This is a genomic window from Niallia endozanthoxylica (genome assembly GCF_008710145.1).
GTDB classification, from domain to species: Bacteria; Bacillota; Bacilli; order Bacillales; family Cytobacillaceae; genus Bacillus_BD; species Bacillus_BD endozanthoxylica.
This window is the reverse complement of record NZ_VYKL01000007.1, coordinates 1-57,671: the sequence shown is the minus strand read 5'-3', so window position 1 is coordinate 57,671 and position 57,671 is coordinate 1. Positions and strand designations below refer to the sequence as shown.

Below are 57,671 nucleotides of genomic sequence, written 5' to 3'. Positions count from 1 at the left end.
ATTAATATTTACCGTCGTTAATGGGGGCTGAGAAATCTCAGATAGCAGCAGATTATTAAAGCCCACAATGGATATATCATCCGGCACGCGAAGACCCATTTTCTCTAATGTATTGATAATCCCGAAGGCCATGAGATCATCCACAACCACTAAGGCCGTTGGTGTTTCCTTCAATGATAATAATTCGGAAATCGCTTGTTTACCGCCTTCAATTAAAAAATCCTCGTGGACGATATATTCCTCGCAGATTGGAATCCCGGCCTCCTTAAGCGCGGTTTCATATCCCTGCTGCCGGTCCAATGTTACCATTAAGCTCGTACTTCCGCCGACAAAGCCAATTTTTGTATGGCCAAGCTGCAGCAGGTATTCCGTTACTTCCTTTGCCGCGCTAAAATTATCATTATCCACATGAGAGATTTTCTCCACGTCATAGGAAGGTTTCCCAATCATCGTATAGGGAAAGGCCTTTTCTTCAAGAAAGGCTCTCACTCTATCATTCATACGGGAATAAAGTAAAATGACGCCATCAACACGGCCGCTTTGGACCATTTGGACCACTCCGTCATAAATCTCTTCTTCCGTTTCACCGGTTGAAAACTGAATTGCATATTCTGTCATATGAGCCATTTTACTAATACCACGAATGACTTCAGGAAAAAATGGATTTTGGAATACTTGATCAGTAGAGTTTGGCATGACAAGACCAATGGTTTGTGTCGTGCGGCTTGCTAAATTACGTGCCTTATAATTGGGCTGGTACCCAAGCTCTTCCATGACCTGACGTACTTTTCTTTTTGTTTTATTGCTAATTCTTGGATTATCGGCAATAACCCTTGATACAGTTGAAGGCGTGACATTGGCGGCCTTCGCAACATCCTTAATCGTAATAGCCACCTTCCTGCACCCCCTTTAAAAAACATTAAGCTTTTGCTATTTCCATTATAATATCTTTTCCGCCCGTCGTGGACGCACCTGTTTGTTTATTTTCAATCTTAAATTGATCTCCATTTAATAGAATGACAGGGGTAATCACTTCTTTTCCAAGACTTGAAACCTTTTCAAAATCAAATTCGGCAATCGGCTCTCCCTTGGAAACCTTTGTGCCATCTTGAACCAAAATTTGAAACCCTTCCCCCTTTAATTCAACGGTTTCCAACCCCATATGAATCAAGAGTTCCACTCCCATTTTCGAGCGTAGGCTGATAGCATGCTTCGTCGGAAATACATTGACCACTTCACCATCAACAGGTGAATAAACCTTCTTGTCTGCAGGAATAATAGCGATTCCGTCCCCCATCATTTTTTGTGAAAAAACTGGATCTGGCACTTCCTCTAGTGCAACAATCTTTCCTGTTAATGGAGCTTGAACCTGTTCCGGTTCCTTATTTTTCTTAAATAATGATTTAAACATGTTATATTCCTCCCTTTTTCTATTCTAAAACTAGCTCTATACCGAAATGATCCGAGATGACCGGTTGATTTTTTCCGTTAAAAATAACCGAGGATTTGTAAACAGTAACAGGAACATTTGAAAAAATATAATCAACACGTAAATCCTGCTTGTTATCATCCCAACCAGCAATCTTCCCTGTCACCGTTATCCCATCATCCTTCTCTTGCGCTAATGAATGCGTATCATAGAGCCCTTTATTAAGCACAAAATCATACCCTTCACCGCGGATATGGGCAGCGTTATTAAAGTCACCCATGAGGAAATACTTTTCGTCTTTGCCTACTATTTCAATTAACCTGTTCAGCTGCGCTTTGAACGGTTCCTGTTCATCCTCCCACCAGCCTAGATGGCAGGAATAAAAGGACAGAAGCTCATGCTGAGAGCGAATGGTGATACCGGCGATTTTTCTCGTTTTCCAGTTCTTTGTATCCTCTGAATCGGAGACAAAGAAAGAGTGCTTTTCTTCAATCCCATGTTTCGTTAAAAGAGCAACCCCTTCTTCATATATATCATATCCAATATGAGAATAATCCCATATCATTTGATAATTCTTGACCCCAAGCTGCTGTAATTCCTCCAGAAGAACCAAAGCAAAGTTATCCTTTTTAATCAATCCATCAACACTTTCGGCATCGATGGACTGATTCACTTCCTGAAGGGCAATGACGTCATATGATTTTTCTCTAATTGTTTTCGCTAAAATCTTTATTTTTTCCATTTGATTTTCTTCTATCCAAGAGTGGCAGTTTAAGGTTAATAATTTCATGTCTTACGCCCCGATACGGTCTTGAATATCAGATTTTAATACATCGGCCTTTGGACCGTAAATGGCTTGGACACCCTTCCCTTTAATAATTAAACCCAATGCGCCATTTAACTTCCACTCTTGTTCAGAAGCAACTAGATTCACATCTTTGATCGTCACACGAAGGCGGGTCATGCACGCATCCACTTCTTCAATATTCTCTTTTCCGCCTAATAAACCAATAACCACGTTAGCTAGAGAACCGTCTTGATCATTTGAAACTGCTTGTCCAGGTTGACTTCCTTCTTCTTCAATATAATTTCCTAGCCGTCCTGGAGTCGCATATTTGAATTTTTTAATAATAAAATTAGCGACCATAAAGTTTAACGCGAAGAATAGTAAGCAGGCAACAACAAAATACACTAAATCCAGCCATAAGCCCGCTTTCAAAACCATCGGTGTTCGTGTTAAAAGCTCAATAAAACCGAAAGAGTGAATTCGAATATGAACAAGATCCACAACCGCAAATGCCAGACCTGTCATAATCGCATACACAACATAAAGAACCGGTGCAACAAACATAAACATAAATTCAATTGGTTCTGTTACACCTGTTAAGAAAACGGCTAAGCCAGCAGAAAAGAACATCGATTTGTATTTCGTACGCTTATCTTTATCTACATTGCGGTACATCGCAAGCTCAATCCCGATTAATGATGCACAGGAAAGAATCATTTGTCCAACTTTAAAACGAGCCGGAATGACATCCTGTAATAATGCGTTATATCCTGCAGTGTCCCCTGCTGCCAGTAAATTATTTAAATCAGCAATCCAGGCAAGCCAGAGCGGGTCTTGGCCGGCAACCGTTGTCCCTGCACTTGAACCGGTTAGTATCGTATAGGTTCCGCCTAATTCAGTATAGTTCATTGGCACCGTCAGCATATGGTGGAGCCCAAATGGCAGCAATAGGCGCTCTAATGATCCAAAGATAAACGGAGCTACAACCGGAGCGGTGTCACGTGATGAAGCAATCCAGCGACCGAAATCATTTAACAGCCCTTGAATAAATGGCCAAATGAATGAAAGAATAAGTGCTGTTACAACAGAACCTGCAATCACAACAAACGGAACAAATCTTTTTCCGTTAAAAAAGGCAAGAGATTGCGGAAGTTTATCAAAATTATAGTATTTGTTAAAAAGATTGGCTCCTAGAAATCCGGAAATGATTCCGACAAACACACCCATATTGAGGGCTGGTGCACCAAGGATAGAGACAAAGTAATCGTTTACAACTAATTCACTGCCAAACAAGGAGGAAACCGTGGCTTCAGGGTCGCCTAACATTGCGCCATTCACACCAAAAATCGCTCCAGTAATGCGGTTAATTAATATAAAAGCGATTAATGCCGCAAACGCCCCGCCGGCACGCTCTTTTGCCCACGATCCGCCAATCGCTACGGCGAACAAGACATGCAGATTTCCAATAATGCCCCAGCCGATTTCCTCCATCACTAAAGCAATTGTTTTAATTAAAGCAATATCAACACCTAGCATTCCGACTAATTTACCGAGGGAAATCATAATCCCTGCAGCCGGCATAACTGCTACTACCACAAGCAACGCCTTGCCAAATTTCTGCCAAAAGTCAAAGGATTTCAATTTCATTTTGTCCAGTCCTTTCATATTATAAGCATGATTTAGATGCAGGTTAGTGCAATCGTTTGCACTAACCCTCAAAAAAATTAACGTAATCGATATACTCTTGCTTCGAAAGGTTGTAAAATTCCGTGGTGTAAATCTGCCTTCGAATCTACTTCCTCATTGCTTAGCAGCAACTCCATGCTTTTCTCATTCCATTCTGCAGGAAGATGAAATTCTGTTTCTTTTCCAAAAAGGTTGGTCATGATAAGAAATGTTTCGCCGTCTAATGTTCTCGCGTAGGCAAAAATTTGCTCATGCTCGGCTAAAACAAGTTCAAATTGTCCATAAACGAAAGTCAAATGATCTTTTCGCAATTGAATTAGTTTCTTATAGTAATGATATATTGAATTCGGCTCTTGCAGCGCTTTTTCCACATTAATTTCTGTGAAATTGGGATTAACCTTTAACCAAGGACGACCTGTCGTAAAGCCTGCGTTAGCACTGTCAGTCCATTGCATTGGCGTTCGAGAATTATCGCGGCCATTTTTCCAAATAATCTCCATCAATGCCTCATGACTTTTGCCATCAGCGATTCCATTTTGATACTGGTTTTTGATTGCGACATCATTATAGTCATCAATCGATTGAAACTTCACATTGGTCATACCGATTTCCTGCCCTTGATAAATAAAGGGAGTTCCCTGCATCAGAAAATATAAGATCGCAAGGCATTTAGCGGATTGCTCCCAAAAATCTTCCGGGTCACCCCAAGTTGAAACGGAACGGGGCTGGTCATGGTTTTCTAGGAATAAGGCATTCCAGCCGACTCCATCAAGCGCTGTCTGCCAGTTATGAAAGGTTTCTTTTAACGCCGGAAGATCAATGCCGCCTGTCACACTTTTACCCCAAAGGTCTAAATGTTCAAATTGGAAAATCATATTGAATACTCCATTTTCCTCGCCGACCCACTGTTCTGCCTGATCTGCTTTCACACCGTTTGCTTCTCCGACAGTCAAAATATCATGTTTCGCAAAGGTTTCACGTTTCAGCTCTTGTAGAAATACCTCAATCCCCTCGCGATTCATGTGGCCTTCAAAGGATGGAACATATTTCAAGTTGTCAGGGTTCGGTAAATCCGGGAAGCCGGGAACCTTTTTAATATGAGAAATCGCATCCACGCGAAAACCGTCAATCCCCTTATCAATCCACCAGTTAACCATCTCATACAGGTCTTTGCGGACGTTCGGATTCTCCCAGTTTAAATCAGGCTGCTTACGGGAGAACACATGCATATAGTACTCCTTCGTCTTTTCATCATATTCCCAAACCGAGCCGCCAAAGATGGACTCCCAATTATTCGGTTCTTTGCCGTCATGGCCCGGGTGCCAAATATAATAATCCCGATACGGACTGTCCTTCGAGGAACGAGATTCAATAAACCAAGCATGCTCATCAGAGGTATGGTTAATCACCAAGTCCATAATTAATTTCATGCCGCGGTCATGAGCCTCTTGCAACAGCTGGTCAAAATCGTCCATCGTACCGAAGTCTTTCAAAATTCCCTTATAATCACTAATATCGTAACCGTTATCATCATTAGGTGAAGAATAAATTGGAGAGATCCAAACAACATCGATTCCTAAGTCCTTTAAATAATCCAGCTTAGAAATAATCCCTTGAATATCTCCAATTCCGTCACCATTGGAATCTATAAAGCTGCGTGGATAAATTTGATATGCAACTGCTTCCTTCCACCATATCCTCTTCATGATTTCTTCCTCCTATTATCTATGAGATTACTATATCAGATGGGCTCAAATTGTGCAACCGTTTGCACCACAAGTTTTTAAAAACGTTCACATGATGACTTTCCTTTATTATGGAAAATTAATTTTAAAATATTCATATAAAAAAAATCCGCTCATAGTCATACTGCTTTAAAATAAAACACGATTACACCATACTTTCAAACTTCCACCCTTCTTCTCAAACTTTTTCTTGCTATGAAATGCGTTTCATATATTAAGCTAGTGTATAGAAAAGCAAAACCTTTACTCATATTTAGTTAAAAACATCATTGGCGTAACGTGTTTGGCGGCGTAACAATCATGTTTTTGGGGTGTTCCATTATCCTGGGACACCCTTTTTAGTGCCTTCCCCTCAGACTTGAGCTGTTCCGAAACAAACAAAGGAAGCAGGGAGTTTCTCCTCTGCTTCCTTCTATTCATTAAGGGACATTGTTTGGGTTAATTTTTAACTGCTTCAGCTAATTCGCTTTGCTGCTTCTCATAGTCTTCGATTGTAATAATGTTCAAATCGCTTTTTGGTGTCATACAGCAAGCAAGGGCATAGCGATTGTTTAGTTCTTCGTCAGAAAGATATTCATGGGAACGAGTCAAATCATGGTTATACTCGCCGTCCAATACTTTCACCTTACACATTCCGCATCCGCCTTGCTGGCATCCGGTTGGAAATGGAATAAATTGATTCCTAGCTGCCCTTAGTGGAGTTTGGCCCGGGGCACAAGGATATTCAAATTGTTGATTTCTAGCCTTTAATGTTACTTTATACATCGTTTCACCTCACCAATCATTTTTTCAGAATCACTTAGATTAAGTTAATGCCTTCATAAAAGATTCAGACAGCTCTCTGCGGTGATAGAAAATACCTTGTCCAATTTTATCTTCCGTCCAAGTAATGGTCGGCATATCTGGAAAGGCCATATAACCGCCAGCGAATGCCTCATTACGGTTTCCTGATGGATCAAAGAAGTAAATCGTTTGTCCACGTGTAATACCGTGACGGGTTGGCGTTACGTCAAATGGTACTTCATACATAGACAACAGGTCTGCGGCTTTAAATACGTCGTGAAGAGAGTCAACATGGAAAGCTGCATGGTGAAGCTTCGCATCAGGTCCTTTCACAAACGCTAAATCATGGGCTTTATTCGATGAAAACAAGAAGCTTCCTAATAATTCTTCCCCGTCTACTGTTGTAATTCTTTCACTTTGTTTGAAATTAAGGGCCTCAATAAAGAATCTCGTAACCGTTTTAAGGTCGTCACCAGTTAGTAAACAATGGTCAATACGATGAGGTGCAATTCCTCTTGTTTCTAACGGCCATGGATGAGGGTTGAGTGTTCCAACTGCTGTGCCTAAGAAACCGATTTCATGATACAGTTCGCAATGATGCCCGGTCGGCAGAATGAAATGAACGGCTTCTCCTTCAGCTAAACGAGTATTGCTTGACATACGAGTAGTCGTACAGCCAAATTCCTCAATTTTTCTTTCATAATAAGCCAAATCATCTATCGTCTCTACTTTAAATGCTAAATGGGCTAAACCAGCTCTGTTCGCTTTTGTTAAAATTAAACTATGATGATCAAATTCATCCCATGCTTTTAGATACACACTGTTTCCCATACGCCCTGTTTCTTCTAATCCAATAACCTTTGTATAGTATTCTACTGATCTATCTAAGTCCAATACATTTAACTCTACACGTCCTAATCGCATAATTCTTGCCATGTTTTCTCCCCCTTATATATGTACTCTTATCTGGCGGCATCTACATACTGCCATCATACGATATCCAATTCGCCCGTCGAATTTGCGTCCGGATTACCTGAGCTCGCTCGATAAATTACCTTTTAAAAATCGCAAGACTCGCCGGAGGCTTAACTTCATTCAGCCAGGGTTTGGCCCCCACTGAATCGAAGAGCGTTTTGCATTCATCCCTTAACTTTAGAAGTGAAGGAGTTCTGCTGAATGAAGTTAAAATAGGACCAACCTGCCTCATTTTACTCTTTCCACTAATTGCAGCAGCTCTTGGTTCGGTCCGTGAAAAAGGATCATTCGCCCGCCTTCAAGCGTTGGCTTCACCTCATCCGAAGTAAAGACAATCTCTTTTTCTTTTAAAAACTGAATTGTTTCATCAATGTTTTCCACTGTAAAAGCAAGATGATTCACAATTCCGGTTTCAATGTACTCAACAGTTGATATCTTCTCCTGGATAAGCTCAATCTCCATATCCGGCTGTGCTTCCAGATACAAAAAAGCCATTTCTCGGTCTGGTTTACTGCCTCGAAGACGGACGTTAAAGCCAAAAATCTCCGAATAAAACCGAATGGATTGATCCATATCGCGAACCATTATGGCTACATGCTCCATTTTACGTATCATGTTGTTCTCCTTTTATTGGTCATTATTGTTTATGGAAGCGGAAGAATCGTCAGAAATGGATAAAGCGTTTCCAAATATATAAATTCGCGCTTTTCTGACTTTTTCCTGCTACAAGCAAGTTCTTTTTTTGACAGATTCTCCCTTTATCGGTGAGCTCAATAACCTTCCCACCGTTGCCAAATTAAATGTGGTGAAACAGGAGAACCGTCCCCCTGTTTCACTGAACATAATTGACATTGTCTTTTAAGGCTTTCACCCATTGCACTGATTTCTCATAGCAGTCTCCAATTTGAAGTACTCTTTGGTCTGTGAATGGTTTTCCTATCAGCTGAAGTCCAACAGGAAGGTTTTCTGACGTAAACCCGCAGGCAACCGATAAGGCAGGAAAACCTAGGATATTCGCTAGCGGCGTTTTTCCTAGTGTGAACATATTGCTGATGGCCATGGATGGAACCATCGTACCAATTTCAAATGGCGGCTGGACATTCGTTGGTCCAACTAAGGCGTCAATTCCCTGCATTTGTTTGATTGTTTCTCTAACAAATTGATCTCTTCTCCGCTGGGCACGAATATAAGCAGTTGCAGAAATATCACTGCCAAATTCAAAGCGGTATTTCAAATCATCACCGTATAAATGTCCATACTTCTTCAATAACGGTTCGTGTACAGAAACCACCTCTGATTGAGCGATAGCTTTTAAAGCGTTAAGTGCTTCGTCAATTCCAGGTAAATCAATCGGAACGATTTCTGCTCCCAACAATTCCAGTTGGCGAAATGATTCTTCAATCACTCGTTTTACATCAGCATCAATCCCTGCAAACATATAAGGCTCATAGAAACCTAGCTTTACATCCTTTAAGTCACTTAATGAGTCAGATAAGACTGGAACATGACGCTTGACAGATGCCGGGTCCTTCTGATCATGCCCTTTCATCACTTCAAGCATGATAGCAGCATCCCGGGCGGTTCTTGTCATCGGCCCTGCATGATCCAAAGACCAGCTGAACGGCAGACATCCCCTTCTGCTGACAACTCCATACGTTGGTTTAAATCCGACTGTGCCGCACATGGCTGCCGGCAGTCTGATGGACCCTGCTGTATCAGAACCAACAGCACCAAAGGCCATGCCTGTTGCTGTTGCTACTGCGGAACCTCCGCTTGAACCGCCAGGAATTCTTTTCACATTCCAAGGGTTCTTCGAGCTTCCATAGTGAGGATTTTCTGTTGTCGCACCCATAGCAAATTCATGCAAATTGGCTTTTCCAATGATAATTGCTCCAGCCTCTCTTAATTTTTGAACGGCTGCTGCATCTTCATCAGGAATCCAGCCATCAAATATCTTTGAGCCGCCTGTGGTTTTAACACCCTTTGTTTGAAAAATATCCTTCACCGCAATCGGAATACCGTGCAGCGGTCCCCTAACCTGATTGTTCACAAGCTCCGCTTCCAATTGCTTTGCCTCTGCCAGTGCTTCTTCCTCCATAACGGTAATAAAAGCATTGACTCTGGGCTCATGCTCGCGAATTTGTTTTAAGGTCATCTGCGTTAGTTCGACCGGTGATATTTGTTTTGTTTTGATTGCATTTCCTGCGGTTTCGATTGTTTCAAATAGTAGTTCATTCATCGCTTGCCACCTCATAATCTTCCAGATTAAAAGTATAGGCAGGCTCCAGCGTTGCCAATTCTATTTCCTCATCATCTAAGATGGTACGCAGATATTCTTCTAATGTCATATAATCCCTGCTTTCACTACGAAATTCCCATTCTATTCAAAGGGAAATGCTGCAGCATTTCCCTTTATCATTAAGATCTAACAATTAAGATTTCACTTCTTGCCCGCCTTTTTTAAACTGATCCTGCATTGGAAAAGCTTCTTGCCATGATTTTTCGTTGCTGTCATAGAGTCCTGCACTGTAAAGATTTTTCAATGATTCATTCTCAAGTGCCATTGGCTTCTGACCTTCTTGGAATGCTTTTGCCTGCTGAAGCAATAAGCGGCGCATATGGATAATCGGCAGATCACTTGTTCCAAGATGCTCTTTCGAACGGTCTACAATCGCCCCCATTGTTTCCGTTGCCGCATGATCCTGGTTCGCGATTCCGCGGATACCAGTAAAGTTCCCTGTCTTTTGAAGTTCACGATCTTGTGCATATTCATTTTCCAAGCTGATTTGTTTCTTGAAATGCTCATCCAGCTTTAAGCCGCGGCGGTCATGGTTGGCCTGTACATCAATTGGGCGGTTATGAGAAAATTGAACATCCCATGACCAGGTGCTGTAATCATCTCTTGGAATGAATGCATGCCACATGCCATCTTCACCCTCAAATCGCGGCGGGTACGTGTAGAACGGGAAGATATAGTGAATTTCCATGAAAGCATTGTCTGTTTCAGTTCCAATTCCTACTGCGACACAGCGTTTGCCGTAATTTGCATCCTCTACATCCTGTTTAACTGGAGGATTTTTCACAAGCGGGTGGTTTGGATCAATTCCTAAATCAGTACTTAGGATTCCTTCTCCTGTCACTTGTGTCCCATGTGCTTTGTGAAGAAATGCCGCATGTACATAATCAAGGTCATTTTCCATTACCTGTGCATAGTTACATTCCTGCCAAACTCGCTCTGACATCATATTCTCATCAGGAAGTCCCATCCAATAGAACTCTGGGAATTCCGGCTGTTCTTCTTCTGGTCCCATGTAAGTCCAGATCATTCCTTTTACTTCTTTTACCGGATAATTTTTGATTTTGATTTTCTGTCTAAACTTCGGATCTCCTTCTTCAGATGGGATTTCCGTACAGTCACCGTTCGTATCGAATTTCCAGCCATGATACATACAGCGCAGACCGCATCCATCATTAATACCATAATAAAGAGATGTTCCACGGTGCGGACAGGCTTCCTCCATCAAACCAACTTTTCCTTCTGTATCACGGAAAGCAATTAATTCTTCTCCAAGAAGCTTCACGCGCTGAGGTTTTCCGTCAGGTTGTATTTCATCAGATTTTAACGCCGGAATCCAATAACGGCGGAATAGTTCACCCATTGGCGTTCCTGGACCTGTACGTGTTAATAAATGATTATCTTGTTTAGTTAACATATATATAAACCTCCTAAGAAATAAAATTTTTATATTCTGAATTTTTTAACTTATGTCTATATCTTAATGAAATATGTAAGAGGATACAATGTACGAATAGGGTAGAAATTTTTTAATTTTACAGCCTAAACATGCAGTAGTTAGATTTTTCCGAACATTTTAATATCAAATCACTATCATAATAGGAAAATATCCTTCTTTAGGAGTTGCAAAAGTGGCAAATTAAAGCAAATGCTATTACTTTAAGTCAAACTATTCATATAAAATTCATTCACAAATAATAGATTCCTAAATATAAAAGCAACTATCTATCACATAAAATAGTTATCCCTTCAGGAAACGTTTATGCTTATTTCTTTCATTCTCTATACGAATCGTACAGAGAATGAAAAGAAAGTTAACACTATTAATATATTGTTTAATATAAATACTTCAAATATAATTCAAACTGAATTGATAATTCGGAAAATTTAGAATATACACAAAAGCCATTTTCCTCCTATTTCAACTATATTTAGCCTATATCAAACATAGTGAATAGCAGATATGGTGAAAGGGCCAAGCTTGCTGTTGGCAAAATGGTTTCCGATAAGTCAGTTCAAAAAAATACTAGTTTTCATTTTGAAAGGAGAAGGAATAAGATTGTTTAAAAAAGGAATAACTTTATTTTTAACCTTGATTCTGCTATTAGCCTCCATCACTCCAGTTCTTGCAGATTCGCAGAAAAAAGGCAACGCCAGGATTGTACGCGACAATTATGGCGTCCCGCATATTTATGCTAATAATGTCGAAGATTTGTATTTTACCTATGGCTATGTAATGGCCCAAGATCGTCTGTTTCAACTGGAAACCTTCCGCCGGGGGAATAACGGAACAATAGCTGAAGTATTTGGAGAAAAATTTTTAGCAAGGGATCAGCAAATGCGACGCGATGGCTATACAGATCAAGAGGTCCAAGAGATGATTACAAACATGGATAATTTCTCCAAAAAGGTCATTCGCAATTTCGCAGACGGCATCTCTTTGTATGTAGAGGAAGCTCTTAAAAACCCTGACGAAAGGCTGTCAAAGGAATTCCATGATTATAAGGTAACACCGAAAGAATGGACAGAAGTAGATGTATTACGTTTGTTCATGTCTTCGATGGGGGTATTTATGGATTCTGAGCAGGAAATCAAAAATGCTCAGATTTTAGCTCAGCTAGAAAAGCAATTTGGCAAGGAAACGGCAAAGGAAATGTTTGATGATATTTTCTGGGAGAACGATCCTGCCTCCCCTAGTACACTTCCTGATGAAGGAGCTGTCAATCCTGTTAAAAAGGATACAAAAAAGGCTGCCAATCAGCAGTTTCCAGGGATTGAAGGCGCATCCGAAACATTATCAGAGAAGCGAGATGATTTCGTTTCTACATCAGAAGAGCTAGGCCTGCCGCTAAAAATTGGAAGTAATGCCGTTGTGATTGGCCCTGAAAAATCAGCTACAGGCAACGCACTGCTGATGGGTGGACCACAATACAACTTCTCTGCCCCTGGTTCTGTGTATGAAGTAGGCTTGCATGCTCCTGGGTTTGATATTGAAGGTTCCGGGCTCATCGGAATGCCGATTATTATGTTTGGTACGAAAGAAAACTATGCGTTCACCTCTACATACGGGGTTGGGAATTTAGTTGATATTTTCGTAGAAACATTGAATCCAGAAAATCCACATCAATACCTATATAAGGGAAAATGGGTGGATATGAAGAAGAAAGTGGAAACCTTTCAGTATAGGGATAGCAATGGTGAACTAAAGGAAGAAACAAAAGAATTTTACAGCACCGTTCATGGACCTGTAACGGTTATCGATGAAAAAAATAACACAGCTTATAGTAAGGCATGGTCCTTCCGCGGCACAGAAGCGCAAAGCTGGTCAGCTTATTTAAAGTCCAATTGGGCTGAGACTATGAAAGAGTTTCACGAAGAAGCAAAAGATATGACGATGAGCATCAACTGGTACTATGCAGACAAGGAAGGCAATATCGGCCATTTTTACACAGGTAAATATCCGATTCGTGATGAACGAGTAGATTTAAGACTTCCAACTCCAGGTACAGGTGAATATGAATGGAAGGGATTCATCGATCCAAAAAAACATCCATATGGTATTAATCCAAATACCGGTTACATTGTTAACTGGAATAACAGGCCTGCTTCCAACTGGGGGAACGGTGAATTAAGCTTTATGTGGGGTGAGGACCACCGCGTTCAGCAATTTATTGATCTCGTGAACGGGAAGGACAAGCTAACAATAGATGATATTGATGACATTAACTATCACGCGAGCTATGTTAACTTAAGAACGAAAAAGTTTAAACCGATGTTGATGGAAGCTTTGGAAAAAGCAAATAATCCAAAATATCAGGAAGTGTACCAAGCCCTAGAGGACTGGAATAATCTAAACGAGGACAACGATAAGGATGGGTTATTTGACAGCCCTGCCGTAAGCATTTTTGAAGCTTGGTGGCCGCTTGTTGTGGATAATCTTTATCAAGAAAAACTTGGCGAAGCTTATGGTCCATTAAAAGGAATCATTGACCATCGCTATGGTTCTAGTCTTACTTTACGAGTCTTGGGAGGAAGTAACGGTCCGTTAGAAACACAGTATCAGTGGTTGAATGAAGACCCTGATCAAGTGATGCTAGCGGCACTTGATCAAGCGCTTCAAAAGCTAGAGGACGAACATCAGTCAGAGGATATAAGCCAATGGCTAAAGCCAGCACGAATGATGGTATTTACAAATACGTCATTAATCGGCCTGCCACAATATGGTTCGGAAATTAAGTTTCTAGAAGCCAACCGCGGCAGTGAAAACCATTATATTGAGCTAACCAAAAATGGTCCTATTGGTGAAAACGTAAATCCTCCAGGTCAAATTGGTTTTATTAGTAAGGATGGCACATTGCATAAACACTATGACGATCAAATCGAACTGTTTGCCAATTGGAAATACAAGCCGGTTCTATTTACAAAACAAGATGTAAATAAAAATGCAGTAAGTACTACAGTTTTAAAAATTAAAAAGTAAAGTGGAACAAAAAACACAGGAGCTCACTCCTGTGTTTTTTCATATTGAGGACTCAGCCTCCCCTATTCATCGTATGAATTGTTGGATGGTGATTACTAAGTTTCTGAAACAGACTTTCCATGATTGGATAAAATCGTGCGACAATTGGTCCGAGTGAAACGACCATAATAAGCGTTCCAATTCCGATAGGACCGCTGAAAAAAAAGGCAAGCGTGACAACAATGGCTGAAAACAACGTCCTTGATACGGCACGTTTCATCTTCCATATCTCCTCAAACAGCAGGATCATACCGTCTGGCGGAGCAGGAGAAAATTTTGCTTGTAAATAAAGAGACACACCTAATCCAATGAATGTCAATCCTAGACAAAGGAAGAGGATTTTACCTAGTAATTGGTCAGGTACATAGACTTGCTTCACGACATAAAGCCACATATCAATTCCCAATCCTGTAAGAAAGGACGAGAAAAAAGCAAAGATATCAGGCCTCTTTCGTCGAACGATTGCCATAATCGTGACCAAAATAGCTCCAATAATAAACTCCCAGGTACCTACCGTCAAACCAATGGTTTGCTGTAAGCCAACTTGCAAGGAAGGCATAGGAGCAGCACCCAGTTGAGAATAAACAGAGCAGCTAATCCCGAATGAGAGCAAGAGAATGCCAATCAAATAAAAGCAGCATCGAATCCGAATCGTTTTGTTCAAAGTCAATCTCCACTCCTTCTAACAAGGTCATTTCAAGCAAAGTCTAAAAAAATAAAAACTCCTATTTTACTTCAAGATAAAATAGAAGTTTTCAAATAAGATTCTCATTCTATTATAAAAGGTTAAAGACCATATAGGTTTGCAACGAAAGTTGGATTTCAAACTTTGATGAAGCCTTTGACAGATCCATATTCATTAATTCTTGGATGCGCTGAATACGATATCTCATTCCGCTGATAGAAACATTCATTTCTCTTGCTGTTTTATGAAGATTACACTCATTTTCAATATAATAATAAAGAGTTCTCACTAGTTCTGATGAATTCTTCTCATCGTATGCTTTTAAGTCATGGAGAAACTCATGAGCGTATTCTAATAATTCTTCTGGTTTCCTCGCATCTAACAAAATCATGATATGCCCTAATTCATCCGCATGGACAACCTCGTTAGCATTTTCATTCATTAAGCGATTTTTCGCTTTTGCCACTTCAATTGCTTTTTTCGCCTCTTTAAATCTTTTACTATACTGACCCGCATCCGTACAAAGCTTACTGACTCCAATATAAACGGGTGAGTTTTCATGATTGTTTGTTTGGGCCAGTTCATAACAACGCTGAGCAAATTGCTTAATCGTTGTCTTTTTCTTCTGAAGGTACTCCGTCGGAATTAAGATAGCTGCTTTATTAAGCTTTTCTAGCTTAACAAACGACGTATTATAATGGGTTTCTTCCCGATTAAAAAAATCCATGACTGCCTTCGAATTATTTTTATACTTGTTATTTCCGGCAATCTCAGAATCTGTAAAAGTATTATTAGGAAACTCAATGATTAATACATATAGCGGCTGATTGATATTGTAGCCAAAATAGGAGAATCGTTTCGTGATATTTGCCGGGTCTGTATCACCTTTGAAGAGCTCTTCCAGCAAGTCACTTTTCATTCTTTCTTCTGTTTGAATAGCGGTCCGCTCATTTAACATTTTAACGGCACAAATAACTGCGGCCCTTTCTAAAAAATCTATTTCAGCGTCTCCGAATTTTGCACCTTTTCGATAAATAGATATATACCCGTAAACGTCATTTTGTATAATAATAGGAGAAATTAATAGATGTTGGTTCTCCTCTATTTCAAATGCCTCTGTTTCGATTAATTTGCGGTTCGAGAACTGTGTTTCAATAAATTTTTCTATTTTTTCCAAATCATAGGTCTGTTCTTCAGGCTGCTCCGTTTCAGGATTATAATGAGCCATATAGTCAAAATATTGATTTTGAATCATAACCGGCAGCTTTAAGTCCATTGATAAGATTTGGGCAAACTCATCTAACCCTTTGCCTTGAAGGAGAGCAAATGTTAAATGTTTAGAAATAGATGTGCCTACATGCAGGATTTCACTTTGCTTTTCTACACGTCGGTAGACAATATCCAGTTCATCTGCAATGTCTTGCTCTTCGTAGTTGATGAGTTCGTCATCAATTTCCGAACCCCATTCTTCCACTGTTTTCGCGACATAGCGGCATTGTTTATCGCCTTTTCCTACACAATGTGTTTCCTTGAAAATAACTTTTTTCCCCAGGCACTCACTAGTGTAACCGCCTCCATATCCTATCAAAAAATAACAGATAGGTTCATGGTACAACGGATAATGCTGCAGATGCTGTTTCGCTTCATAGGAATCAATCCAATATCCAGATACATCAAATTCCCCTTTTTTCATTTCCACATGAAGATGTTCAGGGTAAGAAAAAACACGTCCGCCGATTTGATGCATTTGTGAACCGGCCAAAAGCCAATCCAAATCGCTTTCCCATTCCACCATATCCTTTAACATTCGTGCTTCATTTTTCCCGCAGTTCCATCCGTAGCGTAGGAGAAATCTTTTGGCGCGCTGTACACCTAAAGTGTCAATTAAGTCTTTACGCAGTACTCCCCACGCATCAGTACTCGAAAGAATCATTCTCTTTTCTTGAAGATAATGATCTCCTCCATGATTAAAGAAGGAAAAGATGTTTGTTAGTGTGTTTTTTCCAGTAGAAGTCAAATTAACCTACCTCTTTCTCCTTTCGACTTACTATCAAATTCGACGGAGGCTTACCTTCATTTAGCTACCATACTGAATTGGAGAGCTTTTTGCATTCATCCCTTAACTTTAGAAGCGGGAGACTTCTGCTGAATGAAGATAAATAGCTCAAGGCTGTGTGTAACCCCGCCTTTGCCAAACTTAGTAATCTTTTGTTTTTGCAAATAATCTAAAAAGCTGAGGATTGTATCCCTTCTTAATTCAATCTCTTGATACCCATGGTGATAGAACCAATGATCAATGACATTATATACGCCTCTATTAATCCCATAAAGTTCATTGCAAAGATCATAGAAGGACTTATCAGGAAGCTTTAAAATTAAGGATTCTTTTACTCTACTAATCGTTGTGCTCATATTATTTCTTCCACCTCGCTATAGTTAGAAAAGAACAGCGTCTCTCTTATATTATTGAGAAACAGCAACTGGTTGGATTTTGATTTCAACTCAAAACGCCCTATTTCAACCTGGATTGTACCCAAATATTTTCACTATAACCATCTTAAAATATTTGGAAAATTCTAACTACGGCACATTCAGTCTAAGAATTGCTAAAATCTTAGTACGATTCGTTTGGTATGGAATTAATTATTATTCTAATCTACTATTAGAATAATTACCACATTTTTTTGAATATTAACAATAAAGGTGTCAGGAACCGTAAAAAGACAATGTGTAACGATTTGTCCATTTACGTTACCTGACACCTTTATTGTTCTTGATTAAAATATTCGCATTACCCTAATATCGCATCAAACAGTGTATATATATGCCCTTTTTAATATTTCGGCATACACTAGTGGATATTTGACTCATCTAAGCGATATGGTCATGAAACGGGAGGAGAAAACGAGTTTTCTCCTCCCGTCTCATGACCATATCGCAACCTTTCAGCTCCGCTGAAAGGCGTGTGAAAAGGACTTTTCACACGGATGAGTCAAATATCTAGCGGAAGAACCATGTTTACTATCCGTACATGATAGAAAAAGAATTCCTATGTTGATTTAATAAGTTGGATATATGTGTTTTCCTATCTTTATTAACATCCACATTATAATAAAGATCTAGTGTTACAATACATAAAACAACTAACTATATCCCCTATGATAATTGCCATCTTTATAACTTCCTTTCTAATCATAAACGGCATAATCTTTTCACTGAACAACCGCTGAGTTCGAGTAATTTTCTAATGTTCCTCTCCTGTATACAAACAAAGAACCGAAATCTCATATGTTCTTCGCCTCCGAATATGTATTTATAACAATTAGAAGATGAAACCCTAACCCATTAGGTCTATATGTTTCAAAAAGTTTAGCGCTATTCGTATAGTGTTATCGATTAAATTAGAATCTATCTATACTTAAATGAAAAATAGATAAATATTTTGTTTCCTGATAAAAAACCTGTGATTTTATCATCATTAACGATTGTTTTTCTAGTTTTTGTAATATTTTAACTTTACTGAATATGTTGACTAAAAAATACTATCCATATAAACTATGTTCAAAATCTTACTAACTAAAAAGGGAGAATAGCTCATATCAACAGATAATACAAAAGGAGCACAAAAGACAAAATGAGGATTACACTAGAAAACCAGTTCATCCCCATCCAACCTGGATTAAGAAAATACGCAGACTACTATATTGAGAAAAAAGAGATTGATATTTTGAATCAAACCGTTGTGTTATATTATCAATTCCAATTACAGAAGGATTTAAACAAACCCATTTTGATTGAACCAGATGGCTGTATCGATATCCTGTTCAACTGCAATGACACCAAACCCCAAGCCACCTTATATGGAAGCTTTCTTGAAAAAAAGCCTTATCCTTTACAAACTGGACAAGAATATTTTGGAATACGTTTTATTCCTAATCATGATGCAAGGAATTTATATTTTTCCATGAAAGAAATTACTTCTAAAGACATTTGTCTAATCGATTTTTTAAATTTAGATCCAAATATTATTGAATTAATTATTAATGAAAAGAACTTTTTATGGCGTGTTAATTTGTATAAAGAATTAATCGCTAGTAAGTTTGTTTCCGATAGCTCTACTCAGAGAGTAGTCCGTTATGCCATCAATAAAATTTATGCTTCCAAAGGAAGTATTAATATTAATAATCTAGCAAAGGAAATTGGCTATTCAACAAGATATCTAGAAAAACAGTTTGACCAGCATGTTGGAATTTCACCTAAATTATTCAGCCGAATTACAAGATACCAGTATTCTTTATATATGCTTACAAATAATCATTCTTTGTGGGATGTAATTAAACAAAACGGTTATTACGATCAAGCACATCTTATCAAGGAATTAAAAAAATTTGGAAATATTACACCGAAACAATTAATGAATGAGCGATAAAAATATATTGTTTTGACAAGACCCAAATCCTTTCGAGGGATTTGGGTCTTTTTTTATTTTTATTTAATCATGTTCGCATTTTTACAATAATTCAAAATATTCGATATATATAATAAACCCATTATCTTATTTAGAAAGGGGAAATAAAACTTTTCAGCGGGAACGATGTTAAAACAAAACCAAATAAGGGGCTGTGTAAAACAAATGCAAAAGGGATTTCAAAAGTCTTCCATTATTACGGCTGCTATGATTCTTACCTTAAATTTCCTTCCGTTAACCGGGGGTCATAAGGCATCTGCTCACGGCGGCGAACCAGAATTAGTGGAGTTAAAAACCGCTCTGGAATCTACTGACGCCAAAATCAAATCCAGTTTTTGGAGTATTTTTACAAACACCGTGACAATTGAAAAAGGCGATACAGTAATCAAAATTAAACCAGATTCCAACATCGCAAATGTGAATGGAAAAAAAGTGACATTAGAAACAGCAGTGACTGAGAAAAAGGACAAACTCTATGTGTCACATGATTTTGTCAATGATGTACTCCCGGAACCGAAGCAAACTTTTCAAGTAAAAAAGGGAAAGCATCCTCTTGATCCTCTAACACCAACGGAAATTGAAACAACAATTGATGTATTGAAGCAATCCGGGAAATACAAGGACAGCCTCCGTTTTACCGAAATTACAATAAAATTGCCGGAAAAACAAAAGGTATGGGACTGGAAAATGGAGGGCAAGAAAAATGACGCCTTCGAAAGAAAAGCAGAATTCATCGCATTAGACGGGAAGCAAGTCATTGAAGGTGAAGTCGACTTGTCAGCAAAGAAGCTTAATTCCTGGAATGAAATTGAAGATGTTCATGGTATGGTCATCCTTGATGATTTTGCTGTGGTTCAAAATGCGATTGAAACAAGTGCTGAGTTTGCTGAAGCACTTAAAAAACGAAATATTAATGACCCTAAAAAAGTCGTCAGCACCCCATTAACCGTTGGCTATTTTGAAGGAGAAGACGGCCTTGAACATGACAAACGCCTCCTAAAGGTGGTTTCCTACTTAAATACAGGTGACGGAAATTTCTGGGCCCACCCAATTGAAAATTTAGTCGCTACCGTTGATCTCGAAAAGAAGGAAGTCATCAAAATCGAGGATGAAGGGGTCATCCCGGTTCCAATGCAGTTGAATGCCTACGACGGAAGAGACTATTCTGAAAAAGTCGATGTCAAACCATTGAACATAACAGAACCGGAAGGGAAAAATTATAAAATTACGGGAAATAACATCAGCTGGAACAATTGGGATTTCCATTTACGCCTTGATACACGTGTTGGACCAGTGTTATCAACGGTCACCTTCAAAGACAAAGATAAGCCAAGAAAAATTATGTATGAAGGATCATTAGGCGGAATGATTGTTCCATATGGTGATCCAGATGTAGGCTGGTACTTCAAATCCTATCTAGATGCCGGGGATTACGGAATGGGGCAATTAACCGCACCGCTTGAATTAGGAACAGATGTACCGGAAAATGCGAAACTTCTTGATGCCACCATTGCGGATAACTCTGGCAATCCTTATACCATTAAAAACGCCATTGCTATCTTTGAACAATATGCTGGCCCTGAATATAAGCATGCCGATCTTGCTACTTTTACCGAGGAAAACCAAAGCCGCGAGCGCAGAGAATTAGTCGTACGCTGGGTGAGTACAATCGGAAACTATGATTATATTTTTGATTGGGTTTTATCACAAAACGGTACAATCAAAATTGATGTTGGCGCATCTGGTATTGAAGCGGTTAAAGGCGTTCATTCGAAAACAATGCATGATGAAACAGCGAAAGATGATACCAAATACGGTACATTAATTGATAACAACATCGTTGGGACAACCCACCAACATATTTATAATTTCCGATTAGATTTAGATGTTGACGGAGAAAACAATACGTTGACAGAAATCAACCCAAAGGTAGAGACAAATACAGAAGGCGGACCTAGAAAAAGTGTCATGGTAACTGAGCAAAAAACCGTAACAACCGAGCAGGAAGCGATTCAAAAATTTGATCCTTCTACGATTCGCCTGTTGAGCAACTACAATAAAGAAAATAAAGTAGGTAATCCTGTTTCTTATCAAATTATCCCATTTGCCGGTGGAACTCATCCAATTGCCAAAGGTGCTCTATTTAGTGAAGATGATTGGCTTTTAAACCGTGTCAACTTCATGGACAAACAAATCTGGGTGACAAATTATGATCCAAACGAGCGATATCCAGAAGGAAAATATCCAAATCGAAGCAAAACAGATACTGGATTAAAGCAATTTACAGCTGATAATAGTTCTATTGAAAATACTGATAATGTTGTCTGGATGACAACCGGTGCCACACATGTTGCACGTGCTGAAGAATGGCCGATGATGCCTACAGAGTGGGTGCATGCCATGTTAAAACCATGGAATTTCTTTGACCGGACACCAACGCTTGATTTGCCGAAAAAGAATATCGAAGAACAAAAGTAAGGATACGGGGCTATCTTTCTTTTAGGACAAGCCCCTTCCTTCCATTACACATAAAGTGCTAGCATTTTTATAAAAAATCACGAGGGGGAACTTAGTATGAAACAATATCAATTATTTATAAACGGAAAATGGGTTGATGCCCTTTCTGGAAAAACATTTGAATCATTGAATCCAGCAACAAAAGAAGTCAATGCCATTGTAGCTGAGGCCGATTGTGAGGATGTAGATTTAGCTGTGAAGGCTGCCCGTCATGCATTCGAATCAGGTCCTTGGTCAGGTATGGCACCAAGTGATCGAGGCAGATTATTGTATAAGGCTGCGCAAGTGCTTTGGGAAAGAGCAGATTTTCTGGCTGAAACGGAATCAAGAGATAACGGGTTGCCAATAAACGAAACGAAGTATATCGCGATACCTGCTATGATTGATGTTTTGGAATTTTACGCTGGGCTTGCCAATAAGGTTCAAGGAAGCACTCTTGCCTCACCGCACAACCGATTTAACTATACATTAAAAGAACCTGTTGGCGTTGTTGGAGCCATTGTACCTTGGAATTTCCCTTTGATGCTTACGATGTGGAAACTTGCCCCAGCTCTAGCGGCAGGAAATACCATTGTCATCAAGCCAGCTGAACAAACACCTGTTAGTATTCTTGAGATGGTGAAAATTTTTCAAGAAGTCGGCATTCCAGATGGGGTCATCAATGTCGTGCCTGGATTTGGTAAAACGGCTGGTGATGCTCTTGCCTCACATCCTGATGTTGATAAAATTGCATTTACAGGTTCGACTACAACTGGCCGGTTAATCATGCAGGCTGCAAGCAAAAACTTAAAACCTATTAGTCTTGAATTAGGCGGTAAATCACCGAATATCGTCTTTGATGATGCCCACATTGAAAATGCTGTAAACGGATCTATGTTTGGTATCTTCTTTGGCCAAGGACAAGTTTGTGCATCAGGTACAAGACTTTTTGTCCAAGAAGGCATTTACGACAAATTCATCGATTCCCTCATTAATAAAGCGCAATCAATCCGTGTGGGTAACCCTTTAAATCCATCCACTCAAATGGGACCGCAAGTGTCATTGCAGCAATTGGAAAGAATCCAGCATTATGTGGCAGCTGGCCTTGAGGAAGGAGCAAATCTTGTGTTAGGCGGCCAAAGAAACAACGAAGCAGGGAATGGCTATTTCTTCACCCCTACTATTTTTGAAAATGTAACAAATGAAATGACTATTGCCAGGGAAGAAATCTTTGGCCCTGTCCTATCCATTATCCGTTTTAAAGATGAAGAGGATGCTTTAAGATTAGCAAACGACACGGTGTATGGACTGGCTTCAGGTATTTGGACGAATGATTTAAAACGCGCACATCGAATGGCTCGAGGGTTAAAAGCCGGCACTGTTTACGTCAATACATTTAGTAAGCTTGACAGTGCAGCTCCGTTTGGCGGTAGAAAGCAAAGCGGATTTGGCAGAGAGCTTGGTGTCCAAGCAATGGATATGTATACCGAAACAAAAAATGTCTGGATTGATTTAGATGACGAAGGTTTAAATTGGTATGGTTTCTAATATCAAATCTGAAAAATAAGTATGACTATATGTTTGAAATGACGACTTAAATTACTTAAATTACTTAAATATATACTAAAAAAAGCCTATAACCCTAGGCTTTTTTAGTATATATTTTTTCAATTTTCTTTGAGGTTAACGGAGAAATAACTAAAGGGCAAACATCCCATGGGTCATTTCTCCGTTAACTTGATAGCTATGGTGCCTAACACCTTTGTACTGGTTTTTCTTGTATTTGTTGTTCTTCGTAAAAAAAGCCGTAGTGCCCTGATGCTGCGTCAAAAGGAGTATAGATATATGTTTTCCTATCCTTATTAACATAAACATTATAATAAAAGTCTAATGCCACCATACATAAAACAACAATATATCCTATGATGATAGTCATCCCTATCCCTCCCTTTCTAGATAAGGAGAGCAAGCTTGCTCCCCTTATACTTTTAAGCATTTAACCCACTCTATTATTTCGTAACAGAAACGGGTCACCTTTTTTAATAAACGGCATAATTTTTTCACTGAATAATTGCTGCGTACGGATGGTTTTCCAATGTTCCATTCCTGCATACGAACAGATAACGGAAATCTCAGTCAGTTCAGGAACTGCATCCACTACTTTTTGTATTTTTTCTCTAATTTCTTCAGGTGAACCAACCCAAACATATTCTTCATCAAGTAATTGCTGATATGGAATCGTCGCGAGAGCTTCAAGAGTACCAGCAGCGTAGAAGCCATAGTCTTTCGCAATCATTTCCTCTTTAGAAGGAAGTCCAACAGTTGGAGCTACATTTCCCTTCATGAATTGTAAAATATAATCCTTTGCTTCAGCACGCGCACGATCGCCGTCATCATCTAAATAGAGAGCCTGAACAAAGATAATTTCCGGCTTATGACCATGCTTTACACAGGATTCTTTGTATACTTCTAATTGGTGAACCACTTTTTCAAGAGGCAGCATAGGAGTAATTAATACACCATAGCCCTTCTTGCCTGCTACTTCATAGTTATAATTGCTAGCACCGCCTGTATAAATCTTAGGGTGCGGCATTTGAATCGGTCTTGGAACCACGCTGACATTGTCCACATCATAATACTTTCCATGATAGGAGAATGTATCCTCTGTTAAGGCTAATTCAAGGATCTCCAGGCTTTCTTTAAAACGGCCCCGGGATTCTTCAAGCGGAATGGATGCTTTCGGGAATACCCATGCGTGTCCGCGTCCTACAGCTAATTCAAACCGGCCATTTGTTAAAATATCCGTTGCAGCCACTTGCCCTGCAAATACCATTGGGTTATGAAGCGGTAATATATGAGAACATGTTCTAAAACGAATATCTTTTGTTCTCTGAGCTGCAGCAGCATAGAGGGCCATTGGATTGGTTGAGATAGAGAATTCTTCAAACCAGTGGTGCTCTAATGTATTAAATGTTGAGAACCCAACTTTATCAGCATGTTCGATTTGTTCTAATACTTCTTTATAGACCTGTGCATGTGGTTTATGGTTCACCTTCGGATTTTGCATTTCAACGTAAATTCCAAATTTCATTTAAGTTCGCCTCCGAATCTTTCTTCTAAATCAATTGTAGAATATTCCGAAAATTACAACCATACCATATTAGGTCTAATTGTTCCAAGAAGTTTAGCACTATTAGTGTAGTGTTAACCTATGCTATTGTTTCATGCGATTCCATCGCTTAGATTTGTCTTTATTCAGGCCTTTTTCTATTAGCATCAGAATCAAGATAATCAAAAGTCCTTTACGACAAAGTAAAAAACCTGCAAGCCTTTATAAGGTTTACAGGTTTTGAGATTCGTAGTGACTAACAGAATTAAATGAAGCCCGGCATTGGCGGTACACCCAGCATAACTGAACCTGCACCGTCGTACATGCTTTCGTTAAGGAACGCGTGCTGAGTCACAACCATCGCATCGCGCAAATGACGCTGAAGCGGGTGTCCATCATATATCGCCGAAGTTCCAGCAAGCATGTAAGCCGCCTGAACCGCTTCCGCACCTGCGCGTGTAGCCTGCACAGCTGCCAAACGAAGCATGCTTGTTTGATCAGCAGAAACACCGTCACCCTTCATAATTGATTCCCAAGCGGCATCTGTCGCTTCGTAGAAGAAGGCACGCGCCGATCTTAGCGTAGCTTCTGCCTTTGCTATGGAGATTCTTACATAAGCGCGATCAGCCATCTTCGGTGCACCAGTGATGCTGGCACGGCCTGCCGTCTGAGAAACTTCATTAAGAGCCGCGCGGGCTACACCAAGATTAACTACCGCAAGTACTTGCGCGGCATAAGCGATGGATGGATATTGACAGATTGGTTCTTCGATGGAAGGCGCTCCGCCGCGGACAAAGGTCCAATCATCAGGAACAAATACATCTTTTACCTTCAAATCATGGCTGCCTGTTCCACGCATTCCAAGCACTTCCCAGTTCTCAACAATTTCCACATCCTCAGGCTTCAATACTGCAGTAAGCGGCTTGCCGCCTTGCCCTGTACCAATACCGACACCAAGAAGGTCAGCGCCCTTACAGCCGCTCGCAAACTTCCAAACACCGTTAACAATATAGCCTCCCTCAACCTTCTTAGCAGGCTGAACTGGAAACAATCCGCCAGCAAAGGCGACGTCCGGTCCATTTGCATACACTTGTGCGAGCGTTTCCTTAGGCAGGGCTGCTAAGTAGACTTGCGCAGAGCCGAAGCTTGCTACCCATCCAGCAGAACCGTCAGCCTCAGAAATGGCCTCAATCATCTTAAGAAATTCTGAAGGCGAAAGACCATCACCGCCAAAGCATTTCGGCACATGAGCACGATAGATGCCCAATTCTTTTAATTGCGCTATCATGTCCTTTGGCACATGTCTCTTCGTTTCAAATTCGTCCCGTCGAGCTCGGACTTCATCCAGCACACGATTTAGCAAGGTCTTATTTAGATTCTGATTTTTCATTTCAACAGTCATTATTCTTTCCCCCTTAGTGTTTTTAAGTTAAACGTATTCGTCCTTTATCTCATAAGCCTTCCGCCGTTAATATCGAATGTTGCTCCAGTCGTGAACCCGCCAGAATCAGACGCTAAATAGGAAACTAAGTCTGCAACCTCTTTCGGTTCTCCCACACGTTTAAGTGGAATACTCTCTACCATTTGAGCTATTTTAGCCGGATCCATTTTATCCATCTCTGGTGTACGAACAGAAGCTGGAGTGACAGCGTTAACTGTTATTCCATACTGCGCCAACGATCTGGCAAAGGTTTTACTTAACGCAATTTGTCCTGCCTTTGAAGCAGAATAATGCGCACCTGACGTTAATGGACCTGCCTGCCCTCCAAATGAGGACATATTGATGATTCGTCCCCAGCCTCTCTCTTTCATTGCAGGAACGACTGCCTGTGAAAAGAAGAAGGTGCTTTTTAAATTCACATCAATCACTTGATCCCATTCTTCCTCATTAATTTCTTCTATTGGAGTTTCATAACGAATTCCTGCATTATTTACTAGAATATCGATTCTGCCCCACTCGGTTAACACTTGGTCGACCGCATGTTTAATCCCTTTTGTATCAGACACATCCAATTGGATGAACATGACTCTGTTCTCATTTACTTCCTTCTGGAACCTTTGCTTTGTTTCTTCAAGGTTCGCCTTGTTTCTAATTACGAAAACAACTTTTTTTCCTTCATTCACAAAATTTTCAGCGACAGCTAACCCTAGACCTTTATTTGCTCCAGTTACGATGGCAACTCTTTGTTCATTCATTTGCACGAAAATCCCCTCTTTCGGAAAATTGAAAATTTTATAGTTTGTAATAATCCTATTGTTCATAGTAATCATAAACACGATTGGGTAATGTCTAATGTTGCAATCCCTTCATGTGTCAGAATGTTAATTTAAACCCGATTTCAACATGGCTGCTAAAACGGTTTCATAAGTCATTTTATTTATGATAGGAGAATGACTTACAATGCGATTTTGAATCGCCTCCAAATTATTTTTTCTATATTCATAGTAAAATATTTAGAAAATTCCAACTACAACACATTAGGTCTGAATATGTTAGAAAATTCAGCATGGTTCATACGATACTGTTTTAAGCTCTATTAAACACGAATATTGATGCTTCGAATGCCTATGAGGTATATTATTCGCAAGTTATTCATACTGAATAAAGGCTTGACCGCATGCCGTATAGGCCATTTTCAAGATGTATCACTAACAAAACCTTTTAAAAAACAGTCAAACACAAAAGTGCCTGGCTCCGCCAAAAACCTCTAGTTTTTTGGCGGGTTCCAGACACTTTATAGAATGACCCCCTATTCGAGTATGGACTTATACAGCAAATGTAACAAGCTGCGGGAAAAGAATAAGAATAGCAACAAGAATTGTATACGTAACAATAAAATACCCAGTCCCTTTAAACACCGTTGTAATAGGGATTTCTTTTGATATTCCTTGGACAATAAAGGCATTTACTCCAACCGGTGGTGTAATACCGCCTAGGCTTGTCACGATACATAGAAGAATTGAAAACCAAACTGGATCATAGCCAAGCATAATAATGGCAGGGAAGAAGATTGGAATGGATAGGATTAAGAATCCTAATGCATCCATAATCGCACCGCCAATAACATAAATAAGTAAGATGGCAATAAGAATAATGACGGATGGTACAGCTAAATTGCTGACAAACTCTGCAACAGCAAACGGAAGTCTTGTTGCAGTGATGAAACGGCCAAACACAACGGCACCTACTACTAAGAATAACACCATTGCCGTAGAGCGAATCGTACTATCTAACGCTTCCACTAATCGCTTCCATGTGAACTTTTTCATAGCAATAGTGATTAAAAGTGCACCAAACGCGCCAAATGCTCCTGATTCAGTTGGTGTAAATAAGCCATAGAATAAACCGCCGATAACAAAGGCAAATAACACAAAAACAGGAATAACGCCTTTTAAGGATTTTAACTTTTCACTCATTGGGAATTTCGGTCCCGCTGGTCCTAATTCTGGGTTTCTTTGACAAAGGAAAATGACGGTTAAGATCATTAATGTTGTAAGCAAGATTCCCGGAAGAAGAACGGCAGCAAACAAATCTTGAACCGATTGCTGTGTTTGAATGGCAATAACAATTAATACAGTACTTGGAGGGATTAAGATTCCTAGTGTACCGCCTGTGGCAACACTGCCGGCACTAATTGCCTGATCGTATTTATATTTCTTTAATTCTGGCAGAGCGATGGTTCCCATCGTTGCTGCAGTGGCCGTGTTAGAACCACAGATAGAAGAGAAACCGGCACTAGCTAGAATAGTCGTGCTTGCCATGCCGCCTTTATACTGTCCAAGCCATTTATAAGCCGCATCAAATAAATTTTGCGTAATTCCAGAGCGGAAAATAATTTCTCCCATAAATACATACAAAGGAATAATGGCTAATGTATAACTGGAAAATTGGCCCCAAATGTCAGCGCTAAGAATATTAAAAGCCGCTTCCTTACCCATAAATAGAAATAGTCCGACAAACCCGACAATAAACATCGTGAAGCTGACAGGCATACGCAGGAAAATGGCAACTAATAAAGCGATGATACCGATTAATCCGATACTAGTTGGATCCATTAGTTTCCCCTCCTTTGAATTCAAAAATAAGGTCTTTAAGAAGTACTAACACGAATACGAGAAATCCAAGCGAAGAAAGAAAAACGAATGGGTAATAGATAATGCCTAGGGTTTGTGAAACGTTATTATTGGCAGATAGTGAAATGGCATATTGAAATAGCTGCCAGCCAACGATACTAAAGAAAGCAAGTGAAAGAAATGCAACAAGTATTCTTAACACCTTTTGTACTACCTTAGGGAACTTTACGACTAATAAATCAATATCCACATGTCCGCGATGGATTTGCGTATAACCAAGTCCAAACGATACTGAAATGGCTGCCAGCCAACCGACAATTTCTGTTGTACCTAATATTGGAGTGGAGAAGACCCGTTTAATCCCATTAGCTACGATAAGCAGCATCATCACAATAACAGCGCTTCCAGAAATCCAAGCGAATAACTGACTAATCTTAAGGGTAATCTTTTCAAACATCCCCATCTTTACTGCATTATTTTCTACATTCAAGCCCATTGACTCTTTACTTGATGTAATCTCTGTCACTTCACTCATCATATATCCCTCCTCGAAAGACCCATTTCAAATGCTGCTTCTAGCGTATAAAATGATTACCCCCTTAGGAATGCATAATAGAGAGTAATCATTTTATTAAGTTTCTATTTATTGTTCTTGACTGTATTTTTCAATTAGTTCATTTAAGCGTTCATGGTACTCTTGTCCAGGTAAACCTGCTTCTTCAGCTTTTTTAACTGCATCTGATTGTAACTTTTTGCTGATTTCATCCCACTTCGCTTCATCTTTTAGTGAAACGTGTTTGATGCCATGCTCGTCTTCACTCCATTTTAATACTTCGCCTACATAGTTATCTAAATAGTCACCAGTAAACTCTGTCATTTCTGTATTTAACTCATCAATGACCTTCTTCACATCATCTGGAAGTGAATCATATTTACTTTTATTCATGACCGCTACGAAAGTATTAACTGTTAAAGGATAATCTGTGATAGATTTCACCATTTCAGCATATTTCATATCTTTTAGTACTTCACGAGAAGAAACATAACCATTTACAATACCTGTCTGAAGGGCTTCAGCCACTTCACCTTGAGACATTCCTACTGGCGCTGCTCCTAGTTCTTTAAATAAATCCGTTGTCGCACCTGAGATACGTAATTGCTTTCCTTTTAAATCTGCTAAGCTTTCAATTGGTTGTTGTGATTGAATATAAGCTGGCTCTGACGCGAATGTCGTGATAATTTTGAAATCTTTAAAGGCATCTTGTGGATATTCATTGATTAGATCAGCGATTACTTTACTAGCTACCGTTGCATTTGGATAGCCTGACGGCATATCAGAAATTGCTAATAATGGAAATCTTCCAGGCTCATATGTTGTTGATGATAATCCGATATCAGCAAGTCCATTAGCTACACCGTCATACATATTTTCAGCTGTTAAAAGGGACCCACCTGGGAATGTGTTCACTTTAACTTTTCCATCTGTACGTTTTTCTAATTCTTCAGCCCACTTTTCCATTTGAACAGCAGGGAATGTACCTGCAGGAGCAAAGAAGGCATAATTCAACTCGATTACATCTCCTGATTTTCCGCCACTTTCTTTGTTTCCGGATGAAGCGCTGCTACAGGCTGTCATAACTAGCATCATTAAAGCTACTAAGCTGAATAATATTCTTTTTCTCATAGTCTATTCTCCTTTAGTTTTCAAGTAGGAAAAACGGTCTTCCAATAACAGCTTCTAAACGGAAATACTTGTCCAAGCCTGTTGCACGGAATGAATGAGTCATATCAGCAACTGTTTGTAAATCAGGGATATTATAAAGTAAACAAGCATGATAGCCCGCACTTCCAGCTGCACCTGCGGTTAAAATATCTCTATCAAATGTCCCTAGTAATTCTGAACCATTTTCTTTCCATGTTGCGATGACCTCATTTAATGCAGGTAATACTTCATTTGTTTTTTCATCACCAGTTGTGTTGAACCAACCGCTTGTAGATTCAAAATAAATCATTACTCGTAGTGGTGTTGGTACTTGTGGTGCTCCGTGTTTAATTCCAGCCATAATAAAATTTCCTCCCTTTATCACCTTAAATAATCTTTTATTCCTATTAATTGTTGGTCCTGTCATCTAACCATCTGTCTTTAGAGGAACAATAGAAAACAAGATTTTCTAACGATTACTCCTCCCCTGCCAGATAATCCTATAAGATGCTTTCTAGGACCCGCAAAGCATTACCGCCAATAATTTTCTCGATTTGTTGAACCTTATAATTCTTTTTAATCAGCCACTTGATCATATTACTCATGGCTTCTGTTGGATTTTCCAACCCTTTTACAAAAGGAAAGGATTCATACTCCTGATTTCCATGTGAGTCATGAAGTGACAACATATCGTCAAAAGCATTCTGCAAGGCTACATGATCACCAAAGAACGTATCAGGCCCTAATCCGACATGGTCTATTCCGACTAAATCGATAAGATACTCCAAATGTTCCATAACCGATTCAAGAGTATGTTCATTTGGATTTCTAGCAGACAATGTGGTATTTGGTGCAGCACACACACCAATGACACCGCCTTTTTCAGCACATGCAAGCAGTACTTCATCCGGTTTCATTCGAGGCGAATCCCAAATCTGCCTTGCTCCGGCATGTGTAATCATAACCGGTGCTTCGCTTGCTTCAATCACATCTAGGCTTGTCCGGTCACCGCAATGAGAGATATCAATCACCATTCCAAGCTGATTCATTCTCTCAACTACCTTTCTGCCAAACTTCGTTAATCCGCCGTCGTACGGTTCCGTTAAACCGGAGCCTAGCGTATTCGCATCATTATAGGTAATCCCCATACAGCGAATGCCCAATCCATAGAGAACATCCACGCGATCGACTTCATTTTCTAAAATACTCGCTGCTTCTAATGATGGTAAAATCGCAATTTGTTTCGATTGTTTCGCTTTCAATAAATCTTGATAGGTATTTGCAATATAAACGGTATCCTGCTTAGCAATATCACAGTAGCGTATCCCTAAAGTGAAGATTACATCATTCCACTTTAGACCGTTTTGTGATGTAACGATAGAAATTCCATCCATAAAGTTCTCGAATATCACATCAATACCCGAACGGGCTAAGCCCTCATAATCAAACATGGTATGAAGCTGACGGCAATAAGGAATAATATCTTCCGGATTTTTCGGAACGATAAATCCGTGATCCCTTAGCGACACAATCGGATAATATTTCTGCAATGTGTCAAAAATACGTTCCTCCGATTCAGACAGCTTCAGGTCATAAGTATTCTGGTATCTTTCGGTTTCTGGGAGCTGATAACGCTTGTAGTGCTTGCCTGGTGTTAGATATTGAAATGATTGATAACCATTATATTTTTTTACAATAGTTTTTATAGGCTGCTCTACAGGCTGCCTTATTAACTGTTTTACAGTCATTATGTTCACCTCGCTTTAAGGTTTTTACCCAATTTTTAAAATTGTCAGATAACAATTGTATCTTATCATTTTTATTTTTAGATAACAATAAAGAACTTTTAATATACTAAATTTTTTTTATACAAATCTATAAGTTAAATTTTCTTTATTGATAACAAGACTATTTTCTATTCTAAGAAACTATTAAGGTTATTTTTATGCAGTGACTATAGCAGAGATACTGCAAATTCCTCCTTCATTGAAACGGTATATTAACGAACAATGTTAATCAGCAAGATTTTTTTGACCCGTTTCCTGCGACCTCCTTCACTAACCGGTGACAATAATAATGAAAATCGTTTATCCGGATTAGGAACTTCTTTTTTTATATTGTTGATAATATTTATAGTAGAATATTCTGAACATTCAAACCACAACACAACCAGTCTAATTTTATTAAATGATTTAACACTATTAGTACAGTGTAAAGTACATATATTTTTGCACATATATCTATCCAACTTATTAAATCGACATAGACATTCTTTTTCTATCATGTATGGGTGGTAAACATGGTTCTTCCGCTAGATATTTGACTCATCCGTGTGAAAAGGACTTTTCACACGCCTTTCAGCTCCGCTGAAAGGTTGCGATATGGTCATGAAACGGGAGGAGAAAACTCGTTTTCTCCTCCCGTTTCATGACCATATCGCTTAGATGAGTCAAATATCCACTAGTATAAGTCGAAATATTAAAAAAGACATATATAGAAGAATTCTCCCACGAGTCTATTTATTTTTTTATATTTATAGAAAACTAATGGAGTATTGTCTAACTTTTGAAAATATAGGCGTAAGTTTCCAACTTATCCCTTATTCCCTATTGATTAACAAACTTTTGCTTGTTAGTATTTAGATTATGAAAATAAATTTGCTCACTATTTCACATTATGTAACCAATAGGATTCAACTTTTTTCAACCTAAATCATTCGTGTATAGGAATTCTGAAAACGTTTTACCACAAATATATATCTGGAGCGTACTGGAATGAATATAAGAACCAACTATATTATTAACAATAGAACAATAGCTCTTGTTTCACATTATGAAATGGCTAATGAATACACCAGGGTGATACATGAATCTGAATCTTTTATTGTTCGGCAACCCCCTGATGAAATTGTCAGAGCCTCTTTCATCCATTTTGGATGCCCGCTCGAAGAAGCTGTCGATTTAGCTCGAAAAATACTAAAAAAACCTGATTCCATTCCCATTGCTTTATGTGCAAAAAGGAATCTTATTCTGACCCGCTGCAAAGTGCCAAATCAAGACGGCATTGTCTGGCTTATCCTTTCACATATTAATGAAATCCAACGTTACAGAATAAATAAAACGACTGTATTTTTGACGAATGGCCAATCCTTTTATGTGGATATAAAGGTCAATGACCTGAAAAATCAGCGAAATTTGGCAGCCTGTTTATGCGAATCACTAGTAAATCAATCAACCGAACAGAAAACAAAGTATTATCTCTACGACCACAAGAAAGAAATTGCTTTAGCGCTTGAGAATGGCAAGTTGGAATATATCGTGAAGCGGAATAAAGAGGATGATGAGGATTTAGATTTGGATATAGTGTTGAAGTAAAAAACAAATAGAGCTGTGCAAAAAAGGCGATAAAAGCAGTGATTATATCCGCTTCATGCCTTTGTTTTTTAGAAGGAAGCAAAGGCACCAAGCCCTCCTGCTTCCATTTGTGCCCCTGCCAAGGAAGTTTATTTTATCATAATTAGGTTGGAGGCTCAATATGAGCAATTATGAGCAGAATTATATATGATAAGATGATAACGAACATAGACATAACCATCTATTCCATTCAGATATTACATAGATTTATTAGTAAAAAGGGGGCTTAGTGTGAGCATGAATAGAACGGAGCAGGATAGCTTAACAGGAAAAACAGCGATTATCACAGGCGCAAACAGCGGCATTGGATTTGAAGCAGCGAAAGATTTTGCCCAAAAAGGCGCTAGGGTTGTGATGGCTGTAAGAAACGAAGACAAAGGAAAAAGTGCCCGTAAAATGATCTTGCTGGAACATCCGAAAGCACAGGTTGAGGTTATGAGGATTGATATGGCAGACCTCAAGAGTATTCAGGACTTCACAGACGCTGTGAAAGGTCAATTGGACTCAGTAGATTTTTTAATTAACAATGCCGGGGTGATGATGCCTCCTTACTCTAAAACAAAGGATGGCTTTGAACTGCAATTCGGCAGCAACCATCTTGGCCATTTCGCGTTAACAGGCCATCTGCTTTCTTTACTAAAAAACACACTGGATTCGCGTGTTGTCACGGTGAGCAGTCTTGCCCATAAAGGGTCGAAAATTATGTTCGACAACTTGGACGGATCAAAGGGATACAAGAAGTATCCATTTTATGGACAAAGCAAACTGGCCAACCTGATGTTTGCCAAAGAATTAGATAAGAGATTGAAGCAAAATGATCTAGAAACAATCAGCCTCGCCTGCCACCCAGGCATCTCTTCTACTAATCTGTTCAAGTTTGGAAAAAAGGATGCACCCACTTTTCTGAAAAACGCAGCGGCCAAGCTGCTGCAGCCAGCTGAAATGGGGGCTCTCCCGACCATTTATGCGGCAACCCATCCATCATTAAAAGGCGGCGAATATATAGGCCCAGACGGCAAAGGCCGCCGAAAAGGCTATCCTTCCCTGGACACACCGCACTCTGTCGCAAACGACGACGCTGTCATGAAGAAACTATGGGAAGTTTCAGAGAAGTTGACTGGGGTTGTATTTGACTTTTCAAAATAGAGCGGAGCAGGTGCTGGCTTTATAAAAAAAAGCCAGCATCTCTTCTCTCATACAATTGGGTTACCTATCTAATTTTCTATCTAACCATAAATACAAAAACCGCTGGTGCATGTGATACGATTTTCCGTACTACATACACCAGCGGTTTTAATCTTGATTGGAGGCACTCGGCTAGCTAAGCACCCCCTCATTCTTTAAGATCTATTTTCAGCTACTGAATAATAATCTTCAATTAAAGCATAAGCTGCATCTGTAATAGCCTCCGGCAAGGTAGCACCTGTTCCAACTGCATTATCGAAGCACACGATAGAAACACCGTTTGTACGATATTTAACCCCAAACATCTCTAGCTTCTTTACGATTACCATCGCATGCTCCATGAATTTCTCAGGTAAGAAGTATGATTCATGAACAAATGCATCTTTTTCTACATCATACCAGCAATTCTTTCCATGTTCTTTCCAACCAAGAATCTCACGTACAATTCTATCTTTTTTGTTCATCACCATTACCTCTTTCCTTCATTATTTAAAAGAATCACTTTATTGTTATACAACATAATTTAATTAATTAAGATAATTATATAACAGATTAAATTCGAAAACTACTATTTTTAGAAAATATGTAAAATAAAAATATAACAGACCATTCTCTTTCTACCCATATTCCTTTACAAAATTACACAAACTAGCCTCTAGTTTCAATACTCTAAAAAGGTAATTATTTGCCTGCCATTCACGAGAAAGTTTATAGACAGAAAAGAAGCAGAGGAACCGTACCTCTGCTTCTACGATTCTTCTGCTTCTTCTTGGTTTATTTCGTTAATTGAATGGATTGATATTTTGTAATATATTCGTCAAGAGTTTGGCTTAATGTTAAAGTTTTCACGCTAGCAAGTCCTTCTTGCATGCCCGTTTGAATCATTTTTTCACGGATTGAATCGATGGCGTTAATTAGGTCTTTTTTTTCATCTGGATTGGACTTTACTAACATTACATTGGCCCCTTTTTTTCAGAATATAGTTATATTTTGGTAATTCTCTCTAATTTCTTTTAGTGTGTAGTACTCAAAATCTAGCAACGTCTCATTTCGTTACTATTAAATTATCATAAAATAGCTTCGAATGAAGGCGAATCTTGTACCCAAAAGAAATAAAAATCACTACATTTACTGTAATATATCTACAAAATTCGCCATATTTCATCAAAAAGTGAATGACTATCAAGCACAAAGGTGTCAGGTACCATAAAAAGGCAAATACAAGCAATTTGTCTTTTTGCGGTGCCTGACACCAGTTATCATTTATCGCGCTAGGGCGTTGATGCTTGCTTTTTCTTTTTTGCCGTGGAGCATAAAGTAAAGTGCAGTTGAAACGAGAACAACCCCTCCTAAAATCTCATACAAAGTACCATAGCTCATATACGGAATGAAAAATCCAAGAAGATACGGGCCAAATCCCAGCCCTGCATCAAGAAAAATAAAGAAGGTGGATGTTGCTAGTCCCATACGATGAGGCGGTGTCAGCTTCACAGCAATGGCCTGTGTACATGACTGCATATTTCCAAACCCTAATCCAATAAGGACCCCCGATAATAGCAGCGTCATGCTGTTGTGGGCTGTACCTAAAAGCAAAAAACCCGCTGTAAAGAGAATAAAAGCTGGGTACATCACATAATTTGCTCCCTTTGCGTCCAATAAACGACCTGTAAATGGGCGAGAAATCAACACGGCAACTGAGTAAACAAGAAAGAAGAAGCTAGCTGCACTCACTAGGTCAATTTCAATCGCATAAAAATTAATAAAAGACAGAACACTAGAATAGCAGAAAGAGACAACTAGTGTAATGACAGCAATCGGAACAGCCTTTGGCTCGATGAACTGTGAAAGCTTAAAGCCTTTTATTTGAGCGGTTTTAACCGATTCCTCTAAGATAGGCACATGGACAAAAATGGCGGTAATTAAACTGATGATTCCAAGAATCAGACAAAGACTAAATATTACTTGTGCACTTGTATGCTGGCTCATATACAGTCCAATAAATGGCCCGATTGCTGTAGCCAATGTTGCACTCATGCTGAAATAACCAATCCCTTCCCCTTTTCGTTCTGCCGGAATAATCTGGGCGACAATTGTTCCCGTAGCCGTACTTGCAATCCCCAGCGTAATCCCGTGTAATAAACGAGTAATCAATAGAAAGGTAATACCTATTTGGATAAAATACAAGCTAGTAGCCAATAGATAGAGAATCAATCCAAGAAATAACGTTCTTTTGCGGCCAATTGAATCGATCAACCGGCCGATAAACAAACGTCCAAATAAGGTCCCAACAATAAATATTCCCGTCACAAGTCCTGCTTGACTGGCAGTAGCATGATATTTATCTGCTGCATAAATCCCGATAATCACAATTAATAAATAAAAAACCATTGTTAGCAAAAAATTAACGCTCGATACAATGATAAAATCCTTCGTCCAAAGCTTCGGTTTATTCACTTTTTCTCCCCTCTTGTTTCACAAGATTATCCTTTATTTTAGGCAGGGTTTGGAACGTAACAGCCTGCTCTTCCTCTGCAATCCCGTCCATTACTCTATACTCCAAATCCGTAATTCTTTTCCTCATATCTTTATAAATCTCTTCTCCAGATTCTGTTAACTGTATTACTTTCTCCCGCCGGTCTTTCCCTGGAATTTGCTTCACGATTTGCAGCTCTTCCAAGCGGTGAACTCTTCTTGTAATGGTCGGCTTTTCCACCTGATAATAAGTTGAAATATCTACCAGTGTCGAAGGCCCATTATTTTTAATATAAAAAATGACCTGCCATAAGGAATAGGACAGCTGATGAGAACTCAATAATTCATTCAGTGTCGTGATAAGAGGCCGATAAAGACTTAAATAACGCTGAAAAAACCCCTGCATTTCCCTTACTCCTTTCATCAATATAATTACCCTAGATAACTATTACTAATAGTAACTATAATCCCTTCTGAAAAAGATGTCAAAGGGAATGCCTATGACTAGTTCGGTTTAAATCACGTTAAATTCTATTCAGTTCCCAGCGTTAATATCCAGTTTAAGGGATTTGAATAAGTTTGTTTACAACAAAAAACGAGCCAGGATACAAACCATAGCTCGTTTTCTTTATTATTTTTGTAATTGAATCAGCTCGACTAATTCCTGATTTAATCCTTTCACGGCACGGTCGCCCACGACTGTAACAGGAACACCCAGGAAGCCGTATTTTTCCACTTCCTTTTTATATTCTTCACTTTTTGTGATATTCCTTATCTCAAACGGAATTCCTTCCGCAGTCAACATTTGTTTGACAACACTGCACTCCACACAATCATCCATTGTATACACAATAACGGGTTTTTCCACTTTTTATCCTCCTAAGGGACAGAAATACTTCTGTTCATGATTAGCTACTTTATAAGCTGTATTAGATTAAAACAGCCGCGGATTGCTTAATAGGTAAAATAATCTCAACCGTTGTTCCTTCATTAACAGTGCTTTTTATATGGATGCTTCCCTCATGTTCTTGAACAATTTTATGACAAATCATTAACCCTAAGCCCGTTCCTTTTTCTTTCGTACCGTAAAAAGGTTCACCAATACTTTTCATTCGTTCCTCAGAGATGCCGCATCCTTGGTCAATAAACCGAAACTTCATCTGGTCTGGACCGTGTCTCATTGCTAAGATTTTAATACTGCCTCCATTTGACATAGACTCCACACTATTTTGAAGGATATTCACAAAAACCTGTTTGATTTGGTGTTCATCACATTCAATCATTGGCAAGTCAGAATCAATCTCTTGGATCATTTCTACTTTTCGCAATACAGCTTGTGTATGAAATAATGTAACAACATATTGTAAAAGAATGTTTATATCAGTTGGTAGCATTTTATTTACATGAGGCTTTGCCAATGATAAAAATTCCTTCACAATACTTTCCACACTATCAAGTTCTGACAGCATAATATCAGTATAGTTAGGTGGATTTGAATCCTTTTGCATGAGTTGCAGAAATCCTTTAATAGTAGTAAGCGGATTTCTTATTTCATGTGCAACACCTGCAGCCAATTGCCCGACAACGGTTAACTTCTCCGTTTTTCGGATAAATTCATCCATCCTCTTTCGTTCCGAAATGTCACGCGCGACAATAATAATATATTCTACTTCTCCATTCGCACCAAGTACTGGCGTTCCTTGAGACTCCATATAAAACCAGTTTCCATTAACATGCCGAATTCGGTACTCAAATTGAGATGGAGCTTTAACCAACATCATGTGCAAAAATTGTTCCTGAGTACGAAGAACATCGTCAGGATGAATAAAGTCATAAATGGTATGCATTTCATACCAGATTGGCGGATATCCTGTTACCTTTTCATGAGAAGGCGAAGCGTATTTAATTCTGCCATCGGTACCGATTACTCTAACTAAATCCAACATATTTTCGGCAATAAGACGATATTTGGCTTCACTTTCTCTTAAGGCTTCCTCTACTTGCTTTCGTTTCGTAATATCGACACAAGATCCTATAACCTCCACTACTTTGCCTCCTTTTCGTACAGGCCGCAGTGAAGCTAGATAGCAGACACCATTGAGTCCGCCTTCATACGTGACATTCTCCTCGTTATTCCAAGCCCTCTGATAATATTGTCTTTTCTCTTCTGCCACTTCTAGAGAAAAGAAATCACTCAGGCTCTTTCCAATGATTTGTTCCGGGATGAGACCCATTCGATACATTAACTCTCCATCACATAAAGTATGAATAAAGTCACCACCCTCTTCCACATACTTAAAAATCATCCCTTGCTGATTCCTAATCGTATCCACTAACTCTTGACGGGCCACTTTTAACGCTTCTTCCATCCACTTTTGATTCGATATCTCTTGAGGAATTCCCGTCTGCTCGATAATTTGTTCAATTTTGGCTATTTTTTGCACAAGCTCCTCTGGAGGCAGCGGTTTACAAAACATAAATCCTTGAGCAACATCACAAAGATTCCGTTGAAGGAAAAGCAGTTGTTCCTTCTGCTCAATCCCTTCTGCCACTACTTCAAGTTTTAACTGATGAGCCATGGCTATAATCGTTTTTACAATGATGGCATCATTCGAATCAATTGTACAATTACGAATAAAAGATTGATCAATTTTTATTTTATCAATCGGTGCTTCTTTCAAATAATGAAGAGAACTATATCCTGTTCCAAAATCATCTAAGCTGATAGTGACACCTAAACCCTTTAACTCCTTTAACACCTTCAGTGCGTGATCACTGTCAATCATCATGGTCTCTGTTATTTCAAGTACAAGATATTTAGGGTCAAGACCTGTTTCTTCTAAAACAAGCCCAACTAGTTCAACCAAATTGGGTTGATAAAGCTGAAGGACAGAAAGATTCACTGATGTTTGAAATGGCGCCAGTCCTGCATCTTGCCAAGCTTTTGTTTGTATACAGGCAGTCCGTAAAACCCATTCGCCCATTGGGATAATCAAACCTATTTCCTCCGCTATAGGGATAAATTCTCCTGGCGAAATAAATCCCTTTTCAGGATGTTTCCAACGAATTAACGCCTCTACTCCGGTCATTTTCCCTGAGGTTAAATGAAGCTTAGGCTGATAATAGAGCTGAAACTCCTTTTGCTCCAGCGCTTTACGAAGATCTATTTCTAATTCTAAACGTTCATACGTATGTTCTTTTTGGCTAAAACTATAAAATTTATAATGATTTCTTCCGCTGCGTTTTACTTGATACATGGCCGAATCAGCCTTTTTAATTAATTCTTCCGCACTCTCTCCATCTGTTGGATAGAGACTAATACCAATACTTGGTGTGATATATAGTTCATATTGGCCTAAATAAAATGGAGCCGCCAAGCACTCAAGAACGCGGTTGGCAGTATCTGACGCTTCCTCTCTATAGCCATTCGGCAAGGAAATTAAAAATTCATCTCCCTCGTATCTAGCCATATCACCTTGTTGATGGATGCAGTCTGATAATCTAACTGAAACCTCTTTGATCAATTGATCCCCTATCTCATACCCCATCGTATCTCTTATTAATTTAAACTGGTCTAAATCAACGTATAAAAGTGCAAGATGATCCATTCTTAAATCAGATAAGGAGTCCTCTAAAATCTGCCAAAAGCGGTAACGATTAGGCAGCCCTGTTAAGCGATCATAATAGGCCATGTATTCAATGGTATCTTCTGCCTTCTTCCTAGCTGTAATATCAATAACCGTACCCATGATGGCCGGTTTGCCATTATAGCTTGTATTTGACCCCAGTACTTCCATATGAATAATAGTTTGATCTTTTGCTAGAGCACGATACTGATTTTGAACGGTTGGAACATCCCCCTGCAGGTGCTTTCTTATGTTTTCCTGAATGATTAAACGATCTTCTGGGTAAACAAAATCTATGACATTCGAACCAATGAATTCTTCATAACGATAACCTAGCCATTCAGTAAACTTCTGATTAACATACATCACTCTTTCATCTTGAATGATAAATATGCCAACTAACGATTCTTCTGCCAAACTCCGATATTTAGACTCCGCTTCTATTAATGCCTTCTGTGCCTGATTAAATACAGTCATATCCTTTGCAATCCCATACACGCCAACGATTTGTTCATCAATAATGATGGGGATGTTTTTAACATATAGTTCAAAACAGTCTCCATTTTTACCATATATAGCAGCCTCATAGTTAGATGATTTTCCATTTTTGGCTTGATAAAAATGCTTAATGGTCTTTTCTCTATAATTTGGAACAACATAAGAAATAAATGGTTGATGTACTAATTCATCCTCTGTATAACCGTAGGCTTCTATAACATTATTTGCACTTAATAAATTCCCCTCTAGGTCAAAAATAAGGATAAGATCTGGACTCTGTTGATAAAGGGATTGATAGTATTGTTCATAGGTTTTTAATGTTAACCATTGATTGTTCTTCTTCCGTAGATAAACAGCAAATGCAGAACAAGTAACAACTAAAGTCATGACGATTGAAAAAATAACAAGAATGATATTATTTGCGTCAAAAGTGAAATCCATACTGTCCCCTCGCTGTTAGGCATGATGAAAAATCCTCATCCTTTTTTGTGTTCTAAATCGACTGTGATATGGCAAATAATAAACACCACGCGATTATTGTTTTTAATTATATAAAAACTCACACTCTTTTGATAGTTTTTTTGGGATAATAAATTTCAGCAAATAATAAAGGAGGGACAATCACTGCCCTCCTTTATTCCAAGTACTATATTAAAGTAAAAGAAATTACCAGATTCATTTATTATTTATCACCAACAAACAGATTCCTTCCTGCACCCATTCCGACAATAAAGATGAATACAGATGCACCTACTAGTAATAGAAGAGGGGTTGTCCAGCTATTTGTTAGCTCCTGCAGATAACCAAAAAGCGTTGGTCCTGTAGAAGCCAATAAATAACCAACAGACTGGGCCATTCCCGACAGCTCGGCTGCCTGCTGCGCATTTCTTGTACGTAAGCCGAAAAAAACCATGGCTAGCCCAAAGGAGAATCCTGCCCCCAATCCAAGAATAACCACCCATAAAAGGATCCACTCCATGCTGCCATAAAGCAGGCCGATATTTCCAGTGAAAAGACATAGGGCTGTAATGGCAACTAATAGGCGCTGGTTGGACATTCGGCCAGCGAGTATCGGAGCAATAAACGTTACAGGCAGTACGGTAATCTGCATAATTGAAAGCAGCCAGCCCGCTTGTTCTGCGTTTAAGCCCTGTTGTTTTAGCAGCTCTGGAAGCCATGTTACCAGCACGTAAAACACCATTGACTGCAAACCCATAAACAGCGTCACCTGCCAGGCAAGTGGAGAACGCCAAATATTCACCTGTTGATTGTCTGTATGATGAGAAACAGACGCTGATGTTCGGTCTGAACGACGCTTCATTTGCGGGAGCCAGAATAAAATAGATACGAAGCTGAGAATCCCCCACACTCCAAGCGCCCCCTGCCAGCCATAGCCTAATCCAATCGCCACGGGAACACTGATGCCAGACGCAATGGCGCCGAATAAATTCATCGAGATAGAATAGACGCCAGTCATGAGGCCAATCTTTTCGGGAAACTCCCGCTTAATCAAACTTGGCACCAAGACATTACCTGCAGCAATTGCCAAGCCAAGGACTGCCGTACCAATATAAAGAGTGGCAACACCAGATACGGATCGCAAGCTAATTCCAATAGTTAGAAGGATAATCGAGACTAAAAGAACACCCTCTGCTCCAAACCTTCGCGCCAATTTAGGAACAAAAGGCGAGAAGAAGGCAAAGGCAAGCAACGGCACAGTGGTAATCATCCCTGCTAATGTATTAGATATATGCAAATGGTCCCGGATAGAATCAACAAGCGGTCCCACAGAGGTTAACGGAGCTCGTAGATTGATAGCGATAAAAATGATTCCGACTAAAATAATCCAAGCTGCCCGCGACTTGGACTCTGCTTTCGGCTCCTTTTTTAATTGATTGACAACATTCATTCTTTTCCCTCTCTCTTTGTTTGTAGATTAAAAATTTTCAGATAAGTATTACTAAAAAATAAAAGGGCTTCGACCCCTTTCTAGTAATCTATATTTTACAATAATATTGAGCATTTGGATAGAAAGTCGCTCATAGACGTGAAAAAGTCACAAAAAGGGTTTCCTCAAATGTAACTAGGAATATCCTTTTGTGACTTTTGTATTCTAGACTTATATTTTATAATTTAATACAAACATTGGATAGTTCAGAATAGAATTCAAAGCTGTGAATACCGCCTTCACGGCCAATACCACTTTGCTTCATTCCGCCAAATGGTGTGCGAAGATCACGAAGGAACCATGTGTTTACCCAGATAATTCCAGCTTCTACTTCTCTTGCTACACGGTGAGCACGACGTAAATCATTTGTCCAAATAGAAGCACTTAATCCATATTCTGTATCATTTACTTGATCAAGAACGTCTTCTTCCGTGTCAAATGGAATCACTGTGACAACCGGTCCAAAGATTTCTTCTTTCACCACACGGCAATGACGATCAAGACCTGTAATAATCGTAGGCTCTAAATAATATCCTTTTTCTAATCCTTCAGGGCGCTTACCACCAGTTAGCACTTCTCCGCCTTCTTCTTTCGCTAACTCAACATAGCTTAGAACGCGCTCATAGTGGTCTTTACTGATCAATGCGCCGACTTTTGTTTGTGGATCAAATGGATCTCCAACGACTAATTCTTTTGTTTTTGCTGCAAATTTTTGAATAAATTTATCATAGGCAGAACGTTCTACATAGATTCTAGAACCGCAAAGGCAAACTTCCCCTTGGTTAATAAAGCTTGATTTTAACGTTGTTTCAATGACTTCATCTAGATCCGCATCAGCGAAGATCACATTTGGATTCTTTCCGCCAAGCTCGTAAGAAAGCTTTTTCAATGTATTAGCTGCTGATTTCATAATCGTTTGACCAGTTAATGTTTCACCAGTAAACGTAATCGCATCCACATCTTTATGTTCAGTAAGTGCTGTACCTACTACGCCGCCAGAACCATTTACGATATTAACAACGCCGTCTGGAACGCCAGCTTCTTTACAAATTTCTCCCATTACGGTTGCCGTTGTTGGTGTTAGACTTGCCGGCTTAATAACAACTGTATTACCAGCAGCAAGAGCTGGTGCAAGTTTCCAAGTCATGAGTAATAAAGGTAGGTTCCAAGGACTGATGATTCCCACAACTCCAACTGGACGACGAACGGAATAGTTGATGGCTACATCATCTGTTTCATAGGCTTCTGTTCCTACAGAGCGTAAATAGTCTGCAAAGAAATGGAAGTTATAGGCCGATCTTGAAATATCAACGGCCGTTGACAACCAGATTGGTTTTCCTGTATCTAATGATTCAAGTCGTGCAAGCTCGTCTTTTCTTTCTAGAATAATATCTCCGATTTTACGAATAACGGCAATTCTTTGATCCAATGTGAACTTCTTCCAAGGGCCTTTTAGCGCTTTTTTCGCTGCAGATACTGCTGTATCAACTTCTTCTTGTCCACCTTGTGAAATTTGGCTAATCACTTCTTCTGTTGCAGGGTTAATATTCGGTTTTACCTTCCCTGAAACTGACTGAACATATTCTCCATTAATAAAGTGTAAACTATCAACTGACTTTACTAAGCTTTCTGCTTGTGTGCTCATCTAAACATCCTCCTCATTATTTTTTAATCAATCCTATATATCTACTCTGAAATTAATAGATTATTTGATTGATTGATTGATTGATTGTATGTTCTAGGGTTAATAAAAGCCCTTGATTACTAAAATACATATTGATACTATGTGTGCTCTAGTTCACAATATTGACCTGCCTACCATTATGATAATGGTTAAAGAAACATTTTTAAACATTCTAACAATTTTCTTTAAAGAGCCACTAGAGCGGTAATATGATTACTTTATATTTGCTATACTAATTAATCTACTTCATTATCACAACAACAAGGTTTCTCTATATGAAACAAATTAAAAAATATTTTCATTTTTTTATATGTTTTATATTTTTAGCCTAATCTAAATATTGTATCAATCTTGAAAAACCTTTGTTTTTGTAAATGTTATGAGAGGATTCCAGCTCCCGGATGATTGACCAGCCGCATAATACACTGGAGTCCAATTCTCATCAATGATTCCTAACAGCATGGCTAAATGCCGGCCTCCGGACTCAACCTTTGCAAAGCTTGAAAATTGCGGCAGCATGTTATAGGCCTCACGATATTGCTTATTCATCACTAGATCAACAAACTGTTTATCCATCGCATGCTCAGAAACGGTTGGCATATGATGTCTGCCGCGCACTAAGTTATGAGCAAGCGCACCACTTGAAACAAAAATAACCTTTTTGTCTGTTTCTTGTAAAACCTTCGCAATCGCTTGACCCCATTCATAGGTTTCTTGAAGATTGGCAGCTAACGTCACGGATAGGTTAACGACAGGAATATCTTCATTTGGAACAAGATAACGTAATGGAACCACCGTACCGTAATCCCATACAAAAAACTCGTCATATACCCCTTCAACTGCAAGTGAGGCATCTTTTCCTGCTTGAACTAATTGGTTGGCTAATTCTTCATCACCTGGGTAATGATAGGGAACATCTTTAATCAGATCTGGAGCTTCTGTTGCCGTAAGAAGGCCTTTATGCACAGGATAGCAGTCTACATAGTGTGCGAAAGTGGACGGCCAGTGACAAGACACTAACACGATCACATCTGGCTTTATTTGAGCGATTTCCTTAGAAACTTCCTTTAAACCATCCACCATCTCTTGCTGAAATTCTGGTACTTGATCTTCATGGCAAATACTTGGGACATGTGGTACGAGCATACTTAATTCAATCGTCATGAATAATTCCTCCCTTTATCGATAACTATTTTGAGTGTCTTTTACTAAAGCATCACCTAGTAAAGAATGAGCCCCTTTATCACTTATTTCTCTTGGAGGCCATGCACATAGGTCAAATGGGTAATCCGATCCGGCAACGACTCGATCTTCACCAACTGTTTTAACAAGAAAATCGATACTATCCTGATTCCAGAGGACTGTATCATACCAAAAACGTTTTAAATATTCAGAAGGCGGAGCTTGTAAATTAGAAGAAACAAGTTCCCATTGTTCATAGCCTTTATCTAATCGCCCTATTTGGTATGGCAGTAAGCCTCCCCCATGAGCGAATAATAGTTTGAGATTTGGGTATTTATCAATGATTCCACTTAATAGTAAATCTGTCACACAGATTGTTGTTTCCCATGGAACTCCGATCAAATTAGGCATCATTCTTCTCTTTAACCGAGGATCTTCGCTTAGCAGTGGATGAATGAATAGAATAGCTTTCAATCTATTCGCTTCTTCAAACAATGGTTGAAAAAAAGAATCTGAAAGCATTTGTCTTCCTAATCCAGGTCCTATGATGGCACCCTTTAATCCAAAATTCATCGCTTCATTTAAAACCTGCGCCGCTTTATCAGGGTCTCTTAATGGCACTGTTCCAAGAGCTGATAGTTTTTCTGGATTCTCCTTAATTAAAGCAGCAAGCGATTTGTTATAAATTCTGGACATCTCTACGCTGATATCTAATGGGAAATCATACATAAAAAGCTGTGGGATAGGTGAAACCACCGAATGTGTTATCCCGACATTTTCCTGTTCTTGCAAATAAATTTCAAAATCAATAAACGTTTTTTTTAATTCAAATCCCCACTTTTGATTTACAACAAGAAATTCCTCTTTATTTTTCTCCTTCTTTATCCATTCTGCATTTACTGCATTCTTATTTTCTTTCAGCCAGCTAAGAACATCTTCAGGGATAAAATGGGTATGAAAATCATACATATATGTATAAATCCTCCTCTAGTAAATCTTCTGCTAACATAAAACATTTCACGGATGTCGCATAAAGTGTCAGACCTCCACCGTTTTTCGATGCTGATATATGATGCCTGACACCATTGCTTTTGGGACAACCTCCGGGTGTTGCGCGGCACCTAGCCCTTAATCAACTCAAGCTGGGACGCGGGACTGTCCCCTTGGGCCGGATCCGTGGTCTGGAACATTTGCTCTTGTATGTATTCTACGGGCATGGGCTGTCCTGTCCACATTTCGAATGCGAGGGCACCTTGCCAGAGCATCATTCCGAGACCGTTGATGGCTGTTGCTCCCACTGCTTCTGCTTGCTGCAAAAGCTTTGTTTTGAGCGGGCTGTAGATAACGTCTGTTACAATCAGATCTGGACGCAGTAAGGTCGGATCTTCAATGACGCTTATTCCTTCAAGCGGCTTCATCCCCACACCTGTACCGTTTACCAGAAGATCACTTGAGCGAATTTCCTTTTTCAATTGCTCTTGATTTTCAAGAGGGTATACATTTGCTTTTACGGAAAATTGCTTGATTTCTTCATTAATAATACGTGCATTTTCAACTGCCCTTGCATAAAATTGATCATTACGTGCAAAGATGCTAATCTCAGAGATTCCTTCTAATGCCGATTGCATGGCAATACTGGTTGCTGCACCACCCGAGCCGATTAATGTCATCTTCTTCCCTCTTATGTCAAACCCATGCTCTTTGAGATTTCGCGTGTATCCCCTGCCATCTGTATTGTGCCCGATCAATCTTCCATTTTCATTGACTACCGTGTTAACAGACCCTGTCAATTGAGCGCTGTCTGCCAGTTCATCTAAATAAGGAAGAATCTTGGTTTTATTTGGCATGGAAACATTAAATCCGCGTAGATTCAGGGCCCTCATCCCTTTGATGACATCCTCTAATTCCTCGTTCCCTACCTCAAACGCCATGTAGGCATAATTTAATCCTAATTTTTTAAAGGCGAGGTTATGCATGGTTGGGGATAAGGAATGTCGGATCGGTGTGGCAAATAACCCGATTAATTGTGTTTTCCCGTCTATAACGCCTAAGTTTTGCATTCTTAGTACCTCCTTTTTTTCTTAAAAATAGTAACCTCATCGAAATTTGTGTAATGTGCCTAAAGCCCTTCTTAATTCAGGAACAGGTATCTGTCCTGGTGCGGACTCCTGATTTCCAGCACCAAATGTCGCAGCAGATCCGAAGCATTCACCTGCAAGGCGGCTGATTAAACCCTTTCCTCCCATTGATATTGTGATAATCGGGCGATCGGCATAATTCGTTTTCATTGTGTTCGTTGCCTCTAAAAGGGTGATAACATCTTCAACACCGTTTGGCATCACAGCGATTTTAGGAATATGGGCCCCCAGCTCCTGCATTTTGCACAACCTTGTGAGAATCTCCTGTTTCGATGGTGTTTTTTCAAAATCATGATTGGACATAATGACATATACACCATTTGCTTCAGCCGTTTCCACTAGCTCTTTGACATACTTTTCTCCAGTAAAAAGCTCTACATCAACAAGATCGATTTTCTTTGTCATGATCGCCGCTTGCAATAATTCAACATAGTAGGAAACGGGAACTTCTTTATTTCCTCCTTCTTTATGACTTCTGAACGTAAAAAGAAGGAGTTCATCAGAAAGGACCTTTCGCAATGTAGAGATCATTGCCTGAACAGCTTCAATCTGGTCAACATGTTCATAAACATCTACGCGCCATTCAACGATATCCGGTTTTACCCTTTTGACCTCATTTACTTCTTGAACAAGCTGCTCGGTCGTATTCCCCATTAATGGAACAATTATTTTCGGTATTCCTTCTCCCAATACCGTCTTACCAATTGATAAAATTGCCATTTGCTTTTACTCCTTTTTGTTAGATCGATCTAATAAACTAGTAAATGAAGGTATCAATGCTCATAAATTGTTTCCATTGCTCTAATGATTCTCGTAAACATGGGAATCCATCTCTTCCAAAGTATTCTAATGAAATAAATCCTGAATATTGACGTCTTTTCAATTCTTTTAAAATGGCCACATTATCTACATCACCGTTAAAAATAGCAGCTGGTGTAGTTTTATAACGCTCTTTCAGATTGTAGTGATAATTTTTCAAATGCACATGGCTAATATGGCTGTATACCGTATCAAGTACTTGCATCGGATCCTCTTGGTCAACGTACAAGTTAGCAGCATCGTATATTAATTTGATTCGCGGATGATTAATATCGTTTACTAGCTTTTGAATCGATTCAATCGTATCAGCAAATGAATCGTAATGGATCTCAATCGCTACATCCACATTATATAAATCAGCTGTCTCAGCAAATTTTTGAAACTCGGTAACGGTTTCAGACCATTGTTCAGGAGATGCGTTTCTTGATGCGACATGTCCTGCGAACGTTCGGATCATCGGACAATTTAGTTGGTGTGCGGCATCTAGCAATTTCGTTGCTTGATTCACTTCGCTAATATGCTGCTCCCGGTTCCATAGCTTTGAAAAAGTGGTATAGGCACTAATGGACGGAATTTGGATCCCATTCGTTTCTAATAACCCAGCTAATTTATCAAGTGGTCCGTGCTTCTCCTGAAATCTTTCGATATGTTTGCTCCATAACTCTAGACCTTTAACATCCTGATTCATCGGCGCTACCCATTTAATGATTTCATCAATATCCCATTCTTTAAATCCTGTCGTACATAAACTTAGCTTCATGTTAATTCCTCCTCTTTTTGTTAGATCGAGCAATTTTGTTAGATCGATCTAATTTTTAAGTGAAATGTTGGTAGATTGATTTATAATTTTATGAAAGCACTAGATCGATCTAATTTTTACAAAAATATATTAGACCGATTAAAAAAATTATAATAGTGTTAGATCGATCTAATTGTTGTAACCGCTTGCTCATTTCTATGTTTATATAAATTTATACCACAACTTTATCAGCTTATTCAATAATATTTTTCTAAAAATGCAAAATAATTTATTTTTTCATATCTGTTTATTAACGTTTGCGGCAATGAATCGGCCGTCGCTTAACTTGACTAATTAGCAAAGAAAGACATGCTCTGTTTGCTAATTAGTCGTTGCAAGCCAAATATGCCAGCCAGCCTCCATGAGTGTTTCCTGTGATAAATTCAGCGGAAGAATTCATTTTCAAGTAGATTCTCGAACAATTAATTCTGGCTGCAAAATAATTCGCTTCTTTTCACCTTCAGATTGAGTAATCCTTTGATGCAGAAGATTAGCAGCTGTTTTGCCGGTAAGCTGCGCAAATGACGAGACCGTGCTTAACGGAGGATAAAATATTTCTGCTTCCGGTATATTATCAAAACCCATGATAGCTATATCCTCACCAGGTTTTAATCCAGCCTCTCTTACCCCTTGTACAACACCAAATGCAACTAAGTCACTGAAGCAAAAAATAGCAGTAGGACGATTAGGCAGCGAAAGAAGTTGACGGACCGCATCCACACCGCCCTCCCTTGTAGGTACACTATCTATCACGATGGATCCGTCCAATTCTATTCCCGCTTGCTGAAGCGCTAAAGAGTATCCTTCCATTCTCTCAATCCAAGTAGAAGCTTTGCGGTAGCCTCCTAAAAACGCAACCCTTTTATGACCTTTCTTAATTAAATGCTCTACAGCCATTTGAGAACCAGCTTGATAATCAACCCCAACAAAATCACAATTTGATCCAGCCAGCTCCCTTACAGCAAGAATTGCAGGGATTTGTAATTTGTTTAACCGGTTAACGGTTTCATCTGCACTTTCCGAAACCGGGCAAAGAATAATTCCCCCAACTCTATGTTCAATCATGCTCGAAAGAATTTGATCCTGCTTTTCAACAGAATCAAACGTTACTCCTAACAGCACGGTATAACCGATCTCTTCTAATGTATGATGGACTCCTTTCAATAAGTCCGAATAGTAGGTGTTCGATATATCTGTAATGATGATCCCGATTGTTGTAGAACTTTTTGAACGTAAATTCGCGGCAACACGATCATAGACATAACCCAATTCTTCCATCGATTTTAAAACCTTTTTACGTGTTTCAGATGAAATTTTAGGACTATTTCGAACAATTAGTGAAGCCGTTGCACGTGAGACCCCGGCATGCTTTGCCACATCCTGCAAGGTGACAGGTTTTTTGCTTGATTGATTCATAGTCAAACCACCAATTTAAATTCTTTTTAATTTTTCTAATAGATTTGTTTTAGAGCGTAACGTATTTGTCCATATTTTATAAGAATATAGGCCGTTTTACAAACTAGTTTTATTTTTATAGCTTTGAAAGAAATTTAATGGCCATTATGGTCCACTCATGAGCCTATTGGTACGGATATGAGGCAGATTTCTGTGAACGATAAATTACATTGTTTAATTTTTTAATATTTAAAAAATGTTGACAAATTAAAATAGGGTTTTTATTATAGAAAATATTAATAAAACTGAAAACGATTTCTATAGTTCCCTCTTAGATAATAGTTTGGTTTTATTATTCTTTATAAATTAGATCGATCTAACAACTAATTAGTTTAATTAGATCGATCTAATAATCTTTAATTTTTAAAAAGGAGGATAAACATATGAGAGATACGTTATAGAAGACGGTTATTCATTACGACTTCGAGATCCGAGAATAATCTTTCTATAACAAACAATACTATTAAATTAGATAAAGAAATTATATAATTATATCTAAAAATTTTAAACAGTCCTTTAGTTTTAAAAAATCTAGCAACTTGTATTCCCGCGAATTATTTTTTACAAATAATTACACATCTACCTCAATGGATCAAAAGCGATGGAATTTGACAACCATGCTGCCGCTACATAACTTTCCGGACGATACATTTTGATCCTTTAACCATGATTCTTTTGTTTTATATGTCTTGTCGATTCTATAAAAGTTAGAAGGAGAAATGTTATGAAAAATAAGTATCTATCAACAGCTTTCGGGCTTTACCTAAATTATTTTGTTCATGGTATGGGATTAATTATTATCTCTCTAAACATCGACGTTTTTGCATCAAAATGGGGTACAAGTGTTGCAGGTGCTGCAGCAGTTGTTTCTTCCTTTGGAATTGGTAAATTAATAGCAGTATTTTTATCTGGGGTCGTTTCAGATAAATTTGGGAGAAAGGCATCTATTATATTAGGCATATTGTTCTATCTAGCGTTCGCAATTGGAATTTTATGGAGTCCTACTGCGCCTATTGCTTACTTCTTTGGGATTTTAGCAGGGATAGCTAACTCTTTCTTAGATACAGGTACTTACCCGGCGTTAATGGAAGTTTTCCCCAAGAAACCTGGTCCTGCTAATATTATTGTCAAATTCTTCATTCAAGGGGGACAGTTCTTGCTTCCTATCATTATCGGTTTTCTTGTGGTGCAGGGATTTTGGTATGGATGGAGTTTTACGTTACTGATTGCTATCTTAACGCTCAATTTGATCTTTATGAGTACTCGTAAATTCCCGCCAATGGCTGCCCCATCTCCGGAAATCGCCGTAAAAGAGAAAGGTCATGAAAAGAAGGGCAAATTTCATTTTAGTATTGAAGAAATTTGTATGATTTCCTTTGGCTTTGTTGGATTAACATTACTAACTATTTTAGGACAATGGATGGCTAAGTATGGAACAGAAGTTGTCCAACTGGGTGAAAATGCTGGAAGAATGCTAGTCTCTTATGCAAGTATTGGATCACTCATTTGTGTCATTGTAACGTTCACATTAGGAAACAAGGGAGTGAAGTCGTCCCCTATTATTTTGACGTATACTATAATGACAGCGCTTATATCCCTTGTTTTATGGGCATTCCCTTCTCCGATGGTCGCTAGTGTAGGTGCCTTTTTCTTGGGCTACTTCTCAGCTGGCGGACTTATTCAGTTAGGGTTGACGCTTTTAGTAGATCATTCAAATAGAGGAAAAGGGGTTCTTACAAGTCTTTACACGATTTCTGAAGGAATCGCCCAATTTTCGATGCCTCTTATCCTAGCAGCCATTTCTAAATTTGATATTGCCTATGTCTTTTTATTAAATGCGGCTGTTGCTTTATTGGGATTCGCTTTAGTTTTGATTGTTTGGATTCGTGATAAACAAAGAAAGGTACATCAAGACATCCAAATAAATGAACCGGCAATCTAGAGAATAATCTCATCAAAAGGTAGAAGTGAAAGCTATACAGCTCACACTTCTACTTTTTATTTTGAAACTAGTTAATCTCGATTTCATTTTATCTTCCTTTATAAGTACCCCCTACACAAATGTACAAGAGTAATTATCTGTCGACCACATGCACGAGGAAAAATACAAAAATGCCGAAAAAGAATTAAAATAAATCATTCTTATTGTTTAAAGTATGCTTAGTATGTTTCTTTTTTTGTCTTTCAAATATCGTATCGTGGTTGCTGACTAGCATGATGTTGACTAAACAGTTGAAATTCAATCAAACGTTTGTTTAAGAGCAAAAGACGTTACTAGATTGAAATCCAGGTTATAAGCTTTTCTTTGTAAAGATGAGCTCTGGATTCGGACTCTGCTTCAGTTTTTTCGCTTTCCCCTATCCGAACCATCTATAGGAAACAGAAAAAACACTATTAACATAGTAAAAAAAGTTTTAAATCTATTCCGTTTTAGCATATAATGATACCAATACGTTTTTAAAGGACGTGAGATGATGGTTAGATACTTAGCTATGACTTTTCTTTTACTGCTTGCTAGCTTTTTCTTTATTTATGTTGACCATCATAGTCCAATCCATTACGAAAGCCAAACATTGATGGATCATGAAAGTTTTCATAACGAACATGACCCAATTGATGATAAGGATAAATTAATCTACTTCAGTACATTCATTTCCTTGTTGTTATTTCCCTATCTGTTTACAAACGTTAACCCTTCTCTGATTCAGTTAATAAGAAGGAAAGCGTTACTCACACCTATTTTTTATCAATCGAATTATGTGATCACTGCTCCTTTAAGATAATCATTAACATTTTATTTTAAAGGAGGACACAAAAATGTTGTGGATGAGATTTGTGATGATTGGAATGTTTTCACTGACAGCTCTTACTCTTTTATCCTATCAAGGGATTGAGATCTTTCAGGCATTTATGGATTATTTCAAACAAAAGTCGTGAGATGCTTAAAGAGTGTAAGGAATTTCTTACACTCTTTTTCGTTTAAGGTATTCCGAGAATTGTCTGCTTCAGCAAGTGAGGGTCCTTTATGCTCTGCCTTATCACATTAGGATATACTTCACTCAACAAACGAAATAATACCCCCACTAACCCCAACAATAATGATACTCTGCCCAAAACCGCATACTATCCCGGTTACGAATCTCAATGTGTTGTTGCTCATTCGATATTTCTTTTTCTGTGTCCAGCCGTCGATAATCATGGGGAAATTTAAGAGGATTCCGAGCCATAAAGGAAGATTCCACCCAGTAATCAGGAGAATCGGAAACAATAAATAACCCGCTAATATTCCTGTACATCTTGCACATAGCGGCAGTGTATAGCCCATTATGGTTAGACTCCTGGACTTCATTCGGTGACAAGGGACAATCTTAAAGACTCGCTCTAGCTTAATCACAATTTGGCCCGCAATCGCAATCAGGACCTAAATTACAATCAGGAAAACCACAGTCCGGAGTACAATCATACTTCTTTTTTCTTTTATTTTTTCCATAATAGATAACGATGAACAACAGTAAGAGAATTCCTGCACTGATACCGATTGAGCCAAAGAGAATTTCACCTTGAATCAGTAACGCTACTCCAACAATAAAAGCAATAATCATCCCTGTCAGAAGAAGAAAAAACATCTTTTTTCACCTGTTTCTTAAATATTTAGCATCATGATTCTAGTAAAAATCCTTATATAAATATATTCCATTTGATCTCGAAAAAAACCTTTTTTACCGGTACATAACAGAGTACACCACTCTCTTTTCTCACATTTGCCGTTCCCCCTTCAAGACCCATTTCTCCATATTTCAAATGAATGTCCTATATCAAATAAATGATTCCCTTCATATTTTATGAATAGAGCGATATTTTTTACTTACAGGAGATGGTTCTTTGGCACGTACACCATTGGCAAGTATGCTGCAGAAGGCCTATGCAACTGCGCATATGGAAATGGAGCGGCAGAATAAGAGTGGACAAGTTAGGAAGAATTCGGATGAGAACTCGGTAAAGAAAAAGTCTGGGAAAAATAAGCGACCCTCAAACGATAAAGGCAAAATGAAACAACAGCCCAGGATCGTCATTGTCGGAGCGGGCTTGGCAGGCCTCACTAGTGCTTATCGTCTAAAGCAGGCAGGGATTTCTGCTGTTGTATATGAGGCGTCCAACCGAGTTGGCGGACGATGCTGGACAAAAAAGGATGCCTTCAAGGATGCTCAAATAGTTGAACGCGGGGGAGAATTAATCGATACGGCTCATACTAATATTCGGGCACTTGCCGGGGAGCTTGGATTAGTGTTCGATGATTTAATCGAAGCCGAAACGCTAGGGACAAAACCGTTTTACTTTTTTGACGGGGCCCCTTATAGCTTTGATGATGCGACAAAGGATTTCCTGCACATCTATCCTCAGCTGCAGCAGGATTTAGCAGAGGTAGGAGACACCACACTGTATCATAGCTTTACAGAGCGGGGCTTTGAGCTTGATCATATGTCTATTATTGATTATATCAATGAAATGGTTCCAGGAGGCATTGATTCGAGGTTTGGTCAGTTGCTTGCGGTTGCTTATACCATTGAATACGGGGCAGATGCTGATGAGCAGAGTGCGTTAAACCTTCTCTATTTATTAGGATACGCCCAAAAAGGCCCACTACAGTTGTACAGAGAATCGGATGAAAGATTGCGTATTAAAGGCGGGAATGAACAGCTGGCTGCATTATTAGCTAAAGAGCTAAAAGGGCAAATTGTGTTAAATTCTGAGTTGATAAAAGTAGAGCAAAATAAGAAAAACGAAGTCAGACTCTTCTTCCGAAATGGTGAAAAAGAGTGGGAAGTTACGGCTGATAAAGTAATTTTGACCATTCCGTTCAGTCTGTTAAAAATGATAGATTACAAGAATGCTAATTTTCGCACATTAAAGAAAATGGCTATTGAAGAGATGGGAATGGCTGTCAATACAAAACTGCATCTGCAATTTACCAATCGGTTCTGGAGAGAGCTTGGTAACAATGGAGAAACCTTTTCCGATACAGGGTACCAAAATACCTTTGAGTCTTCTCGTGCTCAAAAAGGGAATTCGGGTATTCTTGTAGACTATACAGGCGCGGAGACAGCCGAAAAAATGAATCCTGCTGATAATAAGGAATTAAAGAAAATAACAAAAGGCGTTTTGGACAAGTTGGAGCCTGTTTTGCCGGGAAGCAATAAGAACTGGAATGGATTAGCCACAATCGATCACTGGCTTAGCAACCCGTGGTCAAAAGGTTCCTATTCGTTTTGGAAGGTTGGACAGTATACATCATTTGCCGGGATAGCTGGAGAAAGAGAAGGCAATCTATTCTTTGCGGGTGAACATACATCGGTTGACTTTCAAGGCTATTTAAATGGAGCAGTTGAAACCGGTGACAGGGCAGCACAGGAGATATTAGACGATTTATTTGGGGAGAAAGAATAGAGCTAGCTATCCAAAATCCTTTTTATGTAAAAGCAGGCTAAAAAGGTGATACGAGTTTAGTATCACCTTTTTAATTATTATCAATCTATGAAAGAGGCATGTATTTGGACTACATTACGCATTGCTTGATTTGATTTGTCCGAAGGAGGCTGGGATTCAGACTCTGCTTCGGCTTTTCTCGCTTTCTTTGTCCGAACGAGGACTGGGTTCAGACTCTGCTTCAGCTTTTCTCGCTTTCTTTGTCCGAACGAGG

At 38.9% G+C, this 57,671-nt stretch carries 47 protein-coding genes (1 of these 47 running past the window's edge); 9 read left to right on the top strand and 38 right to left on the bottom strand.

From position 1 onward, the window contains the following. The 10 genes from F4V44_RS02785 to F4V44_RS02740 all read right to left on the bottom strand — a co-directional run. Positions 1–894, bottom strand: the 5' portion of a protein-coding gene (locus tag F4V44_RS02785) for a LacI family DNA-binding transcriptional regulator (protein WP_150438467.1). 129 nt of this gene lie to the left of the window's left edge; only the first 894 of its 1,023 coding nucleotides appear in the window; its start codon is at positions 892–894; its stop codon lies off the left edge, out of view. A gap of 25 nt (positions 895–919) precedes the next feature. Then, the gene (locus F4V44_RS02780) at positions 920–1,411 is read right to left on the bottom strand and encodes a PTS sugar transporter subunit IIA (protein WP_150438466.1); all 492 of its coding nucleotides are present in this window, start codon (positions 1,409–1,411) and stop codon (positions 920–922) included. 19 nt (positions 1,412–1,430) lie between these two features. Beyond that, on the bottom strand, positions 1,431–2,219 hold the full coding sequence (locus F4V44_RS02775; protein WP_150438465.1) for an endonuclease/exonuclease/phosphatase family protein: 789 nt from the start codon (positions 2,217–2,219) through the stop codon (positions 1,431–1,433). A 3-nt stretch (positions 2,220–2,222) separates the two neighbouring features. Continuing rightward, positions 2,223–3,863, bottom strand: coding sequence for a PTS transporter subunit IIBC (locus tag F4V44_RS02770; protein ID WP_150438464.1), 1,641 nt, complete (start codon positions 3,861–3,863; stop codon positions 2,223–2,225). A 77-nt stretch (positions 3,864–3,940) separates the two neighbouring features. Further along, complete coding sequence (locus F4V44_RS02765; protein WP_150438463.1) at positions 3,941–5,608, bottom strand: glycoside hydrolase family 13 protein; 1,668 nt, start codon at positions 5,606–5,608, stop codon at positions 3,941–3,943. 477 nt (positions 5,609–6,085) lie between these two features. Next, a complete protein-coding gene (locus F4V44_RS02760; RefSeq protein WP_150438462.1) occupies positions 6,086–6,412 on the bottom strand; it encodes a 2Fe-2S iron-sulfur cluster-binding protein in 327 nt (108 codons plus the stop codon). A 39-nt stretch (positions 6,413–6,451) separates the two neighbouring features. Further along, positions 6,452–7,366: a catechol 2,3-dioxygenase gene (locus F4V44_RS02755; protein WP_150438461.1), complete on the bottom strand. Its 915-nt coding sequence runs from the start codon at positions 7,364–7,366 to the stop codon at positions 6,452–6,454. Between the two features lie 267 nt (positions 7,367–7,633). Continuing rightward, on the bottom strand, positions 7,634–8,020 hold the full coding sequence (locus F4V44_RS02750) for a VOC family protein (protein ID WP_150438460.1): 387 nt from the start codon (positions 8,018–8,020) through the stop codon (positions 7,634–7,636). A 217-nt stretch (positions 8,021–8,237) separates the two neighbouring features. Next, positions 8,238–9,644 (bottom strand): amidase, encoded by a 1,407-nt coding sequence (locus tag F4V44_RS02745; protein WP_150438459.1) that lies wholly within the window; start codon positions 9,642–9,644, stop codon positions 8,238–8,240. 193 nt (positions 9,645–9,837) lie between these two features. Further along, the gene (locus tag F4V44_RS02740; protein ID WP_150438458.1) at positions 9,838–11,118 is read right to left on the bottom strand and encodes a Rieske 2Fe-2S domain-containing protein; all 1,281 of its coding nucleotides are present in this window, start codon (positions 11,116–11,118) and stop codon (positions 9,838–9,840) included. A gap of 642 nt (positions 11,119–11,760) precedes the next feature. Here F4V44_RS02740 and F4V44_RS02735 point away from each other — a divergent pair. Beyond that, positions 11,761–14,181: a penicillin acylase family protein gene (locus F4V44_RS02735; RefSeq protein WP_191090535.1), complete on the top strand. Its 2,421-nt coding sequence runs from the start codon at positions 11,761–11,763 to the stop codon at positions 14,179–14,181. 52 nt (positions 14,182–14,233) lie between these two features. Here the strand turns inward: F4V44_RS02735 and F4V44_RS02730 are convergent, their stop codons facing one another. The 3 genes from F4V44_RS02730 to F4V44_RS02720 all read right to left on the bottom strand — a co-directional run bounded on the left by F4V44_RS02730 (position 14,234) and on the right by F4V44_RS02720 (position 17,317). Next, on the bottom strand, positions 14,234–14,890 hold the full coding sequence (locus F4V44_RS02730; RefSeq protein ID WP_150438456.1) for a YczE/YyaS/YitT family protein: 657 nt from the start codon (positions 14,888–14,890) through the stop codon (positions 14,234–14,236). A 106-nt stretch (positions 14,891–14,996) separates the two neighbouring features. Then, the gene (locus tag F4V44_RS02725) at positions 14,997–16,922 is read right to left on the bottom strand and encodes a XylR N-terminal domain-containing protein (RefSeq protein WP_150438455.1); all 1,926 of its coding nucleotides are present in this window, start codon (positions 16,920–16,922) and stop codon (positions 14,997–14,999) included. 95 nt (positions 16,923–17,017) lie between these two features. Continuing rightward, positions 17,018–17,317 carry a hypothetical protein gene (locus F4V44_RS02720; protein ID WP_150438454.1) on the bottom strand — a complete coding sequence of 100 codons (300 nt, stop codon included), beginning with the start codon at positions 17,315–17,317 and terminating at the stop codon, positions 17,018–17,020. Between the two features lie 1,222 nt (positions 17,318–18,539). On the opposite strand from F4V44_RS02720, the gene F4V44_RS02715 reads away from it, so the two are divergent. The 3 genes from F4V44_RS02715 (at position 18,540) to F4V44_RS02705 (ending at position 23,417) form a co-directional block, all read left to right on the top strand. Then, the gene (locus F4V44_RS02715; protein ID WP_150438453.1) at positions 18,540–19,334 is read left to right on the top strand and encodes a helix-turn-helix domain-containing protein; all 795 of its coding nucleotides are present in this window, start codon (positions 18,540–18,542) and stop codon (positions 19,332–19,334) included. A gap of 165 nt (positions 19,335–19,499) precedes the next feature. Then, positions 19,500–21,851 carry a copper amine oxidase gene (locus F4V44_RS02710; protein WP_223881768.1) on the top strand — a complete coding sequence of 784 codons (2,352 nt, stop codon included), beginning with the start codon at positions 19,500–19,502 and terminating at the stop codon, positions 21,849–21,851. A 96-nt stretch (positions 21,852–21,947) separates the two neighbouring features. Then, the gene (locus F4V44_RS02705; RefSeq protein WP_150438452.1) at positions 21,948–23,417 is read left to right on the top strand and encodes an aldehyde dehydrogenase family protein; all 1,470 of its coding nucleotides are present in this window, start codon (positions 21,948–21,950) and stop codon (positions 23,415–23,417) included. A 205-nt stretch (positions 23,418–23,622) separates the two neighbouring features. Here F4V44_RS02705 and F4V44_RS02700 read toward each other — a convergent pair whose 3' ends face one another. The 9 genes from F4V44_RS02700 to F4V44_RS02660 all read right to left on the bottom strand — a co-directional run bounded on the left by F4V44_RS02700 (position 23,623) and on the right by F4V44_RS02660 (position 32,502). Beyond that, positions 23,623–23,805 (bottom strand): hypothetical protein, encoded by a 183-nt coding sequence (locus F4V44_RS02700; RefSeq protein WP_150438451.1) that lies wholly within the window; start codon positions 23,803–23,805, stop codon positions 23,623–23,625. 60 nt (positions 23,806–23,865) lie between these two features. Beyond that, positions 23,866–24,960, bottom strand: a complete 1,095-nt coding sequence (locus tag F4V44_RS02695; protein WP_150438450.1) for an LLM class flavin-dependent oxidoreductase — start codon at positions 24,958–24,960, stop codon at positions 23,866–23,868. A gap of 283 nt (positions 24,961–25,243) precedes the next feature. Next, positions 25,244–26,380, bottom strand: a complete 1,137-nt coding sequence (locus F4V44_RS02690; protein ID WP_150438449.1) for an acyl-CoA dehydrogenase family protein — start codon at positions 26,378–26,380, stop codon at positions 25,244–25,246. Between the two features lie 44 nt (positions 26,381–26,424). Continuing rightward, on the bottom strand, positions 26,425–27,174 hold the full coding sequence (locus F4V44_RS02685; RefSeq protein ID WP_223881767.1) for an SDR family NAD(P)-dependent oxidoreductase: 750 nt from the start codon (positions 27,172–27,174) through the stop codon (positions 26,425–26,427). A 570-nt stretch (positions 27,175–27,744) separates the two neighbouring features. Next, positions 27,745–29,034: a TRAP transporter large permease gene (locus F4V44_RS02680; RefSeq protein ID WP_150438447.1), complete on the bottom strand. Its 1,290-nt coding sequence runs from the start codon at positions 29,032–29,034 to the stop codon at positions 27,745–27,747. Beyond that, complete coding sequence (locus F4V44_RS02675) at positions 29,021–29,590, bottom strand: TRAP transporter small permease (RefSeq protein WP_150438446.1); 570 nt, start codon at positions 29,588–29,590, stop codon at positions 29,021–29,023. The genes F4V44_RS02680 and F4V44_RS02675 overlap by 14 nt, the downstream gene beginning before the upstream one ends. A gap of 105 nt (positions 29,591–29,695) precedes the next feature. Further along, complete coding sequence (locus tag F4V44_RS02670) at positions 29,696–30,736, bottom strand: TRAP transporter substrate-binding protein (RefSeq protein ID WP_150438445.1); 1,041 nt, start codon at positions 30,734–30,736, stop codon at positions 29,696–29,698. A gap of 13 nt (positions 30,737–30,749) precedes the next feature. Beyond that, positions 30,750–31,115: a hypothetical protein gene (locus F4V44_RS02665; RefSeq protein WP_150438444.1), complete on the bottom strand. Its 366-nt coding sequence runs from the start codon at positions 31,113–31,115 to the stop codon at positions 30,750–30,752. Positions 31,116–31,254: 139 nt separating this feature from the next. Beyond that, complete coding sequence (locus F4V44_RS02660) at positions 31,255–32,502, bottom strand: dipeptidase (protein WP_150438443.1); 1,248 nt, start codon at positions 32,500–32,502, stop codon at positions 31,255–31,257. A gap of 1,026 nt (positions 32,503–33,528) precedes the next feature. On the opposite strand from F4V44_RS02660, the gene F4V44_RS02655 reads away from it, so the two are divergent. After that, a complete protein-coding gene (locus F4V44_RS02655) occupies positions 33,529–34,128 on the top strand; it encodes a competence protein ComK (RefSeq protein WP_150438442.1) in 600 nt (199 codons plus the stop codon). A 276-nt stretch (positions 34,129–34,404) separates the two neighbouring features. Next, entirely contained in the window at positions 34,405–35,313 is a 909-nt protein-coding gene (locus F4V44_RS02650; protein ID WP_150438522.1) for an oxidoreductase, read from the top strand. Between the two features lie 194 nt (positions 35,314–35,507). On the opposite strand, the gene F4V44_RS02645 is transcribed toward F4V44_RS02650, so the two are convergent. From F4V44_RS02645 to F4V44_RS02580, 14 genes are all read right to left on the bottom strand, one after another. Next, positions 35,508–35,816: a BC1872 family protein gene (locus F4V44_RS02645; protein WP_150438441.1), complete on the bottom strand. Its 309-nt coding sequence runs from the start codon at positions 35,814–35,816 to the stop codon at positions 35,508–35,510. Between the two features lie 310 nt (positions 35,817–36,126). Beyond that, on the bottom strand, positions 36,127–36,306 hold the full coding sequence (locus tag F4V44_RS02640) for an aspartyl-phosphate phosphatase Spo0E family protein (RefSeq protein ID WP_150438440.1): 180 nt from the start codon (positions 36,304–36,306) through the stop codon (positions 36,127–36,129). Positions 36,307–36,615: 309 nt separating this feature from the next. Next, entirely contained in the window at positions 36,616–37,806 is a 1,191-nt protein-coding gene (locus tag F4V44_RS02635; RefSeq protein WP_150438439.1) for an MFS transporter, read from the bottom strand. Then, complete coding sequence (locus F4V44_RS02630; protein WP_150438438.1) at positions 37,799–38,230, bottom strand: MarR family winged helix-turn-helix transcriptional regulator; 432 nt, start codon at positions 38,228–38,230, stop codon at positions 37,799–37,801. The genes F4V44_RS02635 and F4V44_RS02630 overlap by 8 nt, the downstream gene beginning before the upstream one ends. 225 nt (positions 38,231–38,455) lie before the next feature. Continuing rightward, entirely contained in the window at positions 38,456–38,692 is a 237-nt protein-coding gene (locus F4V44_RS02625) for a glutaredoxin family protein (RefSeq protein WP_191090534.1), read from the bottom strand. 61 nt (positions 38,693–38,753) lie between these two features. After that, a complete protein-coding gene (locus F4V44_RS02620) occupies positions 38,754–42,389 on the bottom strand; it encodes an EAL domain-containing protein (RefSeq protein WP_150438437.1) in 3,636 nt (1,211 codons plus the stop codon). A gap of 241 nt (positions 42,390–42,630) precedes the next feature. Beyond that, positions 42,631–43,857 carry a CynX/NimT family MFS transporter gene (locus tag F4V44_RS02615; RefSeq protein WP_150438436.1) on the bottom strand — a complete coding sequence of 409 codons (1,227 nt, stop codon included), beginning with the start codon at positions 43,855–43,857 and terminating at the stop codon, positions 42,631–42,633. A 217-nt stretch (positions 43,858–44,074) separates the two neighbouring features. Next, on the bottom strand, positions 44,075–45,541 hold the full coding sequence (locus tag F4V44_RS02610; RefSeq protein WP_150438435.1) for an aldehyde dehydrogenase: 1,467 nt from the start codon (positions 45,539–45,541) through the stop codon (positions 44,075–44,077). Positions 45,542–45,925: 384 nt separating this feature from the next. Further along, complete coding sequence (locus F4V44_RS02605) at positions 45,926–46,744, bottom strand: DODA-type extradiol aromatic ring-opening family dioxygenase (RefSeq protein WP_150438434.1); 819 nt, start codon at positions 46,742–46,744, stop codon at positions 45,926–45,928. 15 nt (positions 46,745–46,759) lie between these two features. After that, positions 46,760–47,731 (bottom strand): amidohydrolase family protein, encoded by a 972-nt coding sequence (locus F4V44_RS02600; protein ID WP_150438433.1) that lies wholly within the window; start codon positions 47,729–47,731, stop codon positions 46,760–46,762. Positions 47,732–47,883: 152 nt separating this feature from the next. After that, positions 47,884–48,822, bottom strand: coding sequence for a shikimate dehydrogenase (locus F4V44_RS02595; protein WP_150438432.1), 939 nt, complete (start codon positions 48,820–48,822; stop codon positions 47,884–47,886). A 36-nt stretch (positions 48,823–48,858) separates the two neighbouring features. Further along, positions 48,859–49,620 carry a type I 3-dehydroquinate dehydratase gene (aroD, locus tag F4V44_RS02590; protein ID WP_150438431.1) on the bottom strand — a complete coding sequence of 254 codons (762 nt, stop codon included), beginning with the start codon at positions 49,618–49,620 and terminating at the stop codon, positions 48,859–48,861. Positions 49,621–49,657: 37 nt separating this feature from the next. Continuing rightward, a complete protein-coding gene (locus F4V44_RS02585) occupies positions 49,658–50,479 on the bottom strand; it encodes a sugar phosphate isomerase/epimerase family protein (RefSeq protein ID WP_150438430.1) in 822 nt (273 codons plus the stop codon). A gap of 441 nt (positions 50,480–50,920) precedes the next feature. Next, complete coding sequence (locus tag F4V44_RS02580; protein ID WP_150438429.1) at positions 50,921–51,934, bottom strand: LacI family DNA-binding transcriptional regulator; 1,014 nt, start codon at positions 51,932–51,934, stop codon at positions 50,921–50,923. Positions 51,935–52,697: 763 nt separating this feature from the next. On the opposite strand from F4V44_RS02580, the gene F4V44_RS02575 reads away from it, so the two are divergent. Then, entirely contained in the window at positions 52,698–53,915 is a 1,218-nt protein-coding gene (locus F4V44_RS02575; RefSeq protein WP_150438428.1) for an MFS transporter, read from the top strand. Between the two features lie 529 nt (positions 53,916–54,444). Next, complete coding sequence (locus tag F4V44_RS02570) at positions 54,445–54,756, top strand: hypothetical protein (RefSeq protein WP_150438427.1); 312 nt, start codon at positions 54,445–54,447, stop codon at positions 54,754–54,756. Between the two features lie 272 nt (positions 54,757–55,028). Here F4V44_RS02570 and F4V44_RS02565 read toward each other — a convergent pair whose 3' ends face one another. Further along, a complete protein-coding gene (locus F4V44_RS02565; RefSeq protein ID WP_150438520.1) occupies positions 55,029–55,322 on the bottom strand; it encodes a DUF2085 domain-containing protein in 294 nt (97 codons plus the stop codon). A 37-nt stretch (positions 55,323–55,359) separates the two neighbouring features. Next, positions 55,360–55,599, bottom strand: coding sequence for a hypothetical protein (locus tag F4V44_RS02560; protein ID WP_150438426.1), 240 nt, complete (start codon positions 55,597–55,599; stop codon positions 55,360–55,362). A 256-nt stretch (positions 55,600–55,855) separates the two neighbouring features. On the opposite strand from F4V44_RS02560, the gene F4V44_RS02555 reads away from it, so the two are divergent. Continuing rightward, positions 55,856–57,418 carry a flavin monoamine oxidase family protein gene (locus F4V44_RS02555; RefSeq protein WP_150438425.1) on the top strand — a complete coding sequence of 521 codons (1,563 nt, stop codon included), beginning with the start codon at positions 55,856–55,858 and terminating at the stop codon, positions 57,416–57,418. Positions 57,419–57,671: the final 253 nt, after the last annotated feature.

Bases quoted from the DNA above. Each gene is read 5' to 3' on its own strand.
- F4V44_RS02780 (WP_150438466.1), bottom strand. From the start codon at position 1,411: ATGTTTAAATCATTATTTAAGAAAAATAAGGAACCGGAACAGGTTCAA.
- F4V44_RS02775 (WP_150438465.1), bottom strand. From the start codon at position 2,219: ATGAAATTATTAACCTTAAACTGCCACTCTTGGATAGAAGAAAATCAA.
- F4V44_RS02770 (WP_150438464.1), bottom strand. From the start codon at position 3,863: ATGAAATTGAAATCCTTTGACTTTTGGCAGAAATTTGGCAAGGCGTTG.
- F4V44_RS02765 (WP_150438463.1), bottom strand. From the start codon at position 5,608: ATGAAGAGGATATGGTGGAAGGAAGCAGTTGCATATCAAATTTATCCA.
- F4V44_RS02760 (WP_150438462.1), bottom strand. From the start codon at position 6,412: ATGTATAAAGTAACATTAAAGGCTAGAAATCAACAATTTGAATATCCT.
- F4V44_RS02755 (WP_150438461.1), bottom strand. From the start codon at position 7,366: ATGGCAAGAATTATGCGATTAGGACGTGTAGAGTTAAATGTATTGGAC.
- F4V44_RS02750 (WP_150438460.1), bottom strand. From the start codon at position 8,020: ATGATACGTAAAATGGAGCATGTAGCCATAATGGTTCGCGATATGGAT.
- F4V44_RS02745 (WP_150438459.1), bottom strand. From the start codon at position 9,644: ATGAATGAACTACTATTTGAAACAATCGAAACCGCAGGAAATGCAATC.
- F4V44_RS02740 (WP_150438458.1), bottom strand. From the start codon at position 11,118: ATGTTAACTAAACAAGATAATCATTTATTAACACGTACAGGTCCAGGA.
- F4V44_RS02720 (WP_150438454.1), bottom strand. From the start codon at position 17,317: ATGAGCACAACGATTAGTAGAGTAAAAGAATCCTTAATTTTAAAGCTT.
- F4V44_RS02715 (WP_150438453.1), top strand. From the start codon at position 18,540: ATGAGGATTACACTAGAAAACCAGTTCATCCCCATCCAACCTGGATTA.
- F4V44_RS02710 (WP_223881768.1), top strand. From the start codon at position 19,500: ATGTTAAAACAAAACCAAATAAGGGGCTGTGTAAAACAAATGCAAAAG.
- F4V44_RS02705 (WP_150438452.1), top strand. From the start codon at position 21,948: ATGAAACAATATCAATTATTTATAAACGGAAAATGGGTTGATGCCCTT.
- F4V44_RS02700 (WP_150438451.1), bottom strand. From the start codon at position 23,805: ATGACTATCATCATAGGATATATTGTTGTTTTATGTATGGTGGCATTA.
- F4V44_RS02695 (WP_150438450.1), bottom strand. From the start codon at position 24,960: ATGAAATTTGGAATTTACGTTGAAATGCAAAATCCGAAGGTGAACCAT.
- F4V44_RS02690 (WP_150438449.1), bottom strand. From the start codon at position 26,380: ATGACTGTTGAAATGAAAAATCAGAATCTAAATAAGACCTTGCTAAAT.
- F4V44_RS02685 (WP_223881767.1), bottom strand. From the start codon at position 27,174: ATGAATGAACAAAGAGTTGCCATCGTAACTGGAGCAAATAAAGGTCTA.
- F4V44_RS02680 (WP_150438447.1), bottom strand. From the start codon at position 29,034: ATGGATCCAACTAGTATCGGATTAATCGGTATCATCGCTTTATTAGTT.
- F4V44_RS02675 (WP_150438446.1), bottom strand. From the start codon at position 29,590: ATGATGAGTGAAGTGACAGAGATTACATCAAGTAAAGAGTCAATGGGC.
- F4V44_RS02670 (WP_150438445.1), bottom strand. From the start codon at position 30,736: ATGAGAAAAAGAATATTATTCAGCTTAGTAGCTTTAATGATGCTAGTT.
- F4V44_RS02665 (WP_150438444.1), bottom strand. From the start codon at position 31,115: ATGGCTGGAATTAAACACGGAGCACCACAAGTACCAACACCACTACGA.
- F4V44_RS02660 (WP_150438443.1), bottom strand. From the start codon at position 32,502: ATGACTGTAAAACAGTTAATAAGGCAGCCTGTAGAGCAGCCTATAAAA.
- F4V44_RS02655 (WP_150438442.1), top strand. From the start codon at position 33,529: ATGAATATAAGAACCAACTATATTATTAACAATAGAACAATAGCTCTT.
- F4V44_RS02650 (WP_150438522.1), top strand. From the start codon at position 34,405: ATGAATAGAACGGAGCAGGATAGCTTAACAGGAAAAACAGCGATTATC.
- F4V44_RS02645 (WP_150438441.1), bottom strand. From the start codon at position 35,816: ATGAACAAAAAAGATAGAATTGTACGTGAGATTCTTGGTTGGAAAGAA.
- F4V44_RS02640 (WP_150438440.1), bottom strand. From the start codon at position 36,306: ATGTTAGTAAAGTCCAATCCAGATGAAAAAAAAGACCTAATTAACGCC.
- F4V44_RS02630 (WP_150438438.1), bottom strand. From the start codon at position 38,230: ATGCAGGGGTTTTTTCAGCGTTATTTAAGTCTTTATCGGCCTCTTATC.
- F4V44_RS02620 (WP_150438437.1), bottom strand. From the start codon at position 42,389: ATGGATTTCACTTTTGACGCAAATAATATCATTCTTGTTATTTTTTCA.
- F4V44_RS02615 (WP_150438436.1), bottom strand. From the start codon at position 43,857: ATGAATGTTGTCAATCAATTAAAAAAGGAGCCGAAAGCAGAGTCCAAG.
- F4V44_RS02610 (WP_150438435.1), bottom strand. From the start codon at position 45,541: ATGAGCACACAAGCAGAAAGCTTAGTAAAGTCAGTTGATAGTTTACAC.
- F4V44_RS02605 (WP_150438434.1), bottom strand. From the start codon at position 46,744: ATGACGATTGAATTAAGTATGCTCGTACCACATGTCCCAAGTATTTGC.
- F4V44_RS02600 (WP_150438433.1), bottom strand. From the start codon at position 47,731: ATGTATGATTTTCATACCCATTTTATCCCTGAAGATGTTCTTAGCTGG.
- F4V44_RS02595 (WP_150438432.1), bottom strand. From the start codon at position 48,822: ATGCAAAACTTAGGCGTTATAGACGGGAAAACACAATTAATCGGGTTA.
- aroD (WP_150438431.1), bottom strand. From the start codon at position 49,620: ATGGCAATTTTATCAATTGGTAAGACGGTATTGGGAGAAGGAATACCG.
- F4V44_RS02585 (WP_150438430.1), bottom strand. From the start codon at position 50,479: ATGAAGCTAAGTTTATGTACGACAGGATTTAAAGAATGGGATATTGAT.
- F4V44_RS02580 (WP_150438429.1), bottom strand. From the start codon at position 51,934: ATGAATCAATCAAGCAAAAAACCTGTCACCTTGCAGGATGTGGCAAAG.
- F4V44_RS02575 (WP_150438428.1), top strand. From the start codon at position 52,698: ATGAAAAATAAGTATCTATCAACAGCTTTCGGGCTTTACCTAAATTAT.
- F4V44_RS02570 (WP_150438427.1), top strand. From the start codon at position 54,445: ATGATGGTTAGATACTTAGCTATGACTTTTCTTTTACTGCTTGCTAGC.
- F4V44_RS02565 (WP_150438520.1), bottom strand. From the start codon at position 55,322: ATGAAGTCCAGGAGTCTAACCATAATGGGCTATACACTGCCGCTATGT.
- F4V44_RS02560 (WP_150438426.1), bottom strand. From the start codon at position 55,599: ATGTTTTTTCTTCTTCTGACAGGGATGATTATTGCTTTTATTGTTGGA.